This is a genomic window from Streptomyces sp. NPDC086766 (assembly GCF_044746005.1).
In the GTDB taxonomy this organism is placed as follows: Bacteria; Actinomycetota; Actinomycetes; order Streptomycetales; family Streptomycetaceae; genus Streptomyces.
In genome coordinates, this window is the sequence record NZ_JBIVBI010000001.1 from 227,866 (window position 1) to 282,999 (window position 55,134).

The 55,134-nt window shown below is 72.8% G+C and carries 54 protein-coding genes, 1 tRNA gene and 1 pseudogene (2 of these 56 cut by a window edge); 28 read left to right on the forward strand and 28 right to left on the reverse strand.

Going from position 1 to position 55,134, the window contains the following annotated elements; translation table 11 throughout:
• Positions 1–290, reverse strand: the start of a protein-coding gene (locus ACIPM1_RS00990) for an SGNH/GDSL hydrolase family protein (RefSeq protein ID WP_402427160.1). Its footprint begins 607 nt before the window's first position; the window shows 290 of its 897 coding nt (coding positions 1–290); its start codon is at positions 288–290; the stop codon falls past the left edge of the window.
• Positions 291–544: 254 nt separating this feature from the next.
• On the opposite strand from ACIPM1_RS00990, the gene ACIPM1_RS00995 reads away from it, so the two are divergent.
• Positions 545–1,039: a DUF3145 domain-containing protein gene (locus ACIPM1_RS00995; protein WP_356185528.1), complete on the forward strand. Its 495-nt coding sequence runs from the start codon at positions 545–547 to the stop codon at positions 1,037–1,039.
• A 66-nt stretch (positions 1,040–1,105) separates the two neighbouring features.
• Here the strand turns inward: ACIPM1_RS00995 and fabF are convergent, their stop codons facing one another.
• From fabF to fasR, 5 genes are all read right to left on the reverse strand, one after another.
• Entirely contained in the window at positions 1,106–2,377 is a 1,272-nt protein-coding gene (gene fabF, locus ACIPM1_RS01000; RefSeq protein WP_356185531.1) for a beta-ketoacyl-ACP synthase II, read from the reverse strand.
• A gap of 126 nt (positions 2,378–2,503) precedes the next feature.
• Positions 2,504–2,752: an acyl carrier protein gene (locus ACIPM1_RS01005; RefSeq protein ID WP_135785772.1), complete on the reverse strand. Its 249-nt coding sequence runs from the start codon at positions 2,750–2,752 to the stop codon at positions 2,504–2,506.
• 100 nt (positions 2,753–2,852) lie between these two features.
• Entirely contained in the window at positions 2,853–3,884 is a 1,032-nt protein-coding gene (locus ACIPM1_RS01010; RefSeq protein WP_402427163.1) for a ketoacyl-ACP synthase III, read from the reverse strand.
• Between the two features lie 22 nt (positions 3,885–3,906).
• A complete protein-coding gene (locus ACIPM1_RS01015) occupies positions 3,907–4,824 on the reverse strand; it encodes an ACP S-malonyltransferase (protein WP_402427166.1) in 918 nt (305 codons plus the stop codon).
• A gap of 89 nt (positions 4,825–4,913) precedes the next feature.
• Entirely contained in the window at positions 4,914–6,119 is a 1,206-nt protein-coding gene (gene fasR, locus ACIPM1_RS01020; protein WP_356185540.1) for a fatty acid biosynthesis transcriptional regulator FasR, read from the reverse strand.
• 87 nt (positions 6,120–6,206) lie between these two features.
• Here fasR and ACIPM1_RS01025 point away from each other — a divergent pair, with 87 nt between their 5' ends.
• A complete protein-coding gene (locus ACIPM1_RS01025; protein WP_402428135.1) occupies positions 6,207–6,866 on the forward strand; it encodes a pirin family protein in 660 nt (219 codons plus the stop codon).
• Here the strand turns inward: ACIPM1_RS01025 and ACIPM1_RS01030 are convergent, their stop codons facing one another.
• Positions 6,867–7,688, reverse strand: a complete 822-nt coding sequence (locus tag ACIPM1_RS01030; protein ID WP_402427169.1) for a serine hydrolase domain-containing protein — start codon at positions 7,686–7,688, stop codon at positions 6,867–6,869.
• A gap of 19 nt (positions 7,689–7,707) precedes the next feature.
• Positions 7,708–8,178 carry a GNAT family N-acetyltransferase gene (locus ACIPM1_RS01035; RefSeq protein ID WP_402427172.1) on the reverse strand — a complete coding sequence of 157 codons (471 nt, stop codon included), beginning with the start codon at positions 8,176–8,178 and terminating at the stop codon, positions 7,708–7,710.
• Between the two features lie 97 nt (positions 8,179–8,275).
• On the opposite strand from ACIPM1_RS01035, the gene ACIPM1_RS01040 reads away from it, so the two are divergent.
• Positions 8,276–8,782: a MerR family transcriptional regulator gene (locus tag ACIPM1_RS01040; RefSeq protein ID WP_356185577.1), complete on the forward strand. Its 507-nt coding sequence runs from the start codon at positions 8,276–8,278 to the stop codon at positions 8,780–8,782.
• Positions 8,779–9,795 (forward strand): aldo/keto reductase, encoded by a 1,017-nt coding sequence (locus tag ACIPM1_RS01045; protein ID WP_402427175.1) that lies wholly within the window; start codon positions 8,779–8,781, stop codon positions 9,793–9,795. Before ACIPM1_RS01040 ends, ACIPM1_RS01045 begins: the two co-directional genes overlap by 4 nt.
• A 106-nt stretch (positions 9,796–9,901) precedes the next feature.
• Here the strand turns inward: ACIPM1_RS01045 and ACIPM1_RS01050 are convergent, their stop codons facing one another.
• The 3 genes from ACIPM1_RS01050 to ACIPM1_RS01060 form a co-directional block, all read right to left on the reverse strand.
• Complete coding sequence (locus ACIPM1_RS01050; RefSeq protein WP_402427178.1) at positions 9,902–10,753, reverse strand: DUF4429 domain-containing protein; 852 nt, start codon at positions 10,751–10,753, stop codon at positions 9,902–9,904.
• 66 nt (positions 10,754–10,819) lie between these two features.
• Positions 10,820–12,037: an alpha/beta hydrolase gene (locus ACIPM1_RS01055; RefSeq protein ID WP_402427181.1), complete on the reverse strand. Its 1,218-nt coding sequence runs from the start codon at positions 12,035–12,037 to the stop codon at positions 10,820–10,822.
• A gap of 151 nt (positions 12,038–12,188) precedes the next feature.
• Entirely contained in the window at positions 12,189–12,857 is a 669-nt protein-coding gene (locus ACIPM1_RS01060; protein WP_402427184.1) for a TetR family transcriptional regulator, read from the reverse strand.
• Positions 12,858–12,979: 122 nt separating this feature from the next.
• Between ACIPM1_RS01060 and ACIPM1_RS01065 the strand changes: the two genes are divergently transcribed.
• Both ACIPM1_RS01065 and ACIPM1_RS01070 read left to right on the forward strand, forming a co-directional pair.
• Positions 12,980–14,599, forward strand: a complete 1,620-nt coding sequence (locus ACIPM1_RS01065; protein WP_402427187.1) for an MFS transporter — start codon at positions 12,980–12,982, stop codon at positions 14,597–14,599.
• Between the two features lie 326 nt (positions 14,600–14,925).
• Entirely contained in the window at positions 14,926–15,234 is a 309-nt protein-coding gene (locus ACIPM1_RS01070) for a small hydrophobic protein (protein ID WP_402427190.1), read from the forward strand.
• Between the two features lie 57 nt (positions 15,235–15,291).
• Here ACIPM1_RS01070 and ACIPM1_RS01075 read toward each other — a convergent pair.
• Together ACIPM1_RS01075 and aceE are read right to left on the reverse strand one after the other, a co-directional pair.
• A pseudogene (locus tag ACIPM1_RS01075) lies at positions 15,292–16,005 on the reverse strand (potassium channel family protein); the annotation flags it as partial.
• Positions 16,006–16,119: 114 nt separating this feature from the next.
• A complete protein-coding gene (aceE, locus tag ACIPM1_RS01080; RefSeq protein WP_402427193.1) occupies positions 16,120–18,867 on the reverse strand; it encodes a pyruvate dehydrogenase (acetyl-transferring), homodimeric type in 2,748 nt (915 codons plus the stop codon).
• A 401-nt stretch (positions 18,868–19,268) separates the two neighbouring features.
• Between aceE and ACIPM1_RS01085 the strand changes: the two genes are divergently transcribed.
• The 6 genes from ACIPM1_RS01085 (at position 19,269) to ACIPM1_RS01110 (ending at position 23,932) form a co-directional block, all read left to right on the forward strand.
• On the forward strand, positions 19,269–19,706 hold the full coding sequence (locus tag ACIPM1_RS01085; protein ID WP_356185600.1) for a DUF3052 domain-containing protein: 438 nt from the start codon (positions 19,269–19,271) through the stop codon (positions 19,704–19,706).
• Positions 19,707–19,870: 164 nt separating this feature from the next.
• Positions 19,871–20,329, forward strand: coding sequence for a peroxiredoxin (locus ACIPM1_RS01090; protein ID WP_356185602.1), 459 nt, complete (start codon positions 19,871–19,873; stop codon positions 20,327–20,329).
• 126 nt (positions 20,330–20,455) lie between these two features.
• Entirely contained in the window at positions 20,456–21,031 is a 576-nt protein-coding gene (locus ACIPM1_RS01095) for a calcium homeostasis/redox stress adaptation protein (protein WP_356185605.1), read from the forward strand.
• A 112-nt stretch (positions 21,032–21,143) separates the two neighbouring features.
• Complete coding sequence (locus ACIPM1_RS01100) at positions 21,144–21,722, forward strand: TerD family protein (protein WP_402427197.1); 579 nt, start codon at positions 21,144–21,146, stop codon at positions 21,720–21,722.
• Between the two features lie 206 nt (positions 21,723–21,928).
• Entirely contained in the window at positions 21,929–23,077 is a 1,149-nt protein-coding gene (locus tag ACIPM1_RS01105) for a DUF475 domain-containing protein (protein ID WP_402427200.1), read from the forward strand.
• A gap of 117 nt (positions 23,078–23,194) precedes the next feature.
• Positions 23,195–23,932: a Tellurium resistance gene (locus ACIPM1_RS01110; RefSeq protein ID WP_356185613.1), complete on the forward strand. Its 738-nt coding sequence runs from the start codon at positions 23,195–23,197 to the stop codon at positions 23,930–23,932.
• 45 nt (positions 23,933–23,977) lie between these two features.
• Here the strand turns inward: ACIPM1_RS01110 and ACIPM1_RS01115 are convergent, their stop codons facing one another.
• Positions 23,978–24,820 (reverse strand): TerD family protein, encoded by an 843-nt coding sequence (locus ACIPM1_RS01115; protein ID WP_402427204.1) that lies wholly within the window; start codon positions 24,818–24,820, stop codon positions 23,978–23,980.
• A gap of 212 nt (positions 24,821–25,032) precedes the next feature.
• Between ACIPM1_RS01115 and ACIPM1_RS01120 the strand changes: the two genes are divergently transcribed.
• The 4 genes from ACIPM1_RS01120 (at position 25,033) to ACIPM1_RS01135 (ending at position 30,306) form a co-directional block, all read left to right on the forward strand.
• Complete coding sequence (locus ACIPM1_RS01120) at positions 25,033–26,199, forward strand: HpcH/HpaI aldolase/citrate lyase family protein (protein ID WP_402427206.1); 1,167 nt, start codon at positions 25,033–25,035, stop codon at positions 26,197–26,199.
• Between the two features lie 24 nt (positions 26,200–26,223).
• Positions 26,224–28,881 (forward strand): phosphoribosyltransferase domain-containing protein, encoded by a 2,658-nt coding sequence (locus ACIPM1_RS01125; protein ID WP_402427209.1) that lies wholly within the window; start codon positions 26,224–26,226, stop codon positions 28,879–28,881.
• Positions 28,881–29,705 (forward strand): HAD family hydrolase, encoded by an 825-nt coding sequence (locus ACIPM1_RS01130; RefSeq protein WP_402427212.1) that lies wholly within the window; start codon positions 28,881–28,883, stop codon positions 29,703–29,705. Before ACIPM1_RS01125 ends, ACIPM1_RS01130 begins: the two co-directional genes overlap by 1 nt.
• Before the next feature lie 70 nt (positions 29,706–29,775).
• Positions 29,776–30,306 carry an O-methyltransferase gene (locus ACIPM1_RS01135; RefSeq protein ID WP_402427215.1) on the forward strand — a complete coding sequence of 177 codons (531 nt, stop codon included), beginning with the start codon at positions 29,776–29,778 and terminating at the stop codon, positions 30,304–30,306.
• 68 nt (positions 30,307–30,374) lie between these two features.
• On the opposite strand, the gene ACIPM1_RS01140 is transcribed toward ACIPM1_RS01135, so the two are convergent.
• A complete protein-coding gene (locus ACIPM1_RS01140) occupies positions 30,375–30,596 on the reverse strand; it encodes a zinc ribbon domain-containing protein (RefSeq protein ID WP_402427218.1) in 222 nt (73 codons plus the stop codon).
• 363 nt (positions 30,597–30,959) lie between these two features.
• On the opposite strand from ACIPM1_RS01140, the gene ACIPM1_RS01145 reads away from it, so the two are divergent.
• The 3 genes from ACIPM1_RS01145 (at position 30,960) to ACIPM1_RS01155 (ending at position 35,909) form a co-directional block, all read left to right on the forward strand.
• Positions 30,960–33,227, forward strand: a complete 2,268-nt coding sequence (locus ACIPM1_RS01145) for a transglycosylase domain-containing protein (protein ID WP_402427220.1) — start codon at positions 30,960–30,962, stop codon at positions 33,225–33,227.
• A gap of 62 nt (positions 33,228–33,289) precedes the next feature.
• Positions 33,290–34,576 carry a hypothetical protein gene (locus ACIPM1_RS01150; RefSeq protein WP_356185633.1) on the forward strand — a complete coding sequence of 429 codons (1,287 nt, stop codon included), beginning with the start codon at positions 33,290–33,292 and terminating at the stop codon, positions 34,574–34,576.
• A 217-nt stretch (positions 34,577–34,793) separates the two neighbouring features.
• Positions 34,794–35,909 carry an amidase domain-containing protein gene (locus ACIPM1_RS01155; RefSeq protein WP_402428138.1) on the forward strand — a complete coding sequence of 372 codons (1,116 nt, stop codon included), beginning with the start codon at positions 34,794–34,796 and terminating at the stop codon, positions 35,907–35,909.
• A 31-nt stretch (positions 35,910–35,940) separates the two neighbouring features.
• Here ACIPM1_RS01155 and ACIPM1_RS01160 read toward each other — a convergent pair whose 3' ends face one another.
• A complete protein-coding gene (locus tag ACIPM1_RS01160; protein WP_402427223.1) occupies positions 35,941–37,338 on the reverse strand; it encodes a hypothetical protein in 1,398 nt (465 codons plus the stop codon).
• A 180-nt stretch (positions 37,339–37,518) separates the two neighbouring features.
• Between ACIPM1_RS01160 and ACIPM1_RS01165 the strand changes: the two genes are divergently transcribed.
• Positions 37,519–37,590, forward strand: a tRNA-Val gene (locus ACIPM1_RS01165).
• An 88-nt stretch (positions 37,591–37,678) separates the two neighbouring features.
• Here ACIPM1_RS01165 and ACIPM1_RS01170 read toward each other — a convergent pair.
• A complete protein-coding gene (locus ACIPM1_RS01170) occupies positions 37,679–38,041 on the reverse strand; it encodes a DUF952 domain-containing protein (RefSeq protein WP_402427226.1) in 363 nt (120 codons plus the stop codon).
• Positions 38,038–38,385 carry a hypothetical protein gene (locus ACIPM1_RS01175; RefSeq protein WP_356185641.1) on the reverse strand — a complete coding sequence of 116 codons (348 nt, stop codon included), beginning with the start codon at positions 38,383–38,385 and terminating at the stop codon, positions 38,038–38,040. Before ACIPM1_RS01175 ends, ACIPM1_RS01170 begins: the two co-directional genes overlap by 4 nt.
• 114 nt (positions 38,386–38,499) lie before the next feature.
• Between ACIPM1_RS01175 and ACIPM1_RS01180 the strand changes: the two genes are divergently transcribed.
• Positions 38,500–39,018 carry a GNAT family N-acetyltransferase gene (locus tag ACIPM1_RS01180; RefSeq protein WP_402427230.1) on the forward strand — a complete coding sequence of 173 codons (519 nt, stop codon included), beginning with the start codon at positions 38,500–38,502 and terminating at the stop codon, positions 39,016–39,018.
• 19 nt (positions 39,019–39,037) lie between these two features.
• Here the strand turns inward: ACIPM1_RS01180 and ACIPM1_RS01185 are convergent, their stop codons facing one another.
• Positions 39,038–39,940, reverse strand: a complete 903-nt coding sequence (locus ACIPM1_RS01185; protein WP_402427233.1) for a ketopantoate reductase family protein — start codon at positions 39,938–39,940, stop codon at positions 39,038–39,040.
• Between the two features lie 321 nt (positions 39,941–40,261).
• A complete protein-coding gene (locus ACIPM1_RS01190; RefSeq protein WP_356185654.1) occupies positions 40,262–41,032 on the reverse strand; it encodes an MBL fold metallo-hydrolase in 771 nt (256 codons plus the stop codon).
• A gap of 63 nt (positions 41,033–41,095) precedes the next feature.
• Here ACIPM1_RS01190 and ACIPM1_RS01195 point away from each other — a divergent pair, with 63 nt between their 5' ends.
• On the forward strand, positions 41,096–41,338 hold the full coding sequence (locus tag ACIPM1_RS01195) for a DUF2277 domain-containing protein (RefSeq protein ID WP_402427237.1): 243 nt from the start codon (positions 41,096–41,098) through the stop codon (positions 41,336–41,338).
• An 89-nt stretch (positions 41,339–41,427) separates the two neighbouring features.
• On the opposite strand, the gene ACIPM1_RS01200 is transcribed toward ACIPM1_RS01195, so the two are convergent.
• The 3 genes from ACIPM1_RS01200 to ACIPM1_RS01210 form a co-directional block, all read right to left on the reverse strand.
• On the reverse strand, positions 41,428–42,063 hold the full coding sequence (locus tag ACIPM1_RS01200) for a DedA family protein (protein ID WP_402427240.1): 636 nt from the start codon (positions 42,061–42,063) through the stop codon (positions 41,428–41,430).
• A 285-nt stretch (positions 42,064–42,348) separates the two neighbouring features.
• On the reverse strand, positions 42,349–44,016 hold the full coding sequence (locus ACIPM1_RS01205) for an alkaline phosphatase D family protein (RefSeq protein ID WP_402428141.1): 1,668 nt from the start codon (positions 44,014–44,016) through the stop codon (positions 42,349–42,351).
• Positions 44,017–44,083: 67 nt separating this feature from the next.
• Positions 44,084–44,728, reverse strand: coding sequence for an HNH endonuclease family protein (locus ACIPM1_RS01210; protein ID WP_402427243.1), 645 nt, complete (start codon positions 44,726–44,728; stop codon positions 44,084–44,086).
• Between the two features lie 402 nt (positions 44,729–45,130).
• Between ACIPM1_RS01210 and ACIPM1_RS01215 the strand changes: the two genes are divergently transcribed.
• Together ACIPM1_RS01215 and ACIPM1_RS01220 are read left to right on the forward strand one after the other, a co-directional pair.
• On the forward strand, positions 45,131–45,712 hold the full coding sequence (locus tag ACIPM1_RS01215) for a TMEM165/GDT1 family protein (RefSeq protein WP_402427246.1): 582 nt from the start codon (positions 45,131–45,133) through the stop codon (positions 45,710–45,712).
• 177 nt (positions 45,713–45,889) lie between these two features.
• Positions 45,890–46,552: an HAD-IA family hydrolase gene (locus ACIPM1_RS01220; RefSeq protein WP_402427249.1), complete on the forward strand. Its 663-nt coding sequence runs from the start codon at positions 45,890–45,892 to the stop codon at positions 46,550–46,552.
• A gap of 211 nt (positions 46,553–46,763) precedes the next feature.
• Here the strand turns inward: ACIPM1_RS01220 and ACIPM1_RS01225 are convergent, their stop codons facing one another.
• The gene (locus ACIPM1_RS01225; RefSeq protein ID WP_402427252.1) at positions 46,764–48,029 is read right to left on the reverse strand and encodes a peptidoglycan-binding protein; all 1,266 of its coding nucleotides are present in this window, start codon (positions 48,027–48,029) and stop codon (positions 46,764–46,766) included.
• A 159-nt stretch (positions 48,030–48,188) separates the two neighbouring features.
• Between ACIPM1_RS01225 and ACIPM1_RS01230 the strand changes: the two genes are divergently transcribed.
• A complete protein-coding gene (locus ACIPM1_RS01230; protein WP_402427255.1) occupies positions 48,189–50,282 on the forward strand; it encodes an MDR family MFS transporter in 2,094 nt (697 codons plus the stop codon).
• A gap of 21 nt (positions 50,283–50,303) precedes the next feature.
• On the opposite strand, the gene ACIPM1_RS01235 is transcribed toward ACIPM1_RS01230, so the two are convergent.
• Complete coding sequence (locus tag ACIPM1_RS01235; RefSeq protein WP_402427258.1) at positions 50,304–50,795, reverse strand: GNAT family N-acetyltransferase; 492 nt, start codon at positions 50,793–50,795, stop codon at positions 50,304–50,306.
• Between the two features lie 173 nt (positions 50,796–50,968).
• On the opposite strand from ACIPM1_RS01235, the gene ACIPM1_RS01240 reads away from it, so the two are divergent.
• Positions 50,969–51,646 carry a hypothetical protein gene (locus tag ACIPM1_RS01240; RefSeq protein WP_402427261.1) on the forward strand — a complete coding sequence of 226 codons (678 nt, stop codon included), beginning with the start codon at positions 50,969–50,971 and terminating at the stop codon, positions 51,644–51,646.
• Positions 51,647–51,651: 5 nt separating this feature from the next.
• A complete protein-coding gene (locus tag ACIPM1_RS01245; protein WP_402427264.1) occupies positions 51,652–52,569 on the forward strand; it encodes a hypothetical protein in 918 nt (305 codons plus the stop codon).
• A gap of 109 nt (positions 52,570–52,678) precedes the next feature.
• Here ACIPM1_RS01245 and ACIPM1_RS01250 read toward each other — a convergent pair whose 3' ends face one another.
• Positions 52,679–53,089 (reverse strand): DUF1992 domain-containing protein, encoded by a 411-nt coding sequence (locus ACIPM1_RS01250; protein WP_402427267.1) that lies wholly within the window; start codon positions 53,087–53,089, stop codon positions 52,679–52,681.
• Positions 53,090–53,228: 139 nt separating this feature from the next.
• On the opposite strand from ACIPM1_RS01250, the gene ACIPM1_RS01255 reads away from it, so the two are divergent.
• Complete coding sequence (locus ACIPM1_RS01255; RefSeq protein ID WP_356185686.1) at positions 53,229–53,621, forward strand: hypothetical protein; 393 nt, start codon at positions 53,229–53,231, stop codon at positions 53,619–53,621.
• Positions 53,622–53,744: 123 nt separating this feature from the next.
• Here ACIPM1_RS01255 and ACIPM1_RS01260 read toward each other — a convergent pair whose 3' ends face one another.
• Together ACIPM1_RS01260 and ACIPM1_RS01265 are read right to left on the reverse strand one after the other, a co-directional pair.
• A complete protein-coding gene (locus tag ACIPM1_RS01260) occupies positions 53,745–54,416 on the reverse strand; it encodes an O-methyltransferase (protein WP_356185689.1) in 672 nt (223 codons plus the stop codon).
• Between the two features lie 88 nt (positions 54,417–54,504).
• Positions 54,505–55,134 carry the 3' portion of a DUF2330 domain-containing protein gene (locus ACIPM1_RS01265; protein ID WP_402427270.1) on the reverse strand. Its footprint extends 540 nt past the window's final position, so 630 of the gene's 1,170 nt are visible here — the last part of the coding sequence; its start codon lies beyond the right edge, outside the window; the stop codon is at positions 54,505–54,507.

Sequence of the window (55,134 nt, forward strand, 5' to 3'; positions counted from 1 at the left end):
AGCCGCACGGCCAGGCTGTCCACCGCCGCGTCGCTGCCCGTCGCCCAGGACGACTCGGGGCAGTCGGACAGCACCGCGCAGGCGTCGAAGCCGCGGGTGATGGAGTCGCCGACCGCGGCCATCGAGTCCGGGCTGCGGTCCCACACCGGGACCGGCCGCGACGACGGACGGCCCGCCTTGGTGCCGCCTCCCGCCCCCGCGCCCCCGCCGGCGTCGCATCCCGCGGCCGCCAGGACCGCCGCCGCCACGACGGCGAGGCAGGCCCGCGTACGGTCGCTTCGCTTCCGCATCCTGGTGGTCCCCTCGGTCGGTGTGCGGTGCTCTCCACTCATGACAACGCGCCGGGGTTCCCGGCGCCGCCCGGTGCGGCGACGCGCACCCGTACAAGCGTCCCCCCGGGTGAATGGCGGACCTTTCCGGCCCCCCGGACCGACGGTACGTCACACTCCTTGCGCCGCCGCACGGTAGCCTCGCCATCAACGTGGCCCTCAGGCCGCCGCCGTCCGCCCGCCCGCAACACGTCCCGCTCAGCCCGGAGGTCCAGGTGACGACACGTGGAGTTCTGTACGTGCACTCCGCGCCGCGCGCGCTGTGCCCGCACGTCGAGTGGGCCGTCGCCGGGGTGCTCGGCACGCGCGTCAACCTCGACTGGATCCGGCAGCCCGCCGCGCCCGGCACCTGGCGCTCGGAGTTCTCCTGGCAGGGTCAGGCCGGCACCGCCTCCAAGCTCGCCTCCGCGCTGCGCGGCTGGCACCTGCTGCGCTTCGAGGTGACCGCCGAGCCCTGCCCCACCGCCGAGGGCGAGCGCTACAGCTGCACCCCCGACCTCGGCATCTTCCACGCCGTCACCGGCATCCACGGCGACATCCTGATCCCCGAGGACCGGCTGCGCGCCGCGCTGACCCGGTCCCAGCACGGCGAGACGGACCTGGAGGCGGAGATCGCCAAGCTCCTGGGCAAGCCCTGGGACGACGAGCTGGAGCCGTTCCGGTACGCCGGCGAGGGCGCGCCGGTCCGCTGGCTGCACCAGGTGGTGTGACCCCCGGACACGCGGAAAGGGCCCCCACCGTCCGGTGGGGGCCCTTCACACGTGCGGGGGTGCGCCTCAGACCGTGCGGAACGCGAGCACCACGTTGTGGCCGCCGAACCCGAACGAGTCGTTCAGCGCGGCGATCCGTCCCTCCACGGGCAGCTTCCGCGCCTCGCCGCGGACCACGTCCGCGTTCGCCTCGGCCTCGGGGTCGATGTTGTCGACGTTGATGGTCGGCGGCGCGACCCGGTGGTACAGGGCCAGCACGGTCGCCACGGACTCCACGCCGCCCGCGCCACCGAGCAGGTGACCGGTCATCGACTTGGTCGCGGAGACCGCCATGTGGTCGGCGTCGTCGCCGAAGACCTTGCGCAGCGCCTTCAGCTCGGCGATGTCACCGGCCGGCGTCGAGGTGGCGTGCGCGTTGACGTGCACGATCTCGGCCGGGTCCAGGCCGGTGCGCTCCAGCAGGTTCTGCAGGGCGTGCGAGATGCCGCGGCCCTCGGGCTCCGGCTGCACGATGTCGTGGCTGTCGGCGGAGATGCCCTGGCCGACCGCCTCCGCGTAGACGCGGGCGCCGCGCTTGGCGGCGTGCTCGGCGGACTCCAGGACGATCACGCCGGCGCCCTCGCCCATGACGAAGCCGTCGCGGGCGACGTCGTAGGGACGCGAGGCGCCCTGCGGGTCGTCGTTGTTCTTGGACATCGCCATCATGTTGCCGAACGCGGCGATGGGCAGCGGGTGGATCGCCGCCTCCGTGCCACCCGCGACGACGACGTCGGCGCGGCCGGTGCGGATCATCTCGATGGCGTAGCCGATGGCCTCGGCGCCCGACGCGCAGGCGGAGACCGGCGTGTGCACGCCCGCACGGGCGCCCACCAGCAGGCCCACGTTGGCGGACGGGCTGTTCGGCATCAGCATGGGCACGGTGTGCGGGGAGACGCGGCGGACGCCCTTCTCCTTGAGCACGTCGTACTGGTCCAGCAGGGTCGTCACGCCGCCGATGCCGGAGGCGATGACCGCGCCGAGCCGGTCCGGGTCGATGCTCGAGTCCTCACCGGCCCGGCCCTCGAAGCCGGCGTCCTTCCAGGCCTCCTGGGCGGCGATCAGCGCGAACTGGGCGGAGCGGTCCAGACGGCGCGCCTGCGGCCGCGGGATGACCTCGGTGGGCTCCACGGCGACGGGGGCGGCGATGCGGACGGCCTGCTCCGCGGCCCACTCCTGGTCCAGGGCCTTGACGCCGGAACGACCGGCGACCAGACCCTCCCAGGTGGAGGCCGCGTCGCCACCCAGCGGTGTGGTTGCGCCGATACCGGTGACGACCACGGTGCGATTGGTCGGGCTCACGGGAATTCTTTCTCCAACGGATACGAGGATTCAGCGGCGCCACCGCCGGGTGGCGGGGCAGGTGGCCCGAGGCGCCGGCCGGGAGACCGGCCGGGGCCTGGGGTCTCAGCCCAGGTGATCGGTCGATCAGCCCTGGTGCTTGAGGATGTAGTCGGTCGCGTCGCCGACCGTCTTGAGGTTCTTGACGTCCTCGTCCGGGATCTTGACGTCGAAGCGCTCTTCGGCGGCGACGACGACCTCGACCATGGACAGCGAGTCGACGTCCAGGTCGTCGGTGAAGGACTTGTCCAGCTGGACGTCCTCGGTGGGGATCCCGGCGATCTCGTTCACGATCTCCGCGAGACCGGCGACGATCTCTTCCTGAGTGGCGGCCATGTCGGCGCTCCTTCGTAGATATCCAGAGGGTGTGGCGCCCGCCGCGGCAGCGGCAGGTTGGTGCGTGTCCGTACCGGATGCATGATCCGGCACGGAGTGCCTAGGGGAGGGTAACGACCGTCGCGGCGTAGACGAGACCCGCCCCGAAGCCGATGACGAGCGCGGTGTCGCCGCTCTTCGCCTCCCCGGTCGCCAGGAGCCGCTCCATCGCGAGCGGGATCGAGGCGGCCGAGGTGTTGCCGGTGGTGCGGATGTCACGGGCGACCGTGACGTGCTCCGGCAGTTTCAGGGTCTTCACCATCGAGTCGATGATCCGCACATTGGCCTGGTGCGGGATGAAGACGTCCAGGTCGTCCGAGCTGATCCCGGCCGCGTCCAGCGCCTGCTGCGCGACCTTCGCCATCTCGAACACGGCCCAGCGGAACACCGCCTGGCCCTCCTGCGTGATCGCGGGGAACTTGACGTTGCCCTCGCTGTCCAGCGGCAGTTCGGACACGTCGCCGATCCTGAAGCGGTCCCACGGGACGGTCTGCTTGATCGTCTCGGACTTGTCGCCCTCGGAACCCCACACGGTCGGGCCGATCGCGGGCTCCTGCGAGGGGCCCACCACGACCGCGCCCGCGCCGTCACCGAACAGGAAGGCCGTGGCCCGGTCCTCCAGGTCGGTCAGATCGCTCAGCCGCTCGACGCCGATGACCAGTACGTACTCCGCCGAGCCTTCGACGATCATGCCCTTGGCGAGGGTGAGACCGTAGCCGAAGCCCGCGCAGCCGGCCGAGATGTCGAAGGCGGCGGCCTTGTCCGTGCCCAGCTTGTCGGCGATCTCGGTGGCGACGGCCGGGGTCTGGCTGAAGTGCGAGACGGTCGAGACGACCACGGCGCCGATCTGCTCGGCGCCGATCCCGGCGTCCGCGATCGCCTTGCCGGCGGCCTCGATCGACATGGCCGCGACGGTCTCCTCCGGCGACGCCCAGTGCCGGGTCTCGATGCCGGAGCGCGAACGGATCCACTCGTCGGACGAGTCGATCGTCTCGAGGATCACCTCATTGGGCACCACCCGCGTCGGGCGGTAGCCGCCCACGCCCAGGATGCGCGCGTACGGGGCACCCTTGCTGGGCTTGATCTTCGACATGATCGGTCGGCTCCTTAGGGCGTCAGGCGCGGGTGTGCTCGGCGACGAGCTCGCGGGCCGCGTCGAGGTCGTCGGGGGTCTTCAGCGCCAGCGTCTTCACACCGGGCAGCGCGCGCTTGGCGAGACCGGTGAGCGTGCCGCCGGGGCACACCTCGATGAGCGCGGTGGCGCCGAGCTCCTTGAAGGTCTCCATGCACAGGTCCCAGCGGACCGGGTTGGCGACCTGGCCCACCAGGCGGTCGAGCACCTCGGCTCCCGTGGCCACGGCCCCGCCGTCCTTGTTGGAGACGTAGGCGACCTTCGGGTCGGCCGGGGCGAGCTGCCGGGCGGCCTCGGCCAGCCGGTCGACCGCGGGGGCCATGTGACGCGTGTGGAAGGCGCCGGCCACCTTCAGCGGGACGACCTTGCGCACCCCCTCGGGCTTGTCCTCCGCCAGCGCGGCGAGCTCCTCCAGCGTACCCGCGGCGACGATCTGGCCCGCGCCGTTGATGTTCGCCGGGGTCAGGCCCAGCTTCTCCAGGTGCGCGACGGACACCTCGGGGTCGCCGCCGAGCAGCGCCGACATCCCGGTCTCGGTGATCGCCGCGGCCTCGGCCATGGCCAGGCCCCGCTTGCGCACCAGGGTCAGCGCGGAGACGTCGTCGAGGACGCCCGCGAAGGCGGCGGCGGTGATCTCGCCGACGCTGTGGCCGGCGACCGCGCCCGGCGAGATGTCACCGAGTGCCGCGGCCGACAGGAGTCCGGCGGCGACCAGCAGCGGCTGGGCGACGGCCGTGTCGCGGATCTCGTCCGCGTCGGCCTGGGTGCCGTAACGGGCGAGGTCCAGTCCGATGGCGTCCGACCAGGCGGCCACGCGGTCGGCGGCACCGGGGAGTTCGAGCCAGGGAGTCAGGAAGCCGGGCGTCTGGGCGCCCTGGCCGGGAGCGACGAGTACGAGCACTCTCACACTCTCTCTTGGGGACGGGCACGGCCGCCCGTGGGGACAGGGACGAAGAACACGGAGGGGTTTTGTGGGCCCCCGACAAAAGGCTAGGCCTGAGGATCTCCATCGGCCAGACGCCCCAGGATCAGCGCGATCCTCAGTGTGAAGGCGGATCGTACATCGGAGGGTGACCAGCCGGTGACGTCAGTCACACGTCGGAGCCGGTAGCGCACGGTGTTCGGGTGAACGAAGAGCATCCGGGCCGCGCCTTCCAGACTGCTCGCCTGCTCCAGATAGACGCTGAGCGTTTCCAGCAGCGCGGAGCCGGCTTCCTCCAGCGGTCTGTAGATCTCCTCCACCAGCTGCTCGCGGGCGCTCGGATCACCGGCGATCGCGCGCTCCGGCAGGAGATCGTCCGCCAGCACCGGCCGCGGCGCGTCCTGCCAGGCCGAGCACGCCTTCAGCCCGGCGGCCGCGGCCTGCGCGGAGCGGGTCGCCGCCAGCAGGTCGGGCACGATCGGCCCGGCCACGACGGGACCGGCGGCATACGGGCCGATCAGCGACTTGGCGACGGCGAGCGGGTTGTCGCTGCCGCCCGCGATGACGACCAGCCGGTCGCCGAGCACCCCCGTGAGGACCTGGAGCTTGGCGTGGCGGGCGGCCCGCCGGATGGCCTCGACGGTCAGCTCGGAGTCGCCGTCCGGGGCGGTGCCCAGCACTACGCAGACGTGCTCCGGGGAGTTCCAGCCGAGGGCGGCGGCGCGCGAGACGGCCCCCTCGTCGGCCTCGCCGGAGAGGACGGCGTTGACGACGAGCGACTCCAGCCGGGCGTCCCAGGCGCCGCGTGCCTCGGCGGCCTGGGCGTAGACCTGGGCGGTGGCGAAGGCGATCTCGCGGGCGTAGACGAGCAGCGCCTCCCGCAGCACCGACTCGTCCCCGGGGGCCGCCACCTCGTCGATGGCGGACTCCATGACCTCGATCGTGGTGCGCACCATCTCCACGGTCTGCCGCAGCGTGATCGCCCGGGTCAGCTCCCGCGGCGCGGTCCCGAACACGTCGGTGGAGATCGCCTGCGGGGCGTCGGGGTGCCGGAACCACTCGGTGAAGGCGGCGATGCCCGCCTGGGCGACCAGCCCGATCCAGGAACGGTTCTCCGGGGGCATGGCCCGGTACCACGACAGCGTCTCGTCCATGCGCGCGATCGCCTGGGCGGCGAGCGATCCGGAGGACTTCTCCAGCCGCCTCAGGGTCGCGGCGTGCGTATGGATGCCGTGCGCGGCGGCCTCGGGCGTGTTTGATTCGGGTTCGGGCACGGGGACAAGACTGCCTTATCGGGACTCGGGCGCGTGCCGCCGGGTGGGGACCGGTCCGTTCGGCCCGGAGCTACGGTGGTGTCCGTGATGGACGTACGGCGCGCGGCAGAGCGTTTCGAGGGCGGTGAGGCGGCGGCCGGGATCGAGTCCCGGCACGCCTTCTCCTTCGGCCCGCACTACGACCCGGACAACCTCCGCTTCGGCGCGGTGATCGCCTGCAACGAGGAACGGCTCGCGCCCGGCGCCGGCTTCGACGAGCACCCGCACAGCCACACCGAGATCGTCACCTGGGTGGTCGAGGGCGAGCTGACGCACCGGGACTCCACGGGCCACGAGACGGTGGTCCGCCCCGGCGACGTGCAGCGGCTCAGCTCCGCGGGCGGGGTCCGCCACGTGGAGCGCAACGACGGTACGGGGCCGCTGACCTTCGTGCAGATGTGGCTGGCCCCGCTGGAGCCCGGCGGCGACCCCTGCTACGAGATCGTCCACGGCATCGCCGACTCCACGCCGTACGCGGTGCCGGAGGCGGCCGCCATGCTCCACGTCCGGAGGCTGTCGGCGGGCGAGCGGACGGCGGTGCCGGACGGCGCGTACGTGTACGTCCACGTCGTACGCGGTGAAGTACGGCTCGGCGGCGAGCGGTTGGGCCCGGGGGACGCGGCCCGCATCACGGACGCGCAGGACCTGGAGGCGGACGCCGAAACCGACGCCGAGCTGCTCGCCTGGGAGATGGCCGCGCGGGCCTGATCACTGGCGCAGTTCGGCCAGGACCGCGTCCGTGAACGGGGGCCACGCCTCGACCGCCCACGGCCCGAACGCCCGGTCCGTGAGCGCCACGCAGGCCGCCCGCGCGTCCGGGTCGATCCACAGGAACGTGCCGGACTGGCCGAAGTGGCCGAAGGTGCGCGGCGAGGACGAAGCGCCGGTCCAGTGCGGGGACTTGGCGTCGCGGATCTCGAAGCCGAGGCCCCAGTCGTTCGGGTTCTGGTGGCCGTAGCCCGGCAGGACGCCCTTGGTGCCCGGGTACTGCACCGTCATCGCCTCCGCGACCGTCCGCGGGTCCAGCAGCCGCGGCGCCTGGATCTCGGCGGCGAAGCGGAGGAGGTCGTCGACGGTGGAGGCGCCGTCCTTCGCCGGGGAGCCGTCCAGCGTCGTCGCCGTCATGCCCAGCGGTTCCAGCACCGCCTGGCGCAGGTACTCGGCGAAGGGGATGTCCGTCGCCTTGGCGACATGGTCCCCGAGCTGCTCGAACCCGGCGTTGGAGTACAGCCGCCGCTCCCCGGGCGAGGCCGTCACCCGGTGTTCGTCGAAGGCCAGGCCCGAGGTGTGCGCGAGCAGATGGCGGACCGTGGCTCCGGGCGGCCCGGCCGGCTCGTCGAACTCGATCGCCCCCTCCTCGTACGCCACGAGCACCGCGTAGGCGGCGAGCGGCTTGGTGACCGAGGCGAGCGGGAAGCGCCGCCCGGCCGGGCCGTGGGTGCCGAGGACCGTCCCGTCGGCCCGTACGACACCCGCCGCGGCGGTGGGAACCGGCCAGTTCTCGATCGACGCCAAGCTGTTCAACGACATGACGCCGAGCCTATGCGGCTCACAGCGCCAGGCGCATCGAGGGGTCGGGCTTGCGCACGAAGCCCAGCGAGGCGTACAGCGGCTCCGCCTCGGCGGACGCGTTCAGGTCGACCTGCCGGGCGTCGCGCTCGCGGAACCAGTCCAGCAGGCTCTCCATGCACACGCGCGCGTACCCGCGGCGCCGCACGTCCGGGTCGGTCGCCACGCTGAAGACGTGCCCCACCCGGCCGCGCGGGTTCCCGGCCCGCCCGATCCGGTACTCCAGCGACCCGGCGGCCAGCGCGGCCAGCGCGCCCGGCCGCCGGGGGTGGTCCACGACGAACGCCACGAAGTCGCCGTCCGGCTCGGTCAGCCGGGCCCGCAGGGCGGGCAGGGACTCGGCGTGCCAGTCGGTGGACCCGCCGGCCGCGAACACGGAGTCGAGCATCACCTGGCGCAGCCGCAGCACTTCCTCGGCGTCCTCGGGCAGGGCACGTCGTACGAGACTCATGGGCCGCACGGTAGTGACCGCGGCGGTGGCGCGTCCTGTGCTTTTCTCACCGATTTCGCTTGCTTGGAGTGTGCTCCAAGGTTTTAGCGTGGAGGCCATGACGGTGATGCAGACCACGGCCGCGGCCCGCGAGGCGACCGGGGAGGGCGCGGAGCCGGCCGCCGGCCGGGGCGACCTCTGCGCCGCCCCGCGCCCGCGGCACCCCCGCCCCGACGGGCAGGACGGCTACACGATCAGCGAGGTCGTCGCCCTCACCGGCCTGACGGCCCACACCCTGCGCTGGTACGAGCGGATCGGGCTGATGGCCCACGTCGACCGCTCGCACACCGGCCAGCGCCGCTACACCAACCGCGACCTGGACTGGCTCGACCTCGTCGGCAAGCTGCGGCTGACCGGTATGCCGGTCGCCGACATGGTCCGGTACGCCGAGCTGGTGCGCGCGGGCGAGAGCACCTACGCCGAGCGGTTCGAGCTGCTCCAGGCCACCCGCCGGGACGTCCTGGCCCGGATCGCAGAACTCCAGGACACGGTCGCGGTACTGGACCGGAAGATCGGTTTCTACGCGGACGCCGGACGTCCGCACACAGCGGAGAGGACTCCATGAGCGACAGCAGGATCCCGACGGTACGGCTCGGCGACCACGGACCGGAGGTCGGTGTCCAGGGCCTCGGCTGCATGGGCATGAGCTTCGCCTACGGGCCGTCGGACGCCGGGGAGTCGCGCGCCACCCTGGAGCGGGCCCTGGAGCTGGGCGTCACGCTCTTCGACACGGCGGACGCGTACGGCGCGGGCGAGAACGAGCGGTTCCTGTCGCCGTTCTTCACCGCGCACCGGGACGAGGTCGTGATCGCCACCAAGTTCGCCCTGACGATCCCGCCGGACGAGCCGACGAAGCGGATCATCCGCAACGACCCGCCGTACATCCGCCAGGCCGTGGAGGCGAGCCTGAAGCGCCTCGGCGTCGACGAGATCGACCTGTACTACATGCACCGGCGCGATGTGCGGGTCCCGATCGAGGAGAGCGTCGGGACCATGGCCGAGCTGGTGCGCGAGGGCAAGGTCAAGCACCTGGGCCTGAGCGAGGTCACGGCCGACGAGCTGCGGGCGGCGCAGGAGGTGCACCCGATCGCCGCGGTGCAGTCGGAGTGGTCGCTGTTCAGCCGGGACATCGAGGCGCACGTCGTGCCGGCGGCCCGCGAGCTGGGCGTGGCCCTGGTGCCGTACTCGCCGCTCGGCCGCGGCTTCCTGACCGGCGGCTTCACCGACGCCGCGAAGGAGCTGACGAGCGACGACTTCCGCCGGACGATGCCCCGCTTCCAGGGCGAGAACGCCACGGCGAACGCGGCCCTGCTGGAGCCGGTCCGCGCCGTCGCCGAGGCGCACGGCGCCTCGCCCGCGCAGGTCGCGCTGGCCTGGGTGCAGCAGCGGTCCGCCGTGCACGGGCTGCCGGTCGTCCAGATCCCGGGCACCCGCAAGCCGCACCGGGTCGAGGAGAACGTGGCGGCGACCCGGATCGTCCTGACCGACGAGGAGCTGGCGCTGCTGGAGCCGATCGCGGCGAAGGTCGTGGGCACCCGCTACCCGGACATGTCGTTCGCGTCGCGCGGCCGGGAGTAGGCGGGTCGCGCGGCGGGCGGGAGCTCGGCCGTCGCGTGGCGGGCGTGAGCAGGGCGGGTCGCGTGGCGGGCGTGAGCAGGCCGGGGGAGGAGCGGGCCGGGCTGCGCTACAGCTCCGCGAGCAGCTCGGCCTTCTTCAGCGAGAACTCCTCGTCCGTCACCAGCCCCGCCCGGTGCAGCTCGCCGAGGTGCCGGATCCGCTCGGCTATGTCGGCCGGATCGCGGCGCCCCGCCGGCACCGGCGCCGGGGCGGTCGGCCCGTTCGCCCGCACCGCGGCCAGCACCGCCGCGGCGAACGGCAGCGACTCGTGCACCGGGCCGTATCCGAGCCCGAACACCACCGCGGCCGGATCCCGGTCCGGCTCCGGTGGCGGCGCGGCGCCCGCGTCGCGGGGCAGCAGCCGCAGATGCCCCTCGAAGACCTCGGGGGAGCGCCACTCCACCCCGCCCAGGCCGCTGACCGGGAAGCTCTGGTCGCCGGCCTTCCACTTCTCCGACGACGCCCCGGTCCACGACCACCGGTACCGCACGGCCGTGCCGTCGAAGGACGCCTTCCCGTCGTACGCCTTGAACCGCAGCGGCGTCTCGGGCGCGGCCACCAGATGGCGCTCGGAGGGACCGGCGCCGGTGAGGTGCGCGCGCAGTTCGTCGGCGTAGTACTCGGCGAGCGTCTCGCGCTCGGCGGGCAGCACCAGCCGGTAGGGGTCGCAGCCCTCCTTGAGCTGTCCCGCGGCCGCCTCCATCAGCGGGTCGGCGCCCGCTCTGGGCTCGGCGCGCAGCACCACCGTCCCACGTCTGCCCGGGGCGAGCGTCACGTCCGCCAGGGCGGCCAGCGGGATCCGGCGCTCACCGAGCACCTGGAAGAGTTTCGGTGTTCGAATCCCCCGTTCGTAGCGGATGAGCACGGAATCGGACTCGAACTCCCAGGCAGCATGAAATCCGGCCAGCACGTCACCCATGCGGGTCATCGTAGGCGGCACGGGCTTCTTCGTCCCTCCTCGCGCGGACCGCAGTTCCTGCTGTCTCTACGCGCGTCCGGCCTTCGCCGTGCCGGGCAGATCGGCCCGGCACCCGTTGTCGTCGTGGGCGCAGCGCACCGAGTCGTACGCCCCGACCCCGATCTCGGCGAAGTTGGTGAGGCTGTCGGTGCCCGGCTCGAAGTAGCCGGCGTGCCCCACGGCTCCGTGCGCCGACAGCACCCGCGCGCCGAAGGCCGAGGAGACGGGGTCGGCGCCGTGGCCGAGCCCGCCGAGCTCCAGGTACGGCACGTCCTGGATCCAGTCGGTGTCGTCGCGCATCGCCCAGACCCGGGCGGAGGTGCGCAGCTGCGCGGCGTCGCCGACCCGCATACCGGGGCTGGCGGCCACCGCCACGTCGGACACCCGCTGCGGCAGCGAGCGCGCGGCCACCCCGCAGACCACCGAGCCGTAGCTGTGGCAGAACAGCGCCACCGGGGAGCGGCCGGGCAGTGCGCGCAACAGCGCGTTCAGCCGGACGGCGCCCTCCTCGGCGCGCATCGCGGTGGCCGCGTCGACGCCGAGCCCGCTCGGGGCGGTGTAGTCGGCCCAGGCGATCACGGCCGTACGCGTCCCGGGCCGCGCGGTGCGCTCGGCGCGGTAGAGCGACTTCGCCATGCCGACCGGCGCCGAGTAGGGGCGGTTGCTCTTCTGGAAGGAGAGCAGGTCGGTGTCGACGCCGGGGACGACGACGGAGACCCGGTCGGCCCGCTGCAGGTCGCCGAAGACCTCGGCGACCCGGCCCGACCCCTCGGGGTCGAAGGCGAGGATCTGCCGGCCCTGGTCGAGCAGCGCGGTGTAGCGGTGCATCCGGCGGCCCGCGTCCTGCTGCCCGGCCGGGGTGAGCCCGGAGTCGTGCATCCGGGCCAACTCGTCCGCGCGCGCCTGGCGCAGCGCCTCCCGGTTCGCCTGGTAGCGCAGCCGCACCGGAGCGCCGTTCATGTTGCCGACCGCGAGTGGATAGCGGTGGGCGAGCCGGGCGCCGTCCCGGGCGGTCAGGGACGCGAAGAACCGCGCGAGCCGGGCCGGTGACGCCTCCGGGTCCGGCAGCCGGTGGCCGTGCAGGCGCCCGTGCTCCCATTTGGACACGGAGGCCTGGACGGCGGCGCTCCCGCCGTGGCTGCGCACGGCGGTCCAGCCGGTGGTCGCGAGCATCACGAAGACCACGGCCAGGGCGAGCAGCGCACGCCAGACGTTCAGGGGCGAGGAGGTGTCGAAGGAAGTCACTGGGAGGACACACTAGGAGAACGAGAGGGTCTCGCGTGAATCCAGTGACGGGGATCACGTTTGGGCCGGAGTGACAAGTTTCTCAGTCCGTACATCAGTCCAAGATCGGTCATCCGTACGCCAGTTCAAGATCGGTGGAGCGCACCCCGCGTCAAGGTCGGCCGGTCGCCCGCCAGTTCCCGGTCAGCGCGGGTCCCACCTGGTCGAGGTACGCGGCCGTGAGCGCCCGGATCGCCTCCAGCCCGGCGTTCTCGCGCGTGCTCCACTGGCGGCCCGTGACCCTCATCACCGCCCCGAAGACGGCCACCGCCAGCCGCGGCCGCGGATCGGCGGCCACGTCGAGCCCCTCGCGCTCGGCGAGCAGCCGCGCGATCTGCTCCTCGGTCTCCGCCGAGCGGCGCAGATGCGCGGCGAGCAGGACGGGCGTCGACTCGATCACCCGGAACATGCGCAGGTACAGCTCCACCGGCACGACCGCCCCGACCGCGTCGCTGATCGTGTCCCAGCCCTCCAGCACGGCCCCGCGCAGCGCCTCCAGCGGCGCCTCCCCGGGCGGCCGGGTGCGCAGCGACTCGACGAAGTGCGCCTCCACCATCTCCTGCACGGCGAAGGCGGCCTCCTCCTTGCCGGCGAAGTAGCGGAAGAAGGTGCGCTGCGAGACGTCGACGGCCTCGGCGATCTCGTCGACCGTGGTCCGCTCGTACCCCTGGGTGGTGAAGAGTTCGAGCGCGGCGCGCAGCAGCGCGTCCCGGGTGCGCCGCTTCTTGCGCTCGCGCAGTCCCGGCCGCGGTGCCGCCTCGGCGGTCCCCGCCCTCTCCATGCGTCTCCCGGATCTCGAAGTCCCAGTGTTTCCCCTGTTCAGCCTATACGGGGGCGACATGTCAGTTACCGACTAGTGAACTCGTTTGTCAACTGTCAGTCGCTGACATTAATGTCGAACCCATGACTAGTCAGACCACCATCGACACGACGGGACCTGGGGACCGGGCGACGGCCGCCTCGTCGGGCCCCGTTCCGGCCGGGGGGCTGCGCGGCCACCCGTGGTTCACCCTGATCACCGTCGCCGTAGGCGTCATGATGGTGGCCCTCGACGGCACCATCGTGGCGATCGCCAACCCGGCCATCGCGAAGGACCTGCACGCCAGCTTCGCCGACGTGCAGTGGATCACCAACGCCTACTTCCTCGCCCTCGCGGTCGCCCTGATCACCGCGGGCAAGCTCGGCGACCGCTTCGGGCACCGGCAGACGTTCCTCATCGGCGTGACCGGCTTCGCCGCCGCCTCGGGGGCCATCGGGCTGTCCCACAGCATCGCCGCCGTCGTCACCTTCCGCGTCTTCCAGGGCCTGTTCGGCGCGCTGCTGATGCCGGCCGCGCTGGGCCTGCTGCGGGCCACCTTCCCGGCCGAGAAGCTCAACATGGCCATCGGCATCTGGGGCATGGTCATCGGCGCCTCCACCGCGGGCGGCCCGATCCTCGGCGGTGTCCTCGTCGAGCACGTCAACTGGCAGTCGGTGTTCTTCATCAACGTGCCGGTCGGCGCCCTCGCCCTGCTCCTGGGCCTGCTGATCCTGACCGACCACCGCGCGGCCAAGGCGCCGCGCTCCTTCGACCTCCTCGGCATCGCCCTGCTGTCGGGCGCGATGTTCTGCCTGGTCTGGGCGCTCATCAAGGCGCCGACCTGGGGCTGGGGCGACGGCCGGACCTGGGCGTTCCTCGGTGTGTCCGTCCTGGGCTTCGCCCTGTTCTCCTTCTGGGAGACGCGGGTGAGCGAGCCGCTCGTCCCGCTCACGCTGTTCCGCTCCGTCCCGCTGTCCGCGGGCGTGGTCCTGATGGTCCTGATGGCCATCGCCTTCATGGGCGGCCTGTTCTTCGTCACCTTCTACCTGCAGAACGTGCACGGCATGAGCCCGATCGACGCCGGTCTGCACCTGTTGCCGCTCACCGGCATGATGATCGTCGGCTCCCCGCTCGCGGGCTTCGCGATCACCAAGCTCGGCCCGCGCATCCCGCTGGCCGGCGGCATGGTCGCCACCGCGGTCGCCATGTACGGCATGTCGACGCTCGAGGCGGACACCGGCAGCGCCACCATGTCGCTCTGGTTCGCCCTGCTCGGCTTCGGCCTCGCCCCGGTCATGGTCGGCGCCACGGAGGTCATCGTGGGCAACGCGCCCATGGAGCTCTCCGGTGTGGCCGGCGGTCTCCAGCAGGCCGCGATGCAGATCGGCGGCAGCCTCGGCACCGCCGTGCTCGGCGCCGTGATGGCCTCCAAGGTCGACAACGACCTCGCGGGCAACTGGAAGGACGCCGGACTCCCGCCGCTCACCCCGGCCCAGCTCGACCAGGCCTCCGAGGCGGTCCAGGTCGGTGTCCCCCCGGTGCCCCCGGGCACGCCCGAGGCGTTCGCCGTGAAGATCACCTCGGTCGCGCACGACACGTTCGTCTCCGGGATGAGCCTCGCCTCCCTCGTCGCCGCCGGGGTCGCGGCCGTGGCGGTCCTGGTCGCGCTGCTCACCAAGCGCGGCGAGAACGCCGAGGCGGGCGCGGGCGTCGGCCACATCTGACGGCCGGGCCGGGCCGGTCCCCGCGGAGCGGACCGGCCCGGTTCCCCCATCAGGGTGACTCCGCCGAAGACCGCTCGCCCCGGCCGGGCGCCGCGGGTCACAGTGGGTCACGTCCTCCGCAGGGGAGGGAGGGCGACCGACTGCGGCGCGCTGCCGGAGGGGGGCAGCGCGCAGGCAGCGCAAGCACCCGCGCGGCAGCGGAAGTTCGCGGGGAGGCCGGACCCGCGAAGAGGCGCGAGAAGCGGGTGACTTGCCCGGCTGAACCGGGGTACCCGATTCCACGAACCCCTTCGAAACACCAACTCGGCCAGGGGTTCGAGGAGTTGATGATGGCGGGCTTCGGACACGGAACGCGCGGGTACCCCCGTTCACGTAGCCGTACGTGGTCACGGAACGGGCCGGATCGCGCGACGCTCGGAATCATCGGAGTCGTCTGCGCGATCGCCGGATTCTTCGTGCTGGGGATCGTCCTCGGCCCGGCGGCGGTCGTCTGCGGCTGGCTCGCGATGGGCCGCAGCTGGACGGGAGACCGTTCGGTACCGGCCCTGGTCGCCCTCGTTCTGGGCGCCATCGACACGCTCCTGGCGATCCTCTGGCTCGCCGGAGCGGCCGCCCCGGGCAGCGGCATGTTCTGACCCGGGCGCGGTGCGGGACGGGCCCCCGGCGGTCGCCCGGGGGCCCGCCTGCGCGGTCAGCGCGGCCACATGCGCCCGCAGCTCCCGCACCTCCTCGGTCAGCCGCTCGATCGCCGCCGTCTGGCGCCGTTCCTCCACGTCGTCCTTCTCGAACCGGGAGATGAACCAGGCGGCGATGTTCGCGGTCACCACACCCAGCAGGGCGATCCCGGACAGCATCAGCCCGACGGCCAGCATCCGGCCGAGCCCGGTCGTGGGCGCGTGGTCCCCGTACCCCACGGTCGTCATGGTGGTGAACGACCACCACACCGCGTCACCCAGCGTCTTGATGTTCCCGTTCGGCGAGTCCCGCTCCACCGACAGCACGGCCAGCGAACCGAACATCAGCAGCCCGACCACGGCCCCGGCCACGTACGTCGTCAGCCGGACCTGCTCGGCCAGCCGCGCCCGCCGCCCGACGAGCAGCACCGTGGCCACCACCCGCAGCAGCCGCAGCGGCTGGAGCAGCGGCAGCACCACCGCGCACAGGTCCAGCCAGTTGCGGCGGACGAACTCCCGGCGCCGCCCGGTCAGCGAGAGCCGCACCAGGTAGTCGACGGCGAACGCCCCCCAGACCACCCACTCCACGACCGTGCACGCGGTCGTCACGGACCGGCTCGCCGCGCTGTCCACGATCGGCACCGCATAGGCGGCGGCGAACGCCACCGCGAGGGCCAGCAGGGGTCGCTGCGTGCGCCGTTCCCAACGGGCCTGCGCCGAGTCTTGCTCCATGGCCGCATCGTAAGGAAACGAACACGGACGAGGGCGGCTGAGCCGTCGGCCCCGCCGCCCGTCCGGCGGCCCGGGGCCGGGGCGCGCGCCGCGCCCCGGCCCCGCCGGAAACCCCTACGCGTCGCCTCCCGCCGTACCGGGGTCGGCCGCCGTCACGTCGAGCAGCCGGTAGCGGTCCACGGCCTGCTTGAGCACCGACCGGTCGACCTTCCCCTCGCGCGCCAGCTCCGTCAGCACGGCCACCACGATCGACTCCGCGTCGATGTGGAAGAACCGCCGCGCCGCCCCGCGGGTGTCCGCGAAGCCGAAGCCGTCGGCGCCCAGCGACTGGTACGTCCCGGGCACCCACCGCGCGATCTGGTCCGGCACCGACCGCATCCAGTCGGACACGGCCACGAACGGCCCCTCGGCCCCGCTCAGCTTCCGCGTCACCCAGGGCACCCGCTGCTCCTCCTCCGGGTGCAGCAGGTTGTGCTCCTCGCACGCCACGGCCTCGCGCCGCAGCTCGTTCCAGGAGGTCGCCGACCAGACGTCGGCCTTCACGTTCCACTCCTCGGCGAGGATCCGCTGCGCCTCCAGGGCCCACGGGACGGCCACGCCCGAGGCCATGATCTGCGCCGGGATCTCGCCCGCGGAGCCCACACCGATCCGGTGGACGCCCTTGAGGATGCCCTCGACGTCCACACCGGCCGGCTCGGCCGGCTGCTGGATCGGCTCGTTGTAGACGGTGAGGTAGTAGAAGACGTCCTCGCCGTGCGGGTGCTCCTCGTCGCCGCCGTACATCCGGCGCAGGCCGTCCTGCACGATGTGCGCGATCTCGTAGCCGTAGGCCGGGTCGTACGCCACGCACGCCGGGTTGGTCGAGGCGAGCAGCTGCGAGTGGCCGTCCGCGTGCTGAAGACCCTCACCGGTCAGGGTCGTGCGTCCGGCGGTCGCACCCAGGACGAATCCGCGCGCCAACTGGTCGGCCATCTGCCAGAACTGGTCGCCGGTGCGCTGGAAACCGAACATCGAGTAGAAGACGTACACCGGGATCAGCGGCTCGCCGTGCGTGGCGTACGCCGAGCCCGCCGCGATCAGCGACGCGGTGCAGCCCGCCTCGGAGATGCCGTCGTGCAGCATCTGCCCGGTCGGCGACTCCTTGTACGCCAGCAGCAGGTCGCGGTCGACGGACTCGTACTGCTGACCGAGCGGGTTGTAGATCTTCGCACTCGGGAAGAACGAGTCCATGCCGAAGGTGCGGTACTCGTCGGGCGCGATCAGCACGAACCGCCTGCCGAGCTCCTTGTCCCGCATGAGGTCCTTCAGAAGCCGGACGAAGGCCATGGTCGTCGCGATGGACTGCTGACCCGAGCCCTTCTTCACGGACGCGTACGTCTTGTCGTCCGGCAGGGCCAGCCGTTCGGAGCGCACGACGCGCGTCGGGACGTACCCGCCGTGCGACTTGCGCCGGTCGTGCATGTACTGGATCTCCTCCGAGTCCCGGCCGGGGTGGTAGTACGGCGGCGCGCCGGACTCCAGGTCCCGGTCCGGGATGGGCAGGTGCAGCCGGTCCCGGAAGCGCTTGAGGTCGTCGACCGTCAGCTTCTTCATCTGGTGGGTGGCGTTGCGGCCCTCGAAGTTCGGGCCGAGCGTCCAGCCCTTGATCGTCTTGGCCAGGATGACCGTCGGCTGGCCCTTGTGCTCGACGGCCGCCTTGAACGCGGCGTAGATCTTGCGGTGGTCGTGACCGCCGCGGCCCAGGTGCAGGATCTGGTCGTCGGTCATGTTCTCGACCATCGCGCGCAGCCGGTGGTCGTCGCCGAAGAAGTGCTCGCGGATGTAGGCGCCGGACTCGGTGGCGTAGGTCTGGAACTGGCCGTCCGGCGTGATGTTCATCTTGTTGACCAGGATCCCGTCCCGGTCCTGCGCCAGCAGCGGGTCCCAGGTGCGGTCCCAGATCAGCTTGATCACGTTCCAGCCGGCACCCCGGAAGACCGACTCCAGCTCCTGGATGATCTTGCCGTTGCCGCGCACCGGGCCGTCCAGGCGCTGGAGGTTGCAGTTGACCACGAAGGTCAGGTTGTCCAGGCCCTCACGGGCGGCGATGGACAGCTGCCCGAGCGACTCCGGCTCGTCCATCTCGCCGTCGCCGAGGAAGGCCCACACATGCGAGCGGGAGGTGTCCGCGATGCCGCGCGCCTGCATGTAGCGGTTCATCCGGGCCTGGTAGATCGCGCCGATCGGGCCGAGGCCCATGGAGACCGTGGGGAACTCCCAGAAGTCCGGCATCGAACGCGGGTGCGGGTAGCTGGACAGCGCGAAGGGGGCCTTCGACTTCTCCTGGCGGAAGCCGTCGAGGTGCCGTTCGCTCAGCCGGTCCAGCATGAACGCGCGCGCGTAGATGCCCGGCGAGGCGTGCCCCTGGAAGAAGACCTGGTCGCCGCCGTCGCCCTCGTCCTTGCCCCGGAAGAAGTGGTTGAAGCCCACGTCGTAGAGCGAGGCGGAGGAGGCGAAGGTGGCGATGTGGCCGCCGACGCCGATGCCCGGGCGCTGGGCGCGGGAGACCATCACCGCGGCGTTCCAGCGTGTGGCGTTGAGGATTCTGCGCTCGATCTCCTCGTTGCCCGGGAAGAACGGCTCGCTCTTGGTCGGGATCGTGTTGACGTAGTCCGAGCTGCGCATCTCCGGCACGGCGACGCGCTTCTCCCGGGCGCGCTCGATCAGCCGGAGCATGAGATAGCGAGCCCGCTCGCGGCCCCGCTCGTCGACGGCGGCGTCGAGCGAGTCGAGCCACTCCTGGGTCTCTTCGGGATCGAAGTCAGGAACCTGACTCGGAAGGCCGCCAATGATGATCGGGTTTCGATCGGATCCGGAAGCCACGCTGTTCCTTACCTGTCAGAGGGCGACTTTTCTTGGTCTTTCGGGGGTTTTGCTGCCTTATTCTGGGGTTTCTCTCCCTGTGCCTGCACCGTTCCCCATCGTGTACCTCGTAAGAGGCAAACGTCATCTCTACCGAGGGGTAATCGGGGAACTCCTGTCCCAACGGCTGTCCGCGCCGGGTTCTCAAGGGCGCAAACCGGGCAGAAGGGTGTGGTGTGTGTCACCGCTGATCGCGATACCGTGTCAGGAGTTGCGGCGACACAGCCGGGATCGTCACCGTTTCGGCGGTCCGAACCGCCGGGTACTTGCGCGATCGGGCCCGCCCGTGTGGACTACGGCCAATGCTTCGCGCACGCGCGTGGCTGAAGACCCCATAACGCAACACCATCAGGAGGCAACCCGTGAGCGCGACCGCGGACCACGCGGAGGAGCGGACTAACCCGGCCGTCAGGCTGGGCTTCCAGCCCGGGCAGGTGGTCCAGGAGATCGGCTTCGACGACGACGTCGACCAGGAGCTCCGCGAGGCCATCGAGGAGGCCGTCGGCACCGAGCTCGTCGACGAGGACTACGACGACGTGGCCGACGCCGTGGTGCTGTGGTTCCGCGACGAGGACGGCGATCTGACCGATGCGCTGGTGGACGCCACCACGTACATCGAGGAGGGCGGGGCCATCCTGCTCCTCACGCCGAAGACCGGCCGTTCGGGCTACGTGGAGCCGAGCGACATCTCGGAAGCCGCGACCACGGCGGGTCTGACGGCCAGCAAGAGCGTCAGCGTGGGCAAGGACTGGAGCGGATCGAGGCTGGCGACGCCGAAGGCCGCGAAGTCCAAGAAGTGACCGTCCGGGGGTCCGGCGTACCCGGACCCCCGCCGCGGCCCGCCCGGGCCGCGGCCCCCGCACGCCGGACGGGCCGGCCCGCGCCCGGCCCGTCCGCCTGCTCCCGGTGATCGCTGCGTAGGGTGGACCCACCCGAACAGCCCCACCGAAGGGATTCCAGGACGATGGCGATCCAGGTCGGCGACAAGGCCCCCGACTTCGAGCTCAAGGACAACCACGGCAGGACCGTGCGCCTGTCCGACTACCGCGGTGAGAAGAACGTGGTGCTGCTCTTCTACCCGTTCGCCTTCACCGGCGTGTGCACGGGCGAGCTGTGCGCTCTGCGCGACAACCTGCCGACGTTCGTCAACGACGACACGCAGCTCCTCGCGGTCTCCAACGACTCCATCCACACCCTGCGCGTCTTCGCCGAGCAGGAGGGCCTGGAGTACCCCCTGCTGAGCGACTTCTGGCCACACGGCAACACTTCGCGCGACTACGGCGTCTTCGACGAGGACAAGGGTTGCGCCGTGCGCGGGACCTTCATCATCGACAAGGAGGGCGTCGTGCGGTGGACCGTGGTCAACGGGCTGCCGGACGCGCGCGACCTGAACGACTACGTGAAGGCGCTCGGCACCCTGTGATCCGACACCTGTGACCCGTCGGCTCCAGGGCCTGCGGGGTGCGGGAACCCGTCACTAGGATCGACACGTTGATCCCCTATCCGATGCACGACGGGGCTCCCGCCCCCGGACACCAATGGAGGACTCGTGGGAGTCAGCCTCAGCAAGGGCGGCAACGTATCGCTGACGAAGGAGGCCCCGGGACTGACGGCCGTCGTCGTCGGCCTGGGGTGGGACGTCCGTACCACGACCGGTACCGACTTCGACCTGGACGCCAGCGCGCTGCTGCTGAACAACTCCGGGAAGGTCGCCAGCGACCAGCACTTCGTCTTCTTCAACAACCTCAAGAGCCCCGACGGCTCCGTGGAGCACACCGGCGACAACATCACCGGTGAGGGCGAGGGCGACGACGAGCAGATCAAGATCAACCTCGCGGGGGTGCCGGCCGACGTCGAGAAGATCGTCTTCCCGGTCTCCATCTACGACGCCGAGAACCGCCAGCAGTCCTTCGGCCAGGTGCGCAACGCGTTCATCCGCGTCGTGAACCAGGCCGGCGGCCAGGAGATCGCGCGCTACGACCTGAGCGAGGACGCCTCCACCGAGACCGCCATGGTGTTCGGCGAGCTCTACCGCCACGGCGCGGAGTGGAAGTTCCGCGCCATCGGCCAGGGGTACGCCTCGGGCCTGCGCGGCATCGCCCAGGACTTCGGGGTCAACGTCTGAGGCGTACGCGCCTGAGGCACGAAACCGCATCTGTCCGGCGTCGCACGGTTTGCGTGCGGCGCCGGACGCGCAGGACAACCACAGCAGCACCATCTCGGGGAGGACCAGCATCATGGGCGTCACGCTCGCCAAGGGGGGCAATGTCTCCCTCTCCAAGGCCGCACCCAATCTGACCAACGTCATGGTCGGGCTCGGCTGGGACGCGCGTTCCACCACCGGAGCACCCTTCGACCTGGACGCCAGCGCGCTGCTGTGCGGCGGGACCAACCGGGTGCTGGGCGACGAGTGGTTCGTGTTCTACAACCAGCTCAAGAGCCCCGACGGCTCCGTGGAGCACACCGGCGACAACCTCACCGGTGAGGGCGAGGGCGACGACGAGTCGATCCTGGTGGACCTGGCCAAGGTGCCGCCGCAGTGCGAGAAGATCATCTTCCCCGTCTCGATCCACATGGCCGACGAGCGCGGCCAGACCTTCGGCCAGATCAGCAACGCGTTCATCCGCGTCGTCAACCAGGCCGACGGCCAGGAGCTCGCGCGCTACGACCTGAGCGAGGACGCCTCCACCGAGACCGCCATGATCTTCGGCGAGCTCTACCGCTACCAGGGCGAGTGGAAGTTCCGCGCCGTGGGCCAGGGGTACGCGTCCGGACTGCGGGGGATCGCCCTGGACTTCGGGGTCAACGTCTCCTGAAGCAGCGCCGCGCGCGAGGCGCGCCCCCGCTCCCGGGGGCGGCCGCTAGGGGCCGCGGGTTCCGGTCGGGGACGGCCCCAGCTCCCTCGGACGGCGGTTTCGCCTCTAGACTCGGGGTCAATGTTGGGTAAAGCCGGGTACGGCGCGGGGGAGACCCTCCCCCAGATTCGTCTGGGAGGGACCCCCAACACACGATGGGGTAGCCAGTGCTTCTGAAAACCTTCGGCTGGTCGTTCGCGGTCACCGCGATCGGTCTGGTCGCTGCGGTCTTCTACGGGGGGTGGGAGGCCCTCGGCATCGTGGCGATCCTCTCCGTCCTCGAGATCTCGCTGTCGTTCGACAACGCGGTGGTCAACGCCGGAATCCTGAAGAAGATGAACGCCTTCTGGCAGAAGATCTTCCTCACGGTCGGCGTGCTCATCGCCGTCTTCGGCATGCGGCTGGTCTTCCCGGTCGTGATCGTCGCCATCAGCGCCAAGATGGGCCCGATCGAGGCCGTCGACCTGGCGCTGAACAACAAGGACCGCTACCAGGAGCTGGTGACCGACGCCCACCCGGCGATCGCCGCGTTCGGTGGCATGTTCCTGCTGATGATCTTCCTCGACTTCATCTTCGAGGACCGGGACATCCAGTGGCTGCGCTGGATCGAGCGGCCGCTGGCCAAGCTCGGCAAGGTCGACATGCTGTCGGTCTGCATCTCCCTGATCGTCCTGCTGATCACCTCCTTCACCTTCGCCACCCACGCCCACCAGCACGGCGGCGCGCACGTCGACAAGGCCCAGACGGTGCTGATCGCCGGCATCGCCGGTCTGATCACGTACATGATCGTCGGCGGTCTCTCCGGCTACTTCGAGGACAAGCTGGAGGAAGAGGAGGAGCGGGAGCACGAGGAGGAGGAAGAGGCCGCGCGCACCGGCAAGAAGCGCTCGGCGGTCGTCCTGGCCGGTCAGGCCGCGTTCTTCATGTTCCTCTACCTGGAGGTCCTGGACGCGTCCTTCTCCTTCGACGGCGTGATCGGCGCCTTCGCCATCACCAACGACATCGTCCTGATGGCCCTCGGCCTCGGCATCGGCGCCATGTACGTCCGGTCGCTCACCGTCTACCTGGTCCGCCAGGGCACCCTCGACGACTACGTCTACCTGGAGCACGGCGCGCACTACGCGATCGGCGCGCTGGCCGTGATCCTCATGGTCACCATCCAGTACCAGATCAACGAGGTGATCACCGGCCTCGTCGGCGTGGTGCTGATCGCCTGGTCGTTCTGGTCCTCCGTGCGCCGCAACCGCGCGCTCGCGGACGGCGGGGGAAAAGCGGCGGGCTCGGACGAGAGGACTGAGGTCTCCTCCGGGGTGTGACCGCCCTCCCGGGAGGGGAACGCTCTGTGCGGGGCGGCCGACGGGGACACGTCCTCGGGCCGCCCCGCGGCATGTGTGCGGGGCCGATGTGCGGGTGAAGGTGGGGGCGGGCAGGACATGGGGTTCTTCGACGGGCTGCTGGGCGGACGCGTGGCCGACTTCGACTCGGGCAGCGCGGCGACCAACGCGATCGAGCTGACCAAACGGCACCATCAGGTGTCGCTGACCAAGCAGGGCGCGGCCACCGGGCATCTGCGCGTCAACCTGACCTGGCGGATGCGGACCTCCGACATCGGCGGCTCCGCCCGCGAGAGCCTGCTGCGGCATCCCTTCAAGGCGCTCAAGCCGCCGGAGGTGATGGGGCACAGCCAGAGCATGGTGAACGTCGACCTCGACCTCGGCTGCCTCTACGAACTCGCCGACGGCACCAAGGGGGTCGTCCAGCCGCTCGGCGGCTTCCTGGGGGACGTGAACGCGCCGCCGTACGTGAAACTCAGCGGCGACGACCGGTTCGGCTCCGCGTCCGGCGAGACGATCTACGTCAATCTCGACCACCGGGACGCCATCAAGCGGCTCCTGGTCTTCGTCTACATCTACGACCAGACGCCGGCGTTCGACCGCACCCACGCGATCGTCACCCTGTACCCGAGCAACGGCCCGCGCATCGAGATCGGCCTCGACGAGCGGCACCCCCAGGCGCGGTCGTGCGCGGTGGTGCTGATCGAGAACGTGAAGGGCGAACTGCTCGTCCGACGCGAGGTCAAGTTCGTCTACGGCTTCCAGGCCGAGCTGGACCGGCTCTACGGCTGGGGGCTCCAGTGGGGGCGCGGCTACAAGTCGACGGCCGACAGGTGACCGTCCGGTCCTGGGCCGCGGGCCCGCCCGGCCGGCGCGGCGGGCTCAGCGGCCGATGAACTGCGGACCCTGCGGCGGCAGCCGGAACTCCGGGTCGGGCGCGGTCGTCACCGGCTGGGGATAGCCGTAGCCCGACGGAGCCCCCGCGGTGACGGCCGGTGCGGGCTGCTGCGGGTAGCCGTACGCGGGCTCCGGATAGCCGTAGGCCGGCTGTGCGGCCGCGGTCGCCGGCGGCTGCTGCGGGGGACGGGCGTACGTCGGCTGCTCCGGCGGCAGGGGCTGGGCGGTCGTGGGCGGCACCGGCCGCGGGCCCGGAACCGGCTGCTCCGGCGTGTCCGGCTCCTCCGACTCGTCCACGGAGATGCCGAAGTCGGTGGCGAGCCCCTTCAGCCCGTTCGAGTAGCCCTCGCCGAGCGCCCGGAACTTCCAGCCCTCGCCCCGCCGGTACAGCTCGCCGCAGATCAGCGCGGTCTCCTGGCCGGTCTCCGGCTTGATCTCGAAGGAGGCCAGCGGCTCCGCGTCGGCGACGGCCGCGTCGTACAGCAGGATGCACAGCGAACGCACCCGGTCGAAGGCGACCCCGTCGGCCGAGGCCACCAGCAGGATGCGCCCGACACCGGACTCGACCCCGCCGAGGTCCGTCTGGATCGTGTCGGTCAGATGCTCGGCGACACGCTTCTTGCCCAGCCGCCAGACCTTCCCCGAGGGGTGCCGGGGCTGGTTGTAGAAGACGAAGTCCTCGTCGGAGCGCACCCGGCCGTCGAGGCCGAGGAGCAGCGCGGAGGCGTCGACGTCCGGAATCCCCTGCCCGGGAGTCCAGCGCAGCACGGCGCGCACCGTCGTGGCTTCCAGCGGGACGTTCGACCCCTTCAGCATCGCGTGCGTCATGCGGTCATCCTGCCCTCTCGGTCCTGGTCACGACAATGCGGGGGTGGCCGGAAGCAGGCCGGGTATACGACCCCCGTCGAACAGGCGTCGACAGGGCCCGGTTACCAGAAGTTCACGCCCTGCGGGAACCCCTGACATGGCTTTCTACGTACTATTACCGGCCACACTTCGCCATCTTTCACACACGACTCACGTCACCACGGGGGAGATTCATGCGTCATTTCGGGCACATCGCCCCTGAGGTGCGCCGGCGCCTCTTCCACCGGGAGCCGGGCGTGTTCACCGCCGACTCCCCGGCCCGCCTGCTCTCCACGGCCCTCGGCGCCACGCTCTACAGCCCGGCCACCCGGCCCCGGCTCGCCGACGACATCGTCAAGCAGGCCGGGCGCGGTGTGGTCTCGATGGTGCTGTGCCTGGAGGACTCGATCGACGACGCGGACGTGGTGGAGGGCGAGGAGAACCTCGTCCGCCAGTTCGCCGACCTGGCCGCCCGCGCGGACACCGACCTCCCGCTGCTGTTCATCCGGGTGCGCACGCCGGAGCAGGTCCCCGACCTGGTCCGTCGCCTCGGCCCCACCGTGGAGCTGCTGTCCGGATTCGTCCTGCCGAAGTTCACCGAGGAGCGCGGAGTCCCCTTCCTGGAGGCGCTCCAGGGGGCCGCGGCGGCCGTCGGGCGGCGGCTGTTCGCCATGCCGGTGCTGGAGTCGCCGGAGCTGCTGTACCGGGAGTCGCGCGTGGAGACCCTGGAGGGCATCTTCCGCGCGGTCGACAAGTACCGCGACCGGGTGCTCGCGCTGCGCCTCGGCGTCACCGACTTCTGCTCCTCCTACGGCCTGCGCCGGGCCCCCGACATGACCGCCTACGACGTCCAGGTCGTCGCCTCCGTGATCGCCGACGTGGTGAACATGCTGGGGCGCGCCGACGGCACCGGGTTCACGGTGACCGGGCCGGTGTGGGAGTACTTCCGGGCACCGGAGCGCATGTTCAAGCCGCAGTTGCGGCAGAGCCCCTTCCTTGAGGTGCAGGCGGTCGAGCTGCGCGAGAGACTGATCGAGCACGCCATGGACGGGCTGCTGCGGGAGATCTCCCTCGACCAGGCCAACGGACTGCTCGGCAAGACCTGCATCCACCCCTCGCACGTGCTCCCCGTGCACGCCCTCTCGGTCGTCAGCCACGAGGAGTTCAGCGACGCGGCGGACATCCTGCGGCCGGAGCGCGGCGGCGGGGGTGTCATGAGGTCGGCGTACACGAACAAGATGAACGAGGTGAAGCCGCACCGCGCCTGGGCCGAGCGGACCATGCTGCGCGCCGAGGTGTTCGGCGTCGCCAGGGAGGACGTCGGGTTCGTGGAACTGCTCGCCGCCGGAATACCCGGCTGACACACGCCTCACCACAGGGAACGCATGAACAACGCAGTCAACAACGGGGTCTGGTCCGGCACCTGGGTCGCCGAGCGGCTCGGGGTCGAACTCGTCGGCGACGACGAACTGACCGGCCTGCTCGGGCTCGCGCTGCGGCGCAACCCCAAGCGCGCGCACCTGCTCGTCTCCAACGTGCTCGGCAAGCACGTCCCGCAGTCGCCGTCCGTGGTGTACGGCCACGGACTCGCCCTCGGCCGGCGGGTGCGCGCGCTGCTGGGCGCCGAGGAGGCCGCCGCGGCGGTCGTGCTCGGGTACGCGGAGACCGCCACCGGGCTCGGCCACTCGGTTGCCGACGGGCTCGGCTCCGCGCCCTACCTGCACTCCACCCGGCGCCCGGTGGCCGGGGTCGACCCGGCCGGCGGCTTCGAGGAGTCCCACTCGCACGCGACCTCCCACCTGCTGCTGCCGGAGGATCCGGCGCTGCTGGCCGGGGACGGCCCGCTGGTCCTCGTCGACGACGAGTTCTCCACCGGCAACACGGTTCTGAACACCATCCGCGACCTGCACGCCCGTCATCCGCGGCGGCGGTACGTGGTGGTCGCCCTGGTCGACATGCGCTCCGCCGCGGACATGGACCGCCTGGCGGAGTTCGCCGACGAGGTCGGGGCCCGGGTGGACCTGGTGGCCGCCGCCTCGGGCACGGTACGGCTCCCGGAGGGCGTCCTGGAGAAGGGGCAGGAACTGGTCGCCCGGCACGAGGCCGCGACGCCTCCGCAGCGGCAGCCGCACTCGCCGGCGGCGAGCACGTGGGCGACCGCGCCCGGCCGGGCGGAGCCGGACGGAGCGGAGCCGTGCGGCTCCGCGGCGAACCGGCCCGCGCCCGCGGGGGACGCTCCCGGAGCGGGCGGCCCGGCATCGGGCCCGGCCCTCGTCGCCGGGGCGGAACCGGCGGCGCTCCCCGCGCAGCGTGCCCGCCGCGGGGCGGTCCGGGTCGAACTGCGCTGGCCCCGGGAGGTGCCCGACGGGGGACGGCACGGATTCACGGCCGCGCACCGGGACCGGCTGGAGCAGGAGCTGCCCGCGATGGCCGCGCGGATCGCCGAGTCGCTGCCCGCGCGCGCCCGCCGGGTGCTCGTCCTCGGCTTCGAGGAGCTGATGTACGCGCCGCTGCGGCTCGCCCGCGAGCTGGAGCGGGCCGTCGGCGCCGACGTGCGCTACTCCACCACCACCCGCTCGCCCGTCCTCGCCGTCGACGACCCCGGCTACGCGATCCGCACCCGCCTGGTCTTCCCGGCGCACGACGACCCGGCCGACGGCCCCGGCGAGCGCTACGCCTACAACGTCGCGGGCGGCGGCTTCGACGCCGTCGTCGCCGTCGTCGACTCGGTCGCCGACAGCCCCGCGCTGCACGCGGCCGACGGACTGCTCGCCCAGCTCGCCGCGCACACCCCGCACGTCCTGCTCGCCGTCGTGCCGTCGTACGTCCCCGGGGAGCCGGAACCGGACGCCCGCCACGCCCCGCACGCCTCCGAAAGGCCCCCCATGCTGTCCGAGCCCCTCCGCGGCCCCGCCTTCTCCTCGTACGCGCCCGAGGAGGTCGGCTGGCTGCTGCGGGACCTCTCGGAGGTGACGCTGGAGGCGCCGACCGAGGAGCGTGAGGAGGCCATCCAGAGCGGCGGCGCGCACTACGCGGAGTCGCTCCCCGTGGAGTACCAGCCCAGCGAGCGCTACCAGCGGCTCTTCCACACCGCCCTGGAGTCCTCGGCGGCCCGTCTCGCCCAGGCCGTGGGCGTGGTCACCGAGACCGTGCTCGCCGAGCGGTCCCCGCGCCCCGTCCTGGTCTCGCTCGCCCGCGCGGGCACCCCGGTCGGCGTGCTGATGCGCCGCTGGGCCGCGTTCCGGCACGGCCTGGACCTGCCGCACTACGCCGTCTCCATCGTGCGCGGGCGCGGCATCGACGCCAACGCCCTGCGCTGGCTGGCCGACCGGCACGACCCCGCCGACGTCGTCTTCGTCGACGGCTGGACCGGCAAGGGCGCTATCACCCGGGAACTGGCCGACGCCATCGAGGAGTTCGAGCGACGCGAGGGCGTCACGGGCTTCGACCCGGAGATCGCGGTGCTCGCCGACCCGGGCTCGTGCGTGCGGACGTACGGCACCCGCGAGGACTTCCTCATCCCCTCCGCCTGCCTCAACTCCACCGTGTCGGGCCTGATCTCGCGCACCGTGCTGCGCGCCGACCTGGTGGGCCCGCACGACTTCCACGGCGCGAAGTTCTACCGCGAACTCGCCGGCGCGGACGTCTCCACGGCCTTCCTCGACGCGGTCTCCGCCCGCTTCGCCGAGGTCGCGGACGGCGTCGGCACCGCCGTCAAGGAACTGCTGGCCGCGGACCGCACCCCGACCTGGGAGGGCTGGGCGGCCGTGGAGCGCATCAGCGAGGAGTACGGCATCCACGACGTGAACCTCGTCAAGCCCGGCGTCGGCGAGACCACGCGGGTGCTGCTGCGCCGGGTGCCGTGGAAGATCCTGGCGCGGGCCGGGGCCGGCGCCGACCTGGACCACGTACGGCTGCTCGCCGAGCAGCGCGGGGTGCCGGTGGAGGAGGTCGGCGAACTGCCGTACACCTGCGTGGGGTTGATCCATCCGAAGTACACGCGCGGGGCGACCGGCGCCGACGGACGGGCGGTGGCCCTCTGATGCCGGTGCTGGTGGCGAGCGACCTCGACCGTACGCTCATCTACTCCGCGGCGGCCCTCGCGCTGACCATGCCGGACGCCCGGGCGCCCCGGCTGCTGTGCGTGGAGGTGCACGAGAGCCGGCCGCTGTCCTACATGACGGAGACGGCGGCGCAGCTGCTCACCGATCTCGCCGACACGGCGGTGTTCGTGCCGACCACGACCCGGACCCGCAAGCAGTACCTGCGCATCAACCTGCCGGGTCCGGCGCCGACGTACGCGATCTGCGCCAACGGCGGCCATCTGCTGGTGGACGGGGTGTCGGACCCCGACTGGCACCGGCAGGTGACCGAGCGGCTGGCCGGCGAGTGCGCGCCCCTGGCCGAGGTGCGGGAGCACCTGGAGCGGACCGCCGACCCGGTCTGGCTGCGCAAGCACCGTGTCGCCGAGGACCTGTTCGCCTATCTCGTCGTGGAGCGCGAACTGCTGCCCGAGGAGTGGGTGAAGGAGCTGGCCGCGTGGGCGGAGAACCGCGGCTGGACGGTCTCCCTCCAGGGGCGCAAGATCTACGCCGTGCCCAAGCCGCTGACCAAGAGCGCCGCCGTGCGCGAGCTGGCCCGCCGCACCGGCGCCGAGCTCACCCTCGGCGCGGGCGACTCCCTCCTCGACGCCGATCTGCTGCTGGCCGTGGACCGGGGCTGGCGGCCGGGCCACGGCGAGCTGGCCGACACCGGCTGGTCCGCTCCCGCGATCCGCGCCCTTCCGGAGCGGGGGGTCCTGGCCGGGGAGCGCATCGCCCGCGAGTTCCTGCGCACGGCCCGCCGGGGACCCGTCGGCGGTTTGTGAGGCGTTGGCCAACAGTTGATGTTGGTCGCGGTCTACGGTGGTGGTCGGACCGGAACGGCGAGGGGGTCAGGTGATGGACGGCGGCGGCACACGGCTCACCGGGGAACTGCGGGAGCACCGGGACGAGCGGGGCACCCCCGAGGACCCAGCCCGGCGGATGCTCGACGACATTACGCACACGCCGTGGCCGCTGTTCCCGGGCCCGCAGGCGGTGCGGGAACGGGCCGGGCTGCTGGCGTTCCTGGCCCGGCTGACGGGCGCGTCGCGGATCGTGGAGGTGGGAACCCTCGCCGGACTGCCCGCCCGGTGCCTGGAGCGTGAGCTGCCGCCCGACGGGACGCTGCTGACGGTGACCGGCCAGGACGCCCTGGCGACGCTGCGCGCCCTGCCCGACGAGCCGCACCTCGACCTGGTGGTCGTGGGCGCGGACGCGGACCCCGCCGCGTCCTGGGACGAACTGGTGCCGAGAGCCCGGCGCGGCGCCCTGCTCGTGGTGGACGCCGCCGCCGGGGAACTGCCCGCGCGCGTGGCGGCGGACGACCGGGTGGACAGCGTGCCGCTGACGGCCACGGCCGGGCTGTCGCTGGCGCGCCGCCGCTGACGCCCGCCGGGTCCGCGGCTCCGGTCCGGCGGGGTGCCGTGGCTCCGGTCCGCCGGGGTGCCGTGGCCTCAGCCGCAGCAGCCCCCGCCGCAGCAGCCGCCCGAGCCGCCGCCGGCCCGGGGAGCGGGCGACGGGGCGGACGCCGAGCCGCCGACGGCGACCGTGGAGAGCAGTTTCACGGTGTCGTCGTGGCCCGCGGGGCAGGCCGCCGGGGCGGCGGACTCCGCCATGGGACGGCTCAGTTCGAAGGTGTCGCCGCAGGTCCGGCAGCGGTACTCGTAGCGAGGCATGGGGCCAGATTAGCGGGCGTGATCGGACACACAGAGATGCTCGTTTCTTATGTGTTGGTTTCTGTCCAGTTCTCGTGCGGAGAAATTGAAAAGATCGCTGATAATTTTGTATAGCCGCGAGAGCCGCGAGACGGCTGGGGATGAGGGGGCCGGCGGCCGCGTTCGCGGCGGCCGTGTCCACCCGCGCGAGCAAGACCGAGTGCGGAGGGAGACTCATCCGTGACCATGGATGGGCAGGGGGCGGGCCCCGCGGAGGAAGGCCGTCGTGCGCGTGCGCGGCGGGGGGTCCCGAAACGGGGTCAGCGCCGCGGGGACGGCGGGCGAGAGGACCGGTCCGGGGCCGCTCTGCCGCCGGAAGAGACCATGCAGTTGAAGGTCGGCGACGCGCTGAAGCCGGACGCCACCCTGCAGCTCAACGTCGACGCGTTGCGGAAAGCGAACGCCGCCGCCCGGCGCGCGGGCGGCCCCGACGCCGGTGAGGCCGTGCCCCCGGACGCCACCATGCAACTGCGCGTCGTCAGCCGCGAGGAGGCGGGCGGACGCGCCGCCCGCCGCACCGGGCGCCGCGGCCCGGCGCTGCCCCCGGCCGTCACCCGGCTCACCTCCGCCGCCGCCCGGCGCCTCGCGCCGCTCACCCGGTTCCTGGCCCCCTACACCCGGCGGCTCACCCCGTACCTCCAGCGGCTCGCGCCCTACGCCCGCCGGCTGAAGCCCGTGTACCCGCGCCCCGGCCGCACCGGCTGGCGCCGCTGGCTGCCCACCTGGCGGCAGTGGCTGGGCGCATGGCTGGCGGCCGTGGGCCTGACCGGGGCGTTCCTGGTCGTCGCCTACGCCGCCACCGACATACCCCAGAACCTGAACACGTACGCCACCCAGCAGGACAACGTCTACTTCTGGTCGGACGGCACACCCATGGCCCGTACCGGCTGGGTGCAGCGCCAGGCGATGCCGCTGAAGGACATACCCGAGGACGTCCGCTGGGCGGTGCTGGCCGCCGAGAACGAGAGCTTCTACAGCGACCCCGGCATCTCCTTCAAGGGCATCACCCGCGCCCTGTGGCGCACGGTCGGCGAGGGCGACACCCAGGGCGGCTCCACCATCACCCAGCAGTACGTGAAGAACGTCTATCTGACGCAGAATCAGTCGGTCGGGCGGAAATTCACCGAGGCCGTGATCGCCCTGAAGCTCGACAACAAGATGAGCAAGGACAAGATCCTCGAGGGATACCTCAACACCAGCTGGTTCGGCCGCGGCACCTACGGAATCCAGCGCGCCGCCCAGGCCTACTACGGCAAGGACGTCAGCAAGCTCAACGCCGGGGAGGCCGCCTTCCTCGCCTCCCTGCTCAAGGGCGCCGGCCTCTACGACCCGACCCTCAACGCGGCCAACCACGCCCGCGCGGTCGAGCGCTGGAACTGGATCCTCGACCGCATGGTGAAGATCGGCAAGCTGTCGCCCGCCGAGCGCGCCAAGTACCGCACCTTCCCCGAGCCGCTCAAGAGCAACCCGCTCTACGACACCGGTGAGCAGAGCGACTACCTCGTCGAACTGGCCGCCGGCTACGCGAAGAAGGCCGGTGGCCTCTCCGACAAGAAGTTCGACCTGGGCGGCTACCAGATCTACACGACCTTCGACCGCAAGCGGGAGACCGCCCTCACCGACGCCGTCACCAAGGCCCGCAAGAAGGCCAAGGCGGACGACGCGGGGACGGCGAAGTCCGCCCACTACGGCGCCGCCTCGGTCGCCACCGACGGCCGGATCCTCGCCGTCTACGGCGGCCCCGACCACCGCACCCAGGGCTACAACGAGTCCAACGCGACCACCGTCCCGGCCGGTTCGGCCTTCCTGCCCTTCGTGTACGCGGCCGGCCTCGAACACGGCGTGACCAAGCGGCGCGACGCCCCCCGCGAACAGGTCTACCCGGAGAGCGTCTACGACGGCGACGACGCGGTCCCCGTCACCACCCCCGAGGGCCCCTACTGGGACCGCAGCGGCCGCAAGGTCGCCGCGCACAACGACGGCAACAAGTCCTGGGGACGCATCAGCCTGCGCAAGGCACTCGCGGAGTCGGTCAACACGCCCTTCATGCAACTGGGCATGGACACCGGCCTGGACAAGGTCAAGCAGACCGCGCTGGCGGCCGGACTGCTCCCCTCCAGCCTCGGCCCGCAGGTGCCCGATCTGTCGCTGGGCACCTCCACACCCAGCGCGATCCGCATGGCCAACGGCTACGCCACCTTCGCCGCCGGGGGAATGCACACCGAGCCGTACTCGGTGCGCCGTATCACCCGCAACGGCTCCACCGTGCGGCTGGAGGCACCGGCCCGCGACCGCGCCGTCGGCGCCCAGGTCGCCGCCGAGGTCACCCAGGCGCTCGCCGACGCCTTCCGTACCGCCCACCCCGCCGCCGCGCCCGCCACCACCCCGGTGAGCGGAAAGGCGGGCACCACCGCGGGCGACACCGCCGCCTGGTACGTCGGCACCGCGAAGTCCGTGTCGACGGCCGTCGTCGTCTACCGCATCGACCTGGCCAAGAGCCTCGAACCACTGCCCCTGAAGGGGATCGCCGGCCCACCCGCCGACAGCGTCCCCTACGGCATCTGGGCCGGCGCCATGGACCCGCTCGGCTGACCCCGTGCGGCCCCGCCGCCCCGCACCCGCCCCGATGACCACCCACGCAGATTGAGCCGCCCATGAAGTCGCAGTCCGGCCGCCGCCGCAAGGCCCGCGCGCCCCGTCGCACCGCCCGCCCCGAGTTCGTGACCCTGGCCGCCCTCCTGGTCGTCGCGTCCGTCGTGGCGGGCTTCCTGGCACTGACCCGCCCCGACTCCACCGCGCCGACCGCGTCCGCCGGGAGCAAGGGCGACTCCAAGGGCGCCGCCAAGACGGCACCCAAGGAGCCCGAGTGGGACGGCAGAACCCAGGTGCTGGGCGACGGCTCGACCTCCTACACCGGTCCGCAGAAGGGCGAGTTGAAGCCCGTACCGCTCAAACCGGGCGAGAAGCCGCCCCAGTTCGTCGTCTTCTCCTGGGACGGCGCCCTCCAGGGCGACGACGGCCTCTTCTCCCACTACCGGGAACTGGCCAAGCAGTACGACGCCCACATGACCTTCTTCCTCACGGGCATCTACCTGCTGCCCAAGAGCAAGAAGGACCTCTACCACCCGCCCCAGCACCCCCCGGGCTCGGCGGCGATCAGCTACGCCACCGACGCGCACATCCGCACCACCCTGGAGCAGCTGCGCGCCGCCTACGAGGACGGCAACGAGATCGGCACCCACTTCAACGGACACTTCTGCGGCGCCAAGGGCGGCGGCGACTGGAGCGTCGAGGAGTGGAAGAGCGAGATCGACCAGTTCTACGACTTCGTGGAGAAGTGGAAGACCAACACCGGCTTCACCGACATCGCCCCGCTGCCCTTCGACTTCCGCAAGGAGGTCACCGGCGGCCGCGCGCCCTGCCTCGAGGGCCAGCCCAACCTGCTCAAGGCGATGAAGGGTTACGGCTGGCGCTACGACGCCAGCTCCCCGGGCGACTTCCAGATATGGCCGTCGAAGAAGAGCGGCGTCTGGGACTTCCCGCTGCAGATGCTGCCGTACGAGTCGGGCAAGTACCAGGGCCTGTCCATGGACTTCAACTTCCTCTACAACCAGTCCGAGGGCGAGACCAAGGGCGACCCGGTCAAGTACCCCGAGTGGGAGCAGCAGACCGTCGACAGCTACATGGCCGGCTTCAACCGCGTCTACTACGGCAGCCGGGCACCGCTGTTCATCGGCAACCACTTCGAGGACTGGAACGGCGGCATCTACATGAAGGCCATCGACCAGGTCGTCAAGAACGTGTGCTCCAAGAAGGGCGTGAAGTGCGTGTCCTTCCGGGAACTCGCCGACTGGCTGGACGTGCAGAAGCCCGAGACCCTGCAACGGCTGCGGAGCCTGGACCCCGCACAGTCCCCGGACTGGTCCACCGTGGTCAAGTGACGCCCGCGGTGGTGAAGTGACCCCCCGACGGTGGTCAAGTGACGCCTGAAACAGTCTGGTTCCACTTGCGCATCCCCTCTTCACAACCGTCGCACGACCCGTGCGAAGATGCGATGGCCCGGTAGGCGTACCGGCGTAGAGGGGAACATCATTGAAATCGAGAAGATTGAGCCGTAAGCGGAGCCGCACGACCATCATCGCGGCGGCCGCAGCCTCGGTGGTCGCCGGCGTGGCCCTGGTGCCCAACTGGAGCGCCGGCGCGGCGGTCACCGACGACCCGACGGTGGACCCGGCGACCAAGGCCACCTTCCAGCGACTGGCCGACGCGGTCTTCACCGACCGCACCAACGCCCTGGTGGACCAGGCCAAGAGCGGGGACGACAAGCAGCGGACGTCCGGCTTCTCCGGCCGGGTCCGGCTGTCCGGCACGCAGTCGCACCAGGAGAGCTCCGCGCTCGCCGAGCTGCGCGGCCGCAAGTCCCGCCTCGCCCGCCTCGGCGAGAAGTACAGCGCGGCCAGCACCAGCGTCACCCTGGACGCCACCCAGGTGAAGGGCCGCAGCGCCAAGGTCGCCGTCACCGAGACCACGACGCTGACCTACGAGAAGGTCAAGGGCACCGAGCCGAAGACCACCGGCTTCCAGGCCCACCACGAGCTGACGTTCAAGGCCGACCGCAACGGCGACTGGCAGCTCACCGGCATCCGCGACACCGACAGCGGCTACCTCGCGGTGAACCAGGTGGCCAAGCCGGCCGTCGCCGCCCCGGACACCGCCGCCGACGACGGCCCGCCCGAGGCCACCCGCGCCTCCACCGCGTGGCCCGCCCCGGCCAGGGCCAAGAACTTCTCCGCCACCGGCTACAACTACAAGGCCATGGTCGCGTACGCGAAGAAGTACTGGAGCAACTACAACCCCGACTACCCGAACTTCAACGGGCAGGGGGCCGGCGGCGACTGCACCAACTTCGTCAGCCAGTCCCTGAAGGCGGGCGGCTGGAAGCACGTCCCCGGCTACACCAACGACTTCCACAAGTGGTTCGGCAACTCCGACATCCAGTCGGACTCGTTCGTCGGCGTCAACGAGTTCTCCTGGTTCGCCCTGTCCTCCAAGCGGGCCACCAGCCTCGCCAACGTCTACCAGGCCGACCTCGGTGACGTCGTGCAGATGGACTTCAACAGGGACGGGTCCAAGGACCACACCATGATCGTCACCTACCGCAGCCCGCAGGGCGTGCCGTACGTGACGTACCACTCCACCAACACCTACAACAGGTCGGTGGCGAGCCTCGTCGCGTCCTACCCGAACGCCGCGTTCTACGCCTACCGCACCTGAGCGGTGTCCCCCAGGGGCCGGGAGCCGGGCCTCAGCGACCGGCTCCCCGCTCCTCCCGGATCCGCGCGACCACCCCGGCCACCGCCCGGCGCACCGCCTCGGTCTCGGTCAGGAAGTGCCAGTAGTCGGGGTGCCGGCCCTCCAGGCCCGCGACCGCCCGCTCCAGCCGGGCCACCGCGTCGTCCAGCGGCCGGGCGTGCCGCGGGTCGGGCGCCGACCGGCCCGTCATCGCCAGCCGCTGGGCGTCCCGGATCGCGAACCGGGTCCGCTCGATCTCCGCGTGCGGGTCCTTCTGCACGGCGTTCAGCCGCTTCAGGCGCTCCCCGGCGGCCGAGACGGCCTCGTCGGTGGTGTTCAGCAGCGCCCGCACCGTCGACAGCAGCGCGGTGGCGTCCGCCCAGCGCTGCGCGTCGCGCGCCGCCTGCGCCTCCTTCAGCTTCAGCTCGGCCTGCCGGACGTGCTCCGCGGCCTGCTCCGGCACCTGCTGCAGATCCTGCCAGCAGGCGGCCGTGAACCGCCGCCGCAGCTCGCTGAGCACGGGATCGACCTGCCCGGCGCGCGTGGTCAGCGCCTGCGCCCGGGTGCGCAGCGAGACCAGCCGGTGATCCGTCTCGGCGGCCCGCTCCGGCAGCCGCCGCGCCTCCGCCCGGATCGCCTCCGCGTCCCGCGCCACCCGCTCGGCACGCTCCAGCGTCTGCGGCACACCGTGCTGCCCCGCCCCCTGGTTCAGCCGGGTCAGCTCGGGCGAGAGGGCGGCCAGCCGGGCGGCGAGACCGTCCGCCGCGAGCCCCGACTCGCGGACCGCGTCCAGGGCGTTGCTCGCCGCGAGCAGCGCCTGCCGGGCCCGCTCCACGGCGGGCGCGAGACGGGCCAGCTGCGTCTCGGCCTTGCCGAGCAGCGGCCCCAGACCGTCGGCGAAACGGTCCAGCTCCTGCTTGACCCGGACCAGCTCCTCCCGGGCGGCGGTCAGCTCGGCGCGCGCCCGCGCGGCGGTGGCCGCCTCCAGGTCGTCCCGGTCCAGGTCCTGCGCGTCGACGGCCTGGATGTAGCGCCCGCTGGCCTCGTCGATGCGCCTGCCCAGCGCCTCGAAGTCGGCGACCGCGCGGCGGGCGGCGGGGGAGGAGTCCACCGCCGTGATCGTCTCTATGGAGATCCGCAGATCCCGCTGGGCGGTGTCCAGCTCGTAGAACGCGGCCGCGGCGGCGTCCTTGGCCGCCTGCGCCTCGGCCCGCTGGCTCTCGGCCCGCCCCCCGAACCAGCGCCGCGTGCCGCCCCCGGCGAACGCGGCCGGCAGCGCGAGCGCGGCCAGCACCGGCAGCCCCACCAGCGTGAGCACGTCCCGGACGGCCGTGGGGGTGCGCCGGCGCCGGGGCCGTGGCCGTCCGTACGGCGAGTGCGGCTGCCGAGGTGTCGCCGGTGTCGCCGTCACATCCCTCTCCCGTGCCGTGGTCCGCCCTGCGTGGAGACATTCTCCCACCCCGAAAGGACGAAAACACGGCCCGATCAGTTCGCCGCCCGCACCACGACACTCCCGTCGCCGGCCGCCCCGGTCCGCGGAAACGGGTTTGGAGGTGTGCGCCCCCGACAAGGTAGGCTGTCGGCTCGTCTCGGGTGCGTAGCTCAGGGGTAGAGCGCCTGCCTTACAAGCAGGATGTCGGCGGTTCGAAACCGTCCGCGCCCACCGGTGGTACGACGCGAGCAGGGCCCAGGCCGACGGGTGGCGACCCGGAGGAGCTGGGCCCTTTCGTGTACCCGGGGAGCGGACGTCGTCAGCCGGTGGGGCCCAGGCCCACGGCCCGGTTCTCGTCGTCGAAGCGCACTTCCAGCAGACGGGTCACGGCGTCCCGGTTCAGGGGGCCGAAGACGTGGGGGAACTCCGTTTCCTCGGGGACGCCCGGCGGTGGGGCGGGTGCGGCCCGCTCCCACTCCAGCCGGGCGGCGAGCCGCCCCTCGTCGAGGACGAGCGCCAGCAGGGGGCGCGGCGCGGACCGGTAGAAGGCGTTGACGACGGCGAGCGTCGTGCGCTCGTCGGGGGAGCAGTGCACGAAGCCGTCCTCGGCGAGGGAGGCGGGCGCGTAGGGGCGGTCGGGGGAGCGGGCCCACTCGGCCAGCGGTACGACGTGGTAGATCATGCTTCTTCCGGCCCCTCCGGGGACTCGTGGTCGTGCTTGAGCCGGGAGCGCGCCTCCACGCGGTCCTGGCCGGTGAGCTCGGACCAGTAGCGATGCGTGCTGACGAACACCGCGAGTTCGTGCTCCCGTCGGCGGAGCTTCTCGACCTCGGCCTGTTCGTCGGCCGTCCAGCCCGGGGAGGCCGGGCGCTCCACCTTGCGCCAGCCGCCGTCGTCGCTGAAGCCGTCGAGCGGCTCCACCGACCAGGGAAGCCGCTTGAGCAGGGCCGACAGCTCGGACCTGACCTGATGCAGCTCCTCCTGACCGGCGCGGAGGTCACTCGGGAAGTCGTAGGTCGTAGCCACGGCGCAATGCTACGCCTGTTCGAATTCAGGTGGCGAGTTCCCATCGGGGGTTCACGCGAACGAGTGCGGGCGGAGCCAAGGTCGTTGTCGGACCCTCGCTCTACGGTGCCGGGTATGGACGAGACCGATGGGGCGGGCCGGGCGCGGGTGCGGCTGGAGCCGTGGGGTGAGGACGACCTGTGGCTGCTGCGGCTGCACAACAGCCCCGAGATGACCGCGCACCTGGGCGGCCCCGAGACCGAGGAGCAGCTCACCGCGCGCCATCGGCGCTACGTCGCGCTGGAGTCGGGGCGGATGTACCGGGTGGTGCGGACGGACGGCGGGGAGGCGGTCGGGGCGATCGGGTTCTGGGAGCGCCCCTGGGCGGGCGGGACGGTCTGGGAGACCGGCTGGGCGGTGTCGCCCGGCTTCCAGGGGCGGGGGTTCGCGGTGCGGGCGGCGCGGGCCGTCGCCGAGGAGGCGCGGGCCGCCGGCCGGCACCGGTGGCTGCACGCCTTCCCGAGAACGGACCACGCCGCCTCCAACGCCGTCTGCCGCCGGGCCGGGTTCACCCTGCTCGGGCCGGTCGAGTTCGAGTATCCGAAGGGGCACCCGATCACCTCGAACGACTGGCGTCTCGACCTCGACGGCTGACCGGGTCCGGCGCCCGCCGTCAGTGCCCGGCGGCCCGCAGCTCCGCCACCAGACGGGCCGTCACGGGCACGGGTATGCCGTGGCGGTCGGCGGCGCGGAGCAGGGCGCCGCCGATCGCGTCCAGTTCCAGCGGGCGTCCGGCCTCGGCGTCGCGCTGCATCGACGACTTCGTGTGCGGCGGGAAGGTGTCGTAGCGGGCGAGCGCCCGGGCCGGGTCGGACGGGCCGCCGCAGGCGCGGCTGACCGCGGCCGTCTCCTCGACCAGGGCCGTCAACTCCTCGCGGTGGTGGGTGCGTACGTCCCCGAGCGGCAGACGGTGACGGGTCGTCAGTAGGGCGAAGGGGGCGAGGAAGGACATCTTCGCCCACAGGGTGGCCGCCTCGTCGTCCAGCACCCGGGTCTTCGGGCCCGCGGCCCGGAGGGCGGCGGCGAGCGTGTCGAGGCGGTCGCGCGGCACGGTCGCGCCGGTCAGGTCGATCTCCGCGAAGGGGCTGCCGTGTTCGATCACCCCCGGGGACACCCGGGTCGACTCGACCCGGATCACGGCCGGGGCCACCCGGTCCGGGCGGTGGTGGGCGCGCAGTTCCGCGGGGTGCTCGACGCCGTTGAGGAACGGCACGATCAGTCCGTCGCCGAGCGCCCGGCCCGGGATGCGGTGGAGCGCCGGGCCCAACGCCGTGTGCTTGACGGTGATCAGGCACGCGTCGACCGGTTCGCGCAGCTCCGTGTCCGCCGCGACGTGGGCGGTGAAGTCACCGAACTGCCCGCTGCGGACCCGGAGTCCGGTGTCGCGCAGGGTGCGGACGGTGTCGGCGCCGGCCAGGCAGATCACCCGGTGCCCGGCCCGGGCGAGCAGCGCGGCGAGCAGGCCGCCCACGCCGCCGGGGCCCAGGACGGCCACGGTGAGTTCGTCGTTCGCCATGAGGGACTGTCCTCTCGTCGGTCGGCCCCGGGACGGTGGCCGCCTCGGTGACGATCATGGCAGCCGCGCCGTGTGCGTGTGGCGCGGTCGGGTGGATCGGGTGGACGGATGGATCAGGTGGAACGGGTGGGTCCGCGAGGGGCCCGCTGGGCCGGTCACCGTGCGGACGGTCCGGGCCTGCGGGCGGAAGGCGGCTCCGGGCTCCGGACGGTTGCGTCCGGCCTGCGGGCGGACGCTCGCGCCGGGCTTGCGGCCGTACGGTCGGGCCGGGCCTCCGGTGGACGGTCGCGTCAGGCTCACGGCCGTGCGGTCGCGCCGCGCCTACAGCGTGACCGACGCGCCCGGCGTGAGCAGGTGCAGGCGCTCGGTCAGGCCCGCGTCGGCGAACGCCTTCGTCAGGGCCGCCCCGTCCTCCGTGAAGTGCCCCCAGTGCTCGAAGTGCAGCGGGACGACGTGACGGGCGCCGAGGATCCGCGCGGCCTCGGCCGCCTGCTCGCTGGTGAGCGTCAGCGTGGCGTCCGGGACGAGAGGGGTGCGGGCGGCGCCCGCGAACAGCAGTGCCACGTCGAACGGGCCCGCGCGGTCGGCGATCTCCCGGACCAGCTCCAGGGAGGCGTTGTCGCCGCTGACGTAGACCTTGGGCAGGCCCTCGCCGGACAGAGCGAAGCCGGTGACCTCGCCGACCAGGGGCTCGGAACCGGCCGGTCCGTGCAGGGCGGGGACGGCGGTGACGCGCAGGGTGCCGCCGCCGGGGCGCGGAAGGTCGGTGTGCTGCCAGGCGGGCAGGGCCCGCACGGGGGCGCCGAGGCGGGCCCGCGCGGACGCCGTGGACAGGGTCAGCGAGGTGCCGGACAGGTAGGCGCGGCCGGCGGCGTCGAGGTTGTCCGGGTGCTGGTCGTGGGAGAGCAGTACGGCGTCGACCGGCCCGACGTCGGCCGGCGTGAGGGCCGGGGCGGCGGTCTTCACCAGCGTGCGGGAGCCGATGGGGTACTCGCCCGGCGCGTCGAACGTGGGGTCGGTGAGCAGGCGCAGGCCGGCGAGCTCCACGACGGCGGTCGGGCCGCCGATGTAGGTGATCTCCACGGTGGTCATGTCCCGGCAATTCCCGGAGAGGCGGAGGTATTCCCTCCGGGGCCGGGGAGGGAGACTGGGGGCATGTGCCGGAGCATCAAGACACTGCGTCCGCCCGCGTTGCCCGAGGAGGCCACGGAGGAGGAGATCCGCGCCGCCGCGCTGCAGTTCGTGCGGAAGGTCTCCGGGTTCCGGGCGCCCGCCGCGCACAACCGGGAGGTCTTCGACCAGGCGGTCGAGGCGATCACCGAGGCGACGGCGGAACTGCTGGCGGGCCTGGAGGTGCGGGGGCGCGCCGCGGCACCGGGCGGGTCGGGGGCGGCGTAGCCGCGGGTCCTCCGCGGCCCCGCTCCTCCGCGGCCACGGGGCCTGCGCGGCTACCGCTCCTTCGCGGCCACGGGTCCTGCGCGGGGCGGCTACGACGCCTGTGCCGGCTTCGGCTCGCGGCGCATCAGGTAGGTCGCGCCCGCGCCCGCCGCGAACAGGGCCGCCACCGACACCGCCGTCGCCAGCCAGGCCGCGCCCAGCCACCGGGTGCCGAAGTAGCCGAGGGCGACGCTGTACGTGGCCCAGGACAGGCCGGCCAGGGCGGACCAGGGGAGGAAGTCGCGGACGCGGCGGTGCGTGGCGCCTGCGCCGAAGGAGACGACCGAGCGGCCGGCGGGGGCGAACCGGGCGAGCACCACCAGGGCTCCGCCGCCCCGGGACAGGGCCGTGCCGAGTCGTTCCTGCGCCGTGCTCAGACGGCGGGAACGGGATATCGCGCGGTCCAGACGCTCACCGCCGCGCCAGGCCAGCCGGTACGCCACCAGGTCGCCCAGCACCGACGCGGTGGCCGCGCACAGGGTCAGGGCGAGGATGTCGGGCACGTTGTGCGGGACGTGGCCCGTCGCCGCGCCCGAGCCCGCGGCCGCCGCCGTGGCCGCCGTGACGATCAGGACGCCGCTGGGCAGGACGGGCAGGAAGACGTCGAGCAGGACGGAGAGCGCTACCACGACGTAGATCCACGGAGTGCCGGTGACCGACCCCACGCTCTCCAGACACTCCAGCACCGATACTCCCCGTGTCGCCCCCCGTGGACCGGACCGTGCCGTGCCGCGACGTCGCGGGGGAGCGGCAGGGGCGGCCTGTGAACCAGCCATACAGCGTACGCCGAAGGTGTGACAGAAGGTTCACGGGGGGCTCGTGACTTCGGCACCGCCTTTTCACCGGCCGCGACGGTGCCGCAAGGCGTGCCCATCGCGCCGAGGGGCCAGGCGGCACTGCGGCGCGGCAGGGGGAGAGGCCGAGCCGAACAGAGGCCGGAGAGGCCGGAGAGACCGCAGTGGCCGAGGAGATCACCGGGTCAGCTCGGACTCCGAGACCGTCTCCAGCCGGGGCCGCCCGTCCCGCCCCGCCCGCGCCCGTTCCAGCCGCAGTCGTGCCGCACGGCCGCGCAGGGTCAGCGTCATCAGCTGGTTGCCGAACCAGGGCCCGCCGGTCCTGCGCCAGGTGACCGGCGGCCGCGGGCAGCGCCCGTGCCGGGTCAGCCGGCGGCCGAGGGCGCGGGCCACCGCGCTCCACCCGAAGCGGAAGCCGAGCCGTATCGACAGGGGCACCGAGTTGTGGACGGGGGAGCAGGTGAGCTGCAGGACCCGGGCGCCGGGGCCGCCGTGCCCGGCGGTGGCGGGCCACTTCGGCTCGGCGACGTAGGCGTGGTGGACGTCCCCGGACAGCACGCACACCGTCGCGGGCGCCTCGGAACCCGACCCGGCCTCGGCGATCAGGTCCGCCAGCTCCGCGAAGGACTCCGGGAACGCCGCCCAGTGCTCCAGGTCGGCGCCCCGCCGCAGCCGCTCCCCGAACCGCGCCCAGCGCGCCCCGCGCTCGCCCCGGCACAGCGCCGCGTCCCACGTCTCGGCGTCGTGCACCAGGTGCGGCAGCAGCCAGGGCAGCGAGGTCCCGATGAGCAGGTGGTCGCAGGAGCCGGGCTCGGCCAGCGCCTGTTCGCGCAGCCACCGCGCCTCGGCCGGATGGAGCATGGAGCGGCTGTCCTCGGCCAGCACCCGGGCCGCCCGCGAGTCCACCATCAGCACGCGCACCCGGCCGAAGTCGCGCCGGTAGCTCCAGCGCACGGAGGCGGGGTCGGCGTCGGCCTCGGTCGCGAAGGCGCGCAGGACGTCGGTGCCGTCGGGGGCGGACCGTACCGCCGCGTAGACCGGGTCGGCGGCGAGCTCGTCGGGGGAGAGGTTGCCCAGGTGCTGGTGCACCCAGTACGACATCAGGCCGCTCAGCAGCCGCTCCTGCCACCAGTCGGTGTCCCGCATCTCGGCCAGCCAGGAGGCGGAGGTGTTCCAGTCGTCGATGACGTCGTGGTCGTCGAAGATCATGCAGCTGGGCACGGTGGACAGCAGCCAGCGCACCTCCGGGTCCAGCCAGGACTCGTAGTAGAGCCGGGTGTACTCCTCGTAGTCCGCCACCTCGCCGCCCGGCGGGTCGGACAGGTCCCGGCGGGCGGCGAGCCACTGCCGGGTCGCGTCGGAGGTCTCGTCGGCGTACACCTGGTCGCCGAGGAGCAGCAGGACGTCGGGGCGTTCGTCCTCGGGGGCGGCGGCGATCCGCGCGGCCAGGGTGTCCAGGGCGTCCGGGCCGACCTTGCCCTTGCCGTCGGCGGGCGGGGCGGCCCAGCGGCAGGAGCCGAAGGCGACGCGCAGCTCCCCGGATTCCTGGGATTCCCGGGTGCCGGTGGAGGTGCGGATGACGGAGGGCGGGAAGGGCGTGCCGGGCAGCGGCCACGCCCGCGCGCCGTCGAGGAGGACCTCGTAGGGCGTGGTGGTGCCGGGGGTGAGGCCGGTCACCGGGACGAGGGCGTAGTGGTGGCCCTCGATCTGGAACGTGCGGGCCGTGCCGCCGGCGCCGTCGGCGCAGCGGACCTCGGCCGCGCAGGGGCGGTTCGTCTCCACCCAGACGGTCGCGGACGAGCCGTCGGTGTATCTCAGCAGTGGTCCCAGGCGCAGTCCGGCCATGGTCATCCCTTCCTCCGTCGCCCCGTACGGTACGGAACGACGGAGGTCAGCGGGGAGATCCCGGCGGTCAGCAGTTCGCGAGGTAGCCCTGCAGTGCGCTCTTCTCGGCCGAGTCGACGGAGAGGCCGTAGTAGTACTTCACCTGCACCCAGGCGCGGACGTAGGTGCACAGGTAGGCCGAGCGGGACGGGACCCAGGTGGCCGGGTCCTGGTCGCCCTTGGCCTGGTTGACGTTGTCGGTGACGGCGAGGAGCTGGGGGCGGGTCAGGTCGTTGGCGAAGGCCTGGCGCCGGGAGGTGGTCCACTTGCTCGCGCCGGAGTCCCACGCCTCGGCCAGCGGGACCAGGTGGTCGATGTCCAGGTCGGAGGCGGCGGTCCAGGTGGCGCCGTCGTAGGGGGAGTACCAGCTGCCGCTGGTGGCCGCGCAGGAGGAGTCGGTGACGACGTTCGTGCCGTCGCGCTTGAGGACCGTCTCGCGGGTGTTGCAGGTGCCGCTGACGGTGATCCAGAGGGGGAACAGGTCGCGGCTGTAGCCGGTGCGGTTCTCGGCCGCCACGGTGAGCGAGGCGAGGTAGCCGCGGGCGGTGGAGGCGCTGACCGGGGTGGGGAGGGCGGCGGAGGCGTTCGGGCCGTTGAGGAGGCCGACGGTGCCGAGGAGGCCGGTGAGCGCCGCGAGTATGCTCAGCCGTCGACGCGCGTAGAGCTTTGGCATGCCAACTCCTGTGGGGGTGTGGGGTGTTGGTGCGCGAGCAGGGGAATGCTCGTGGCACCGCGTTGCGGAGAGGTGTGCGTTCGGTAAGAAGCTAATGACGCGTGCATGACACAACAAGGGGTGTGACGAGAGTTACGGCCCTTTGGGGACGGCCGGGGCGTCCCGTACGATGGACGGCGTTGAAGGGGAGTAGCTCTTCGCCGGACCGTCGACACACTGCTCAGCTCGCCTGAGCCGGCGCCCGGAGGCAGGCCTCGGACCGCGGGGCAGGCCAGCGAGACCTTCGGCCAGCAGTGCACCCCCGTGCCGTACGGCGCGGGTGGCCCGTGTGCTGCCGTGCCGAGGTGTCTCATCGCAGGTCACAGCACTCTCGGCGGGGCAGCCCCGACCGATTGAGGAATTTTGATCAGCATCACCGTCCTGGCGCTCGTCTTCGGCGTCGTCTTCCTGGCCGAGCTGCCGGACAAGACGGCCCTCGCCGGACTCGTCCTCGGCACCCGCTACCGCGCCTCGTACGTCTTCGCCGGTGTCGCCGCCGCTTTCCTGCTGCATGTCACGCTCGCCGTGGCGGCCGGCAGCGTGCTGACGCTGCTGCCGCAGCGGATCGTGCACGCCCTGACCGGCGTGCTCTTCCTGGGCGGCGCGGCGATGCTGCTGCTGAAGAAGGACGACGACGAGGAGGAGGTCCGGCGGCCCGGGGACCAGTCCTTCTGGAAGGTCGCCGGGACCGGCTTCATGCTCATCCTCGTCGCCGAGTTCGGAGACCTGACGCAGATCATGACCGCGAACCTGGCGGCCCGCTACGACAACCCGCTGTCGGTCGGCCTGGGTGCGGTGCTGGGCCTGTGGGCGGTCGCCGCCCTGGGCATCGTCGGCGGAAAGGCGCTGATGAAGCGGGTGCCGCTGGCCCTCATCACCAAGATCGCGGCCGTGCTGATGACCGGGCTCGGGGTGTGGAGCCTGTACGAAGCCGTGGCGGGCTGAGCTGAACAGCGTGTGAAGGGTTGCCGGAGCCGGTGGCAGGAAGCGGGTTCTGTTTTGTACCGTGGAGAAACAAAGTGGCTCCCGCCCGTTTCCCCTGACCGGCGGGCGGGGCCGCCTTGTCCCCCGGGACCGTCTTCCACCGGTTCCCGCCTCCCCCGCCGCGCCCTGGAGCTGCCGATGACGGCCACCGCCGTGCTCACCGCCCGCGCCCTCCTGCTGGACATGGACGGCACCCTCGTCAATTCCGACGCCGTCGTGGAGCGGATCTGGCGCCGCTGGGCGGAGCGGCACGGGCTGGACGGCGACGCGGTGATGAAGGTCGTCCACGGCCGCCAGGGGCACGCCTCGATGGCGCTGCTGCTGCCGGACCGGCCGGTGGAGCAGAACCTCGCCGACAACGCCCGGATGCTCGCCGCCGAGACCTCCGACATGGACGGTGTCGTCACGATTCCCGGCGCCCCCGCCTTCCTCGCCGCGCTGCGGGACGCGGGCGTGCCGCACGCGCTCGTGACCTCCGCCGACGCGCCGCTGTCCACCGCCCGCATGGCCGCCGCCGGCCTTCCGCTGCCCGACGTGCGCGTCACCGCCGAGTCGGTCGGCGCCAGCAAGCCCGACCCCGAGGGCTTCCTGAAGGGCGCCGCCGAAGTGGGCGTCGACCCCGCCGACTGCGTGGTCTTCGAGGACTCCGGCGCGGGCATCGCGGCGGGACGCGCCGCGGGGATGCGGGTGATCGGCGTCGGCCCGCGCGCCGGCCTCCACCGCCCGGACGCGCTGGTGCGCGACCTCACCGAGGTACGGGTGGAGCCGACGGGCGACGGGGTGCGGCTGCACATCGGGTGACGGGGGCGCTCGCGCGGGCGCGGTGACCCGATCGTCGCGTCTGCTCGTCGGGGGGTTCGGCGGTTCCGCCTCCGGGGCCCCTCGCGCGAGAGGGGCACGCGCCGAGTCGGCCCCGGGGTACCGGCGTCTCCGCCTCCGCCGGTGGGGCGCCGGCGTGTGGCGGGGGCGGGCGTCCATGTCTCCCGCCCGTTCGGGCTTGTCCCGGCTCCCCTCAGGGCTCCGACGTCTCCGCCTCCAGGCTCGCCCGGGTCGCGGGGCCGTACACGCCCGTCTCGTCCGCGCGGATGCCGCGGGCCCACTGGTAGGTGCTCACGGAGTCCTCGACCTGCCGGCCGAAGACGCCGTCGGCCGGGCCGGTGTAGAGGCCCAACTGGGCCAGCCGCAGCTGGAGTTCGGTGACCTCGGGCCCCTGGTCGCCGCGGCGCAGCACGAGGGCCGGCTCCACCGTGGCAGTGGCCCGGACCGGCGACGCGGTCTGCGTCGGCCCGGCGGTCCCGGCCCCCGAGCCGGCCCCGGAACGCGACGGCGAGGGCGAGGCGTCCGACGCCGAGGCCGAGGGGGACGGCGAAGGGCTCGCGTCGGCGGACGGCCGGGGCCTCGCGGGCGTCGGCCGCGCGGGCGGCGCGACGGCCGTGGGCCCCGACGGCGCGATGGTCGCCGGGGGCACGTCCGGCACCCGCACCCGCACCTCCCGGGGCGCGGCCCCGTCCCGCACCGGCTTGTCGTACGAGAACAGCCCGCTCGCCAGTCCGGCTCCCGCCACCCCCGCGACCGCGGCCCCGGCCACGGCGAGCAGGACGGCCCGGCGGGTACGGCGGGTACGGCGCCGCTCCTCGCCGGTGCCGACGGGCGGACGGGGGGTGCCTGGTGAACGGGTGTGGTCCGGCGGACGGGTGGGGTTCGGCACGCCGGTGGTGGTCGTTCGGCCGGTGGCGCCGGGTGGCCCGCCGGTGTTCGTCGGACCGGCGGCGCTCGGCGGCCCGGTGGTGCCCGATGGCGCGGTGGGGTCCGCCGGGCGGGCGGCGTCGTGCGGGCGGCGGCCGGGGTCCGGTGAGCCCGCGCCGGCCGGGCCGAACGGGCTGAGGCCGGAGGCGCTGGGCTCGGCGGCCGTCGGCGGCATGGGCGGCGGGGCGGCCGGCTCCGCGGAGGCCGCGCGCAGCGGCCGGGTGCCGTCGTCGGGGGCGGGGGGCCCGCTCCCGGCCGCGGGGGCACGGTCCTCGGTGCCGGACCCGCCGTCCGGCGCGCCGTCCCAGGATCTCGCCGCGTCCGGCGCCGCGCCGTCCCCTTCCCCGCCCGACTCGAGGTCGACGTAGGGCCGGATGCGCAGGGGGTCGAAGTCCTCCGCCGCGGCCGCCTCCGCCGTCCGGGTGGCGCGCAGGGCGTCCGCCGCGCGCTGCCCGCAGGGGCAGGACGGGCTGCCGTCGCTCTCGCGGGCCGCCCCGCACTCCGGACAGGCGTGCCCCCTCGGCTCCTCCACGCGTCGCCCCCTCCCGTGAGAACTCCAGGGATTATGCAGATCGTCTTCACGCGACCTCCCCGAAGCCCCCGGAATGGCCGCCTCCAACGGGACTCGACAGGCCATAACGGGACACACCGTCGACGATGGGAGAGGTCACGAGAGGCTCGGGAGGTCCGCATGGCCGGGGATGCGCACGGTGTGCCGGGAGCCACCGGCGAGGTGCGGAACGTACGCCCCGCACCCCCGCCGCCGCAGCACGGCGCCGCCGTCGCCGAGCACGTCTCCGGCGACGTGCTGGTGTCGATCGGCGCCCTGCTCCTCGGCATGCTGCTGGCCGCGCTCGACCAGACCATCGTCTCGACGGCGCTGCCCACCATCGTCAGCGACCTCGGCGGACTGGAGCACCTGTCCTGGGTGGTCACCGCCTACCTGCTGGCCTCGACCGCCGCGACCCCGCTGTGGGGCAAGCTCGGTGACCAGTACGGGCGCAAGAAGCTGTTCCAGACCGCGATCGTCGTCTTCCTGATCGGCTCCGCGCTGTGCGGCATGGCGCGGGACATGTCGCAGCTGATCGCCTTCCGCGCTCTGCAGGGCCTCGGCGGCGGCGGGTTGATGGTGCTGTCGATGGCGATCGTCGGCGACGTCGTCCCGCCCCGGGAGCGCGGCCGCTACCAGGGGCTGTTCGGCGCGGTGTTCGGCGCGACCAGCGTGCTCGGCCCCCTGCTCGGCGGACTGTTCACCGAGCATCTGACCTGGCGCTGGGTCTTCTACGTCAACCTGCCCGTCGGCGTCGTCGCCCTCGCCGTGATCGCAGCCGCCCTGCACATCCCCCGCAAGGCGCAGCGCCACGTCATCGACTACCTCGGCACCGTCCTCATCGCCTCGGTCGCCACCTGCCTCGTCCTGGTCGCCTCGCTCGGCGGCACCACCTGGGGCTGGGGCTCCCCGCAGTTCGTCGGACTCGCGCTGCTGGGCGCCGTGCTCGCCTGCCTGTTCGTGGCCGTGGAGCGCCGGGCGGCCGAGCCGGTGCTGCCGCTGAAGCTCTTCCGCGTGCGCACCTTCACCCTGTCCGCGGTGATCAGCTTCATCGTCGGCTTCGCCATGTTCGGCGCGATGACCTACCTGCCGACCTTCCTCCAGGTGGTGCGGGGCGTCTCGCCCACCATGTCCGGCGTGCACATGCTGCCGATGGTGTTCGGCATGCTGCTGGCCTCCACCGGGTCCGGGCAGATCGTCAGCCGCACCGGCCGCTGGAAGGTGTTCCCCATCGCGGGCACCGCCGTCACCACGATCGGGCTGCTGCTGCTTCACCGGCTCGACGAGCACAGCTCCGCCGCCGCGATGAGCGGCTGCTTCTTCGTCTTCGGCCTGGGCCTCGGCCTGGTCATGCAGGTGCTGGTCCTCATCGTGCAGAACGCCGTCGGCTACGAGGACCTCGGCGTCGCCACCTCCGGCGCCACCTTCTTCCGCTCCATCGGCGCCTCCTTCGGCGTCGCCATCTTCGGCACGGTCTTCGCGAGCCGCCTCGGTGACAAGCTCGCCGCCGCCTTCGCGGGCCTGCGGCTGCCGGCCGGGGCCTCCCCGGACGGCCTCGCGTCCGACCCGCGCGGCATCGCCGCCCTGCCGCCCGCGCTGCGCCCGGCCGCCCTGCACGCGTACGCCTCCGCCATCACCGACGTCTTCCTCTACGCCGCTCCCGTCGCCCTCCTCGGCTTCCTGCTCTCGTGGTTCCTGAAGGAGGACAAGCTGCGCGGTTCGGTCACGGCGCCGGACGTCACGGAGACCCTCGCGACCAACCCCGTCGAGCGGTCGTCGTACGACGAGGTGTGCCGGGCCCTGTCCGTGCTGGGCACCCGCGAGGGCCGGCGCGAGATCTACCGTGAGATCACCGAGCGGGCGGGCTACGACCTCCAGCCCGCGTCCAGTTGGCTGCTGCTGCGGATCAAGAAGTACGGCTGGGTCGAGCCGGCCGAGCTCGCCGAGCGCAGCCCCGTCCCGCTCGGAGTCATACTCGGCGCCGTCCGCCAGATCGAGGAGCGGCGGCTGGGCGAGCGGCGGGGCCTCGACCTCGTCCTGACCGACCGGGGCCGCGAGGCCGCGGAACGGCTCGCCGCCGCCCGCGAGGAGTCCCTCGCCGAGCTGCTCGGCGACTGGTGGGGACCGGACCGCCCGACCGATCTGGTGCAGCTGGTGAGGGAGCTGACCGACGAGATGTGCGGCTCCGACTCCGAGCGGCCGCACGACGTGCGGGCGGTGACCCGGCTCCCGTGAGCGGGGAGGCCCGGGAGCCCCTCAGACCAGCGGCTTGGTGAACCAGTGCTCGGCGTACCGGTCGTCGTTGTGCGGCTCGGTCTCCCGGTAGCCGAGGCGCGCGTACAGGGCGCGGGCCTCGACCAGGTCGCCGCGGGTGTCGAGGATCATCCGCCCGGCGCCGAGCGCGCGGGCCGCGTCCTCGGCCGCGGCCACCAGGAGGGCCGCGCCGCCCTTGCCGCGCATCTCCTCGTACAGGAAGACCCGGGTCAGTTCGGCGGTCGAGGCGTCCAGCAGCCGCACGCCCGCCGTACCGGCCGGCACGCCGTCGTGGCGCGCGACCAGCAGCCGGCCGCCGGGCGGCGCGAGGTCCGCGCCCGACCGTGCGGCGATTTCCCGCTCCAGCTCCGCGGGGTCGGTGCGGCGCCCCTCGTGCAGCAGGTACCAGCGGTCGCTGACCTCCGTGTAGTACGCCCGCCACAGGGCGGCGGCGACGGGGGAGTCGTGGGATTCCGGGCTCACGGTCCAGCTCATGGGCGCCATTGTCGGCGGCGGGGCCGCCGAGGCGGCAACCGAATAAACGCGGCCTCCGCCCGGGGCGGCGCCGCCTCCGCCCAAGCCGTCCGCCGGGACCGTTTGTCGCCGGTGTTCCGGGCAACCCGAACGAAGAACCGGCCAGTTGGGCCGAACACACCCGGAAGGCACCCATGTCCACAGGTTTGATCATCGCTTTGATCGTGATCGTGGCGGCCGTCGCCGTGGTGGCGGGCGTCCTTGCCATGCGTGCCCGGGGCCCGCACGGCGGACGGAACCTGAAACGGCGCTTCGGACCGGAGTACGAGCGGACCGTGGCCCGGCACGACGGCGACACCCAGGCCGCCGAGCGTGAGCTCACCGCCCGGGTGGAACGCCACGGCGACCTGCGGCTGCGGCCGCTGGAGCCGGCCGACCGCGAGCGGTTCGAGGCGCGCTGGACGGCCGTGCAGGAGCGGTTCGTCGAGGCGCCGCGGGAGGCCGTGGCCGAGGCGGACCGCCTGGTCTCCGAACTGGCCGGTCACCGGGGCTACCCGGACGGCGGGCAGTACGAGGAGCAGCTCGCCGCGCTGTCGGTGCACCACGCCCAGCACGTGCACGGCTACCGGCGCGTGCACCGCGCCGTGCAGGCGCCGGTGGACGGTCCGCAGGAACGCCGCGCGAGCACCGAGGAGCTGCGCGAGGCCCTGGTCGAGGCCCGCGCGCTGTTCGAGGAGCTGCTCTCCACCAACGGCGGCGGCACGGGCCGTCCGCACCGTGACACGGCCGGCGCCGACGACCGTCACGCCCCGGCCCGCTCCAAGGGCCGATCCCACCTGGCCCTCAACCGGCATCAGACGAAGGAGAGCTGAACGAGATGACCGATCTGACACCGGACAGGGACGCGCAGCGACTGTCGAAGGGGGAGCGCCTGTCGGACGAGCGCCTGTCGGAGGGCGAGCGCCTGCCGGACGGCGGGACGGCCGGGAGGGAGAGGGCGGACGGCCGGGGCGCGATGACCGCCGCGGAGCCGGTCGCGGGCCGTGGGGGTCTGGACCGTGAGGAGTCTGCCGCCGGACGTGCGGACCTGAACCGTGAGCAGCCTGCCGCCGGCCGCGACGCGGTGCCCGGCGGGGAGACGGTCATGGGCCGGTCCGGGGCGACCGGGGAAGAACCGCTCGGTACGGCGGCCGGTGGCGCGGGCTCACGGCGGGAAGCCGTGTCCGGCCAGGACCCGGCGCTCACCGGGCGCACCTCGACCGGTCGCGACACCCTGCCCGGCGGTCGTACGGCATCGGACGGGACGGCGGCTCGGGGCGTGGACGCGGACGGCAAGGACGCCGTCGCGGGCCGGGGCTCCACGGCGGCCGGCGGCGATGCCCGGCCGGGACGGCACGACGAGCTCTCCCCCTCGACGACTACGACCACGACAGCGACCGGCGCGACCGGCACGCACGGCACCACCGGCACGCACGGCAAGCACGGCGCGCACGGCGCCGAGGGCACCGTCTCCCCGCTCCTCCCCGGCGACGAGTGCGACAAGATCGGCGCGCGGCTGCGGGACACCGTCACCGGGTTCGTCGACAGGCCGCAGGACGCCGTCCAGGAGGCGGACCGGCTGGTCGAGGAGCTCGCGGCCCGCTTCACGGAGGCCCTCGACCAGCGGCGCAGCACCCTGCGCGCCGCCTGGCACTCCGGCGGCGAGGGCACGTCCGGTACCGCTCCCGACACCGAGCGACTCCGGCTCGCCCTGCGCGACTACCGCGAACTGGCCGACCGGCTGATGCACCTCTGAGAATCCGGGAATCCCGCGCATCCCGCACGGCGGAGGAGGGCGGGGGAGGCGGAACGCCGCACCCCGCCGTTCCGGCACCCGGGCGCGGCACCCGCCCCGCCCGTCGCCCCTACCGCGCCGCCCGGCCCCCGCGCCGCTCCCGCCACTCGCGGACGACCTCCTCGACGTCGTACCGCTTGAGGCCCAGCGGGGGACCGGGCGGCGGCTTGAGCATCATGTCGAGGATCTTGGCGTTGATGTCCGTGAGGATCTTCCGGACGATCCGCTCCGAAGGGGCCGCATGCGCGGCCGCGAGCGCGTCCTCGGCCTCCTTGCGCAGGGCGAGCGACGGCGGCAGGACCGACAGGCCCTCGCCGGCCATCTTGCGCTTGACCCACCACAGTTCTTCGTAGGACATGTCACCGGGCAGGGGCTTCCCCGTCCCCGGCAGCCGGTCGAACTCGCCGCGCGCCTGCGCGTCACGGATCTGCTTGTCGACCCAGGACTCGAACGGCACACCGGGTGGCTTTCGCTCGGTCATGCGTCCATTGTGCCGGACGGGCCCGGGCCGGGCGATTTATCATGCCGCCGCGGTGCGCCAACGAGGCGCTCCGGCAACGGCATTGGCGCGGCTGAGCACGAGGAAGCGGCTCGGGCGCCCCGAAACACGAGGAGCGCACGTGCTCGAACTGACCATGGCCACCGTCTCCGGGGCGGACGAGGGTGCCACGGCCGGCATGCTCATGGCCGACGCGCCCAGCGAACCGGGCGCCGTGCTGCGGGTGGGCCGCGACCGGGCCGTGTGCCGGCTGGTGACGCCCGAGGACTGGCTGTTCGTCTCCCGGGTGCACCTGGAGTTCCAGTGCGGTCCCGACGGCGGCTGGCAGGTCACCTGGCTGCGCGGCTCCCAGGCGGACCCGTCCTCCGAGGTCAGACTCGTGATCGGCGAGTACGCCCAGGCCCTCGCCTACGGCGGGAGCGTCGGGCTGCCCCGGGGCGGCGCCGGCGAGATCGTCATCCGGGACCGCACCGGCCCGCGCAGCGTCAACGTCGGCTTCTTCCACGAGGTGTGACGCCCGGGCGGGCCCGGGCCGCCGCCGCGAGAGCCGGTGGCGCCGTCCCGGGCAGCGGCCACGCCGCCGCCCGGCGGGGATCACTGCGCAGCCCGTCAGGCCTACGCCACCACCCACCCGGGGCTACGCCACCACCCGGGCCAGCGCGAAGCCGTCGTAGCCCTTGCTGCCCACCGTCTGGATCGCCGTGCCCTGCAGTCGCGGGTGCGCGGCGATGAGTTCCAGCGCGGCCCGGGTGCCGCGCACGCTGGGGTCGGTGCTCGCGGGGTCGGTCACGCGGCCGCCCCGCACGACGTTGTCCACGATGATCAGGCTGCCCGCGCGGGTCAGCTTCAGCGCCCACTCCACGTAATGCGGGTTGTTGACCTTGTCGGCGTCGATGAAGACCAGGTCGAAGGGGGGCGGGTTCTCGTCGGCGAGCTTGGGCAGCGACTCCAGGGCCGGGCCCACCCGCACCTCGGCGATCCGGTCGACGCCGGCGTGGGCGAGGTTGCGGCGGGCGACGTCGGCGTGGTGGGCGTCGTACTCCAGCGTGACCAGGCGGCCGTCGGCGGGGAGCGCGCGGGCGAGCCAGATCGTGCTGTAGCCGCCGAGCGTGCCGATCTCCAGAATGGTGCGGGCGCCCTGGACCTGGGCGAGGAGGTGCAGCAGCTTGCCCTGGTTGGGCGCGACGTTGATGTGCGGCAGGCCCTCCGCGTCGCTGTCGCGCAGCGCGGCCCGCAGCGCCTCGTCCTCGGGCGAGAGCAGCGCGGTGAAATAGGCGTCGACGTCGTCCCAGAGCTGCGAGTCGCTCATGCACAGAACCTTTCGTGCGACTAGTTAGATAATCTAAGTAGCTTCGCTAACGAATATAGCCGTGCGGGAGCGCCGATGTCAGTGATTTTCAGCCGATCGGAGGAGGGGTCGGCACCGGCGGCGGAGGCGGCACCGGGCGCCGGGAGCGCCGTACCGCGTACAGCGCCGCGGCGGCCAGGGCGAGCGCGGCGCCGCCGCCCGTGGTCAGCAGCCACGCCGGGACACCGGCCACCTCGCGCAGCCGGTCGGCGTAGACCACCTCCCGGTACGGCGTGTCGGTGCCCGTACGGCGCAGGGTGTGGTCGCCGGAGATACGGGCCGGGAGCGGGAACTCCTGGTCCACGACGGTGAGGTAGGGCGCGCCGCGGGAGAGTTCGGCGAGCGGGCCGGAGGCCGTCGTCAGCCGGCCGGCGAAGCCGACGCGCCAGGGATTGCCGCCGATCGTGGTGGCCGGTTCCATGCGGTGGGCGGCCAGGACGAACAGCGAGAGCGACTGCGGGCTGCGGGCCAGGCGGGACAGGCGCATCGGATAGACCGGGGCGTCGGCCGCGAAGGTGAGGTGCAGCGGGTCGAGGGTGCCGTTCAGGGCCGTGGACCCGCTGCCGCCCCGCGGCGTCAGGCGGATCGCCACGTACTCCCAGCGCCGCTCCACGTAGGGCTCGAGGGCGCGGTCCAGGCGGTCGGGCAGGGTGAAGCCGTGGGAGTGGAGCCAGCCGGC

What these genes read in the sequence shown, in the direction of transcription:
- ACIPM1_RS01005 (WP_135785772.1), bottom strand. Translation starts at nt 2,752, where the DNA reads ATGGCCGCCACTCAGGAAGAGATCGTCGCCGGTCTCGCGGAGATCGTG.
- ACIPM1_RS01010 (WP_402427163.1), bottom strand. Translation starts at nt 3,884, where the DNA reads ATGTCGAAGATCAAGCCCAGCAAGGGTGCCCCGTACGCGCGCATCCTG.
- ACIPM1_RS01025 (WP_402428135.1), top strand. Translation starts at nt 6,207, where the DNA reads ATGGACGTACGGCGCGCGGCAGAGCGTTTCGAGGGCGGTGAGGCGGCG.
- ACIPM1_RS01030 (WP_402427169.1), bottom strand. Translation starts at nt 7,688, where the DNA reads ATGTCGTTGAACAGCTTGGCGTCGATCGAGAACTGGCCGGTTCCCACC.
- ACIPM1_RS01035 (WP_402427172.1), bottom strand. Translation starts at nt 8,178, where the DNA reads ATGAGTCTCGTACGACGTGCCCTGCCCGAGGACGCCGAGGAAGTGCTG.
- ACIPM1_RS01040 (WP_356185577.1), top strand. Translation starts at nt 8,276, where the DNA reads ATGACGGTGATGCAGACCACGGCCGCGGCCCGCGAGGCGACCGGGGAG.
- ACIPM1_RS01045 (WP_402427175.1), top strand. Translation starts at nt 8,779, where the DNA reads ATGAGCGACAGCAGGATCCCGACGGTACGGCTCGGCGACCACGGACCG.
- ACIPM1_RS01050 (WP_402427178.1), bottom strand. Translation starts at nt 10,753, where the DNA reads ATGGGTGACGTGCTGGCCGGATTTCATGCTGCCTGGGAGTTCGAGTCC.
- ACIPM1_RS01060 (WP_402427184.1), bottom strand. Translation starts at nt 12,857, where the DNA reads ATGGAGAGGGCGGGGACCGCCGAGGCGGCACCGCGGCCGGGACTGCGC.
- ACIPM1_RS01065 (WP_402427187.1), top strand. Translation starts at nt 12,980, where the DNA reads ATGACTAGTCAGACCACCATCGACACGACGGGACCTGGGGACCGGGCG.
- ACIPM1_RS01070 (WP_402427190.1), top strand. Translation starts at nt 14,926, where the DNA reads ATGATGGCGGGCTTCGGACACGGAACGCGCGGGTACCCCCGTTCACGT.
- ACIPM1_RS01090 (WP_356185602.1), top strand. Translation starts at nt 19,871, where the DNA reads ATGGCGATCCAGGTCGGCGACAAGGCCCCCGACTTCGAGCTCAAGGAC.
- ACIPM1_RS01100 (WP_402427197.1), top strand. Translation starts at nt 21,144, where the DNA reads ATGGGCGTCACGCTCGCCAAGGGGGGCAATGTCTCCCTCTCCAAGGCC.
- ACIPM1_RS01110 (WP_356185613.1), top strand. Translation starts at nt 23,195, where the DNA reads ATGGGGTTCTTCGACGGGCTGCTGGGCGGACGCGTGGCCGACTTCGAC.
- ACIPM1_RS01115 (WP_402427204.1), bottom strand. Translation starts at nt 24,820, where the DNA reads ATGACGCACGCGATGCTGAAGGGGTCGAACGTCCCGCTGGAAGCCACG.
- ACIPM1_RS01120 (WP_402427206.1), top strand. Translation starts at nt 25,033, where the DNA reads ATGCGTCATTTCGGGCACATCGCCCCTGAGGTGCGCCGGCGCCTCTTC.
- ACIPM1_RS01125 (WP_402427209.1), top strand. Translation starts at nt 26,224, where the DNA reads ATGAACAACGCAGTCAACAACGGGGTCTGGTCCGGCACCTGGGTCGCC.
- ACIPM1_RS01130 (WP_402427212.1), top strand. Translation starts at nt 28,881, where the DNA reads ATGCCGGTGCTGGTGGCGAGCGACCTCGACCGTACGCTCATCTACTCC.
- ACIPM1_RS01140 (WP_402427218.1), bottom strand. Translation starts at nt 30,596, where the DNA reads ATGCCTCGCTACGAGTACCGCTGCCGGACCTGCGGCGACACCTTCGAA.
- ACIPM1_RS01145 (WP_402427220.1), top strand. Translation starts at nt 30,960, where the DNA reads ATGCAGTTGAAGGTCGGCGACGCGCTGAAGCCGGACGCCACCCTGCAG.
- ACIPM1_RS01150 (WP_356185633.1), top strand. Translation starts at nt 33,290, where the DNA reads ATGAAGTCGCAGTCCGGCCGCCGCCGCAAGGCCCGCGCGCCCCGTCGC.
- ACIPM1_RS01170 (WP_402427226.1), bottom strand. Translation starts at nt 38,041, where the DNA reads ATGATCTACCACGTCGTACCGCTGGCCGAGTGGGCCCGCTCCCCCGAC.
- ACIPM1_RS01180 (WP_402427230.1), top strand. Translation starts at nt 38,500, where the DNA reads ATGGACGAGACCGATGGGGCGGGCCGGGCGCGGGTGCGGCTGGAGCCG.
- ACIPM1_RS01185 (WP_402427233.1), bottom strand. Translation starts at nt 39,940, where the DNA reads ATGGCGAACGACGAACTCACCGTGGCCGTCCTGGGCCCCGGCGGCGTG.
- ACIPM1_RS01190 (WP_356185654.1), bottom strand. Translation starts at nt 41,032, where the DNA reads ATGACCACCGTGGAGATCACCTACATCGGCGGCCCGACCGCCGTCGTG.
- ACIPM1_RS01195 (WP_402427237.1), top strand. Translation starts at nt 41,096, where the DNA reads ATGTGCCGGAGCATCAAGACACTGCGTCCGCCCGCGTTGCCCGAGGAG.
- ACIPM1_RS01205 (WP_402428141.1), bottom strand. Translation starts at nt 44,016, where the DNA reads ATGGCCGGACTGCGCCTGGGACCACTGCTGAGATACACCGACGGCTCG.
- ACIPM1_RS01210 (WP_402427243.1), bottom strand. Translation starts at nt 44,728, where the DNA reads ATGCCAAAGCTCTACGCGCGTCGACGGCTGAGCATACTCGCGGCGCTC.
- ACIPM1_RS01220 (WP_402427249.1), top strand. Translation starts at nt 45,890, where the DNA reads ATGACGGCCACCGCCGTGCTCACCGCCCGCGCCCTCCTGCTGGACATG.
- ACIPM1_RS01230 (WP_402427255.1), top strand. Translation starts at nt 48,189, where the DNA reads ATGGCCGGGGATGCGCACGGTGTGCCGGGAGCCACCGGCGAGGTGCGG.
- ACIPM1_RS01235 (WP_402427258.1), bottom strand. Translation starts at nt 50,795, where the DNA reads ATGAGCTGGACCGTGAGCCCGGAATCCCACGACTCCCCCGTCGCCGCC.
- ACIPM1_RS01240 (WP_402427261.1), top strand. Translation starts at nt 50,969, where the DNA reads ATGTCCACAGGTTTGATCATCGCTTTGATCGTGATCGTGGCGGCCGTC.
- ACIPM1_RS01245 (WP_402427264.1), top strand. Translation starts at nt 51,652, where the DNA reads ATGACCGATCTGACACCGGACAGGGACGCGCAGCGACTGTCGAAGGGG.
- ACIPM1_RS01250 (WP_402427267.1), bottom strand. Translation starts at nt 53,089, where the DNA reads ATGACCGAGCGAAAGCCACCCGGTGTGCCGTTCGAGTCCTGGGTCGAC.
- ACIPM1_RS01260 (WP_356185689.1), bottom strand. Translation starts at nt 54,416, where the DNA reads ATGAGCGACTCGCAGCTCTGGGACGACGTCGACGCCTATTTCACCGCG.